Genomic DNA, 55,448 nt, shown 5'->3' on the forward strand with positions numbered 1-55,448 from the left:
TGATCTCAGCCTCGGGGATGCCACGGCGCTTGGCAGCCTCCTTGATGAGGGCAAGGTCTTCAGGATCGGCGTAGACGTTCGTCCTCTTCATTGACATGTACCAACACTAACACATGTACTGGTACGACCGGCTGGCGCGTCATCGAGCGACCGGGTATCCGCCGTGTCGTCGAGCGCCTGTTCGCGCGAGTCCTCCACCGGGCGGAGTAGTGGGTGTCTGCACCGATCAGTGGCGAAAAGGGCCGCATGCTAATGCGGTGCCGGGACCACAACGGTATGGGGGAACTATGAAGGGCGATTAGGGCGCGGCTCAGATTGTTTGATATCCGACCGATATCGGCCATGAGCTGCTGCTGCATCTGGCGTTTGATTTGACGGAATTGGCAACCCAAGGGCCGTAGACCGTGGTGTAGCCACCGCTACTGTCTTGACAGAAGAGCACGACCCGTGTCTGAGTCACTCCGGTGCCGCTGCACGTCGCCCAGCCGGTGCCGCCGCTGACGCCGATCTGCGCGCTGGTGCTGCAGGTCGGCGCCGCCAGGGCGGGAGCTGTGGGTGACATCAGCGTTGTCGCGGCGGCGATCGCGGTCACTGCCGCGGCCGAAACGCCGAACTTCCTGACACGGCCCATTACTCATCCCCCTCGGAGTCGATGTTTACTTCTTGATGGTAGTCACCACTTTGGGGGATATCCATAGGGAATTTCGTCTAATCCGAGCGAGCGATTTACGGACCGGCCGCAGGGGCCGCACATTGAAGTCCGGAAAAATTTCGCCGGTGCGTGTTAGCGAAGCCCTCCACCGCTTTTCGCGACCGGCGGCGGTTCGCTCAACGCCGCACTCACTCAGGCGGGCCCGACGGCGAGGCGGTCGAGCCATTCGCCGAGCACGTGGCGCTCTCCGTCCGTGAGGGCCGTGGCGTCCGGCAGGGTGGCGCGCAGCGCCATCGCCGCCGCCGCGGGCCCGGGGGTCTCGACGGCGGGGGCGTCGGTGGTGATGGCGGCTATCGCCGCGTCGCGGGCCACCTCGGACAGGCGCATGTCACGCCGTTCCTCCGGCATGGAGAGCAACGTGAAGACGACGCCGGTTCCGGCGGAGTGCACGAGGTCAGCCGCCAGGCGCTCGCCGACCTTCAGCCGGCCCGCGGCGGCGATCGCGCGGATGCGCTCTCCCAGCATGCGGAAGGCGATGACTGAGGCGGGCGACCGACGCCCCGGCTGGGGATCGCCGTACATGAGCGAGAACAGTGCGGGGTTGGCCAGCCCGAAGCCGACGTGCAGGTCCCACCCGGCCCGGAACTCCTCGACCGGATCACCGGCGGGCGGCCGGGCCTTCTTGTCCCGCAGATATGAGGTGAAGCCGAACTCGGCGACCGCGTCGAGCAGGCCCTCCTTGTCGCCGAACAGGCGGTAGATCGTCGGAGCCTGGGTGCCCGCCGCGGCGGCCACCGCCCTGGTCGAGAGTGCGTCGCGGCCACCACTCGCGAGCAGTCCCGCCGCGACCGACACGATGTGCGCCCGCGTCCTGTCGCGGCCGGCCGTCTCGCTTCCGGGATCACTCATGCTTCCAACGATAGCAAGGAGTTGCTATCGATGGTTTTTCAGTGTTAGCGTCCTGGCGATATCGCCGATAACACAGGAGTAAGTCGTGATCATCGTCACCGGAGCGACCGGTCAGCTTGGCCGCCTTGTCGTCGAGCACCTGCTCACCCGGGTCCCCGCCGAACGGATCGGCGTCAGCGTGCGCGAAACCGGGAAAGCCGAAGACCTCGCGGATCGAGGCGTACGCGTCCGGCAGGGCGACTTCGACGACCCCGGGAGCCTGGCGTACGCGTTCGAGGGCGTGGCGCGGGTGCTGATCGTCTCCGGCCCGGCGGACGCCGCCCCGCACCGTACGGCGATCGAGGCCGCCGCGGCCGCGGGCGCCAAGCGAATCGTCTACACCAGCCACATGGGGGCGAACCCGGCCTCTCCCTTCCTCCCGATGCCGGCCCACGCCGAGACGGAGCGGGACCTGAGCGCGTCCGGGGTTCCGTTCACCGCGTTGCGCAACGGCTTCTACGCGGCCACCATCGTCCAGGTCATCGGCCAGGGGCTCCGGGACGGTGAGATCGTCGCACCCGCCGACGGGCCGGTCTCCTGGACGGCCCACGCCGACCTCGCCGAGGCGGCCGCCGTCGCGCTGGCCGAGGAGGGCGGGCTCGACGGGATCACGCCGCCGCTGACCGGCCCCGAGGCGCTCGACCTCACGGACATCGCCGCCATCGCCTCCGAACTGACCGGACGCGAGATCACCCGCGTCACCGTCCCGGACGACGAGTGGATCACCGGCGTGGTGTCGCGCGGCGTCCCCGAGGGACAGGCACGGTTCCTGCTCGGCATGTACGAGGCCAGCCGTCAGGGCGAGTTCGCCGAGGTCTGCCCCGCCCTCGGGGAGGTGCTCGGCCGTAAGCCGACGGCGTTCCGCGACGTGCTCGCCGCCACGCTCACGCCCTGACCGGCTGTCGTATTCGGCCCGTTTCCGCCCGTTCGCTTCGCGTGATCATTAGATTACGTCGGACCGAGCGTTTCCAGGGAGTGCGGACATGGGCAGGCGCAAGTACCGGGACGAACGTCGCCACTACAAGTACATCGAGGCCGTGGTGCTCGACCGCGTTCTCGACGAGAACACGCAGTCGGTGCTGCGGATGCTGCCCGGGAAGCCGATGGTGACCGCGACCTCGTTCTCCGCGTCCGTGGATTGGGAGGACTACACGCGGGAGATGGAGCAGTTCGTCGAGCGGACCTTCGACGCCTGGCTCTTCTTCGAGAACGTCGGTCCCCGCTCGGTCACCTTCCGGATCCCCGGCACGGCGCTGTCCGCGGAGACGGTCGCGCCTTACGCGCACGGGAACATACTCGAAGGCCTGAGCGTGGAGACGAGCGACGACGACCTGCTCCTTCGGTTGCGCATGTACGCCGAGGACTCCGAGTTGTTCAACCTGCACGAGACCGGCGCGGGATGGCTCAAGGACATCCTCCCGGTCCGTGCGGAACTGATGTCGGGCACCCTCGACGCGCTGGAGCTGGGGCCGGTGGTCGGCACCCACTGGGACGAGATCGAGCGCGACGTGTCCGCCGAGTATGGGCTGTCGAAGGCGTCCCGCACCCTGGCCGCGTACCTCCAGGTCGCCCCGAAGGAGCTGAAGCGCCTGGCGGTCAAGCGGGCGGACGCCCGGCAGACGGAGTTGCCCTCGGGGTGGCTGTCCGCCTGTTCCAGCGCCGAACCGGTGGCCCGGTGGGAGTTCGCCGCCGCCGATCCCCGCAAGTCGTTCCAGATCACCCTGGGCCGGCTGCCGAGCGGCTGCGAGTACGGCGACTGGTACGTGACGGCGACCGAGCCGCGCGGCAGGGATCTGGCCTTTCGCGCCGAAGACGACGCGCGCAAGGGTTATCACGACGAGGCGCTGCGGCTGCAACGGCTCAACGACCCCGGTCGCTGGCGGCAGCTCGACCAGACCGGGTGAGCCGGGCCGGGCCCGGAATGCGCGGACCGCGCCGAGGAAACTTTCACCGGCCGGGACCGCCCACCAGCGCGTCGATCGCACCTGCGCCGCCGCAGCATGGTCAGCGGAAAACGGCGAATCTACGATGACCTCGCGCCCCAAGATCGTGCTCGAAAGCGGGGATCGGATTCCCGCCCTGTCGCTGTTCACCAGGCGCTCATAGGAGGCGCGGATGGCTCAGCACGATGAACCGTACGGACAATCCCGGCGTGGTTCGCTCGCCGGCCGACTGCTGATGTCGGTGGCGCTCGCCGCCACAGGGATCGGCCTCAGCCCGGCGGCGGCCCACGCCGACACCTGGCGGACGGCGACCGGCTCGGCATGGGGCCAGACGCAGTCCTCGGCTTCGGCGGCGGCCCAGGCGAGCGCCCGTAACGCCCTCGCCAGTCTGGCCACCCAACTGGGGGAGGTCTGCACGAACGTGACCTCGTCGGCCACCCTCGTGTACGTCGTACCGAGCGGAGGTGGTTACCAGTTCAACGGAACCGCGACCGGCCTGTGCGCTCCCGCGCCGCCACCGCCTTCGTACACCGTGCCGCGCACCGCGACGGCTCGCGGTGAAGGCAGCACGCCCGGGACGGCGCAGCAGAACGGCGCGGCAGGGGCGCGAGCCGCCATCCTCGCGGCCGGCGGGGACTGCACCGGCTACCAGACGACCGGGGTGACCAACGTGTACACGACTCCTACCGGAAGCTGGTACATCTACGACGTGACCGTGTCCGCTCTCTGCGTGCACTGAGCACCTCTCGGCGATCGCGGGGCGCGATCAGCCGGAGTTGCCGCTCGGCTGCATTAGGCGGCCATCGGGCGTCACCCGTTGTCACGTCAGGCCCTGGAGGGCCGCTGTCTCTGCGAGTCGCCGGCCGCGAGCGGGAGATCGCGCAGCGACAGAGCGCTCGGCGGAGGCAGGGCCCCGTGAGCCGACTCGGCGCGGAACGACTGGAGCAGATACGCCACCAGACGCCGGGACGCGGCATCGTCATGCGGCAGCGCGGTGACCAGACCGCAGTGGGACAACAGAGCGACGACGAGGTCGGAAGGATGAAAATCGGCCCGCAGCGCGCCCACTGCCTGGGCTCTGCGGACCAGGGTCATGAGATCCCGCTCGGTCCGTTCCCGGGCCTGCGCGTGTTCCGCCGCGCTGTCGGGGAAAGCGGCGACGAACGCGGCCGGGAAGCCCTGTTCCTCCCGCTGAAGCTCGCAGACCGTCTCGAACAGCCGCTGGAAGCCCCGCCAGGGGTCGGGGTCGGCCAGCGCCTCGGTGAGCGCTCGGGCGCAGGTCTCCATCTGTTGCGCGAAGGCGGCCCGCACCAGGGATTGCCGGGTCGGAAAACGCCGGTACAGCGTCGCTACGCCGACTCCGGCCCTCCGGGCCACGGTCGCCATGGGCGCGTCGATCCCGCGCTCGGCGAAGACCGCGCGGGCGGCGACGAGGATGCGCCCCCGGTTGCGCCGGGCGTCGGCCCGCAACCCCGGGCCGGCGATCCGAGAGGGTTCCTCCACCAGTGCCTCTCACTTCCGGTCCAAGTGGACGGTGCCGTCCGATTGTGAGCCTACGCTCGGGGCCAGATCCCCCGCACGGCACTGCCGACGAAGGTGAGAACGATGGACGACCGCACGATGAGAGCCGTGCTTTTCGACCGCTTCGGCGGCCCTGAGGTGCTGTACGTGGGCCGGGTGCCGCGCCCCGAACCGGTGCCCGGCGCGGTGCTCGTGCGGGTGCGCGCGTTCAGCGTCAACGGCGGCGAAGTGGCGGCCCGTTCCGGCAGCCTCCGTCTCTTGATCGGACGGAAGTTCCCGCAACGCGTCGGTTTGGATTTCACCGGCGAGGTCGCCGCGCTCGGCGCCGGCGTGACGGGCGTCGCGGTCGGCGACCGGGTGTGGGGCATCGTGGGCCGTACCGGATTCGGCAGCGCCGCCGAGTACGTGGCAGTCCGGGCCGAGCGGCTCGGCCGGGTCCCGGACGGACTGGATCTGGTGGAAGCCGCCGCGCTGCCGGTGGCGACCACGGCCATCACGGCGCTGCGCGACAAGGTCAGGCTGCGCCCCGGCGAACGACTGCTCGTACGCGGCGCCGCCGGCGGCGTCGGCAACGCCGCCGTGCAGCTCGGACGGGCCTATGGCGCCGAGGTGACGGCCCTGGCCCGCGCCACCAATCTCGATTTCGTCCGTACGCTCGGCGCCCACCACGCCATCGACCATCGGACCGTCTCGCCGAGTGAACTGGGGCTGTTCGACGTGGTCCTCGACACCGCCGGCACCGACCTGCGGGCCTTCCGGCGCCTTCTGGCGCCCGGCGGACGCATGGTCACCATTGCCTTCGACCTGACACGGCCCGCCGCCTCCCTCGGCTACATCGCCGCCAGCGCCGTACACGGACGCGGCCGGGTGCGCTTCTTCAGCGGCAACCCCAAACGCGCGCTCTTCGACGACCTCGCCCGCGAGGTGGCGGAGGGAAGACTGCGCCCCGCGGTGGACAGATGCTTCCCGCTGGCGGAGACCGCGGCGGCGCACCGGGCACTGGAGGCGGGCGGGGTGCGGGGCAAGTACGTCGTCAGGGTCGACTGAGGGTGGTTCCCGTGGCGTTCACGAGCCCGTCCAGACGCCCAGGGGACGAACGCCGACGCAGCGCCCCTTCTTCCTCTTCGCGCCTTCGCCGTAGTGGCACGTGCTCGGCGGTGGCCGGGCCCGGTGGTGGTCAATAAGATCCCGTACTGACCTGACCATTCGGGGCATGCCAGCGGGGGCGAACGATGGCGGAATCCGGCACGAACGGCGGCGGGGCGGGGGGCTTACCCGGGGCGTACGAGTCCGGCGCCGGGTGGCCGTCCGGCCCGCGGCACCCCGCCGACCTGCGTACGGGCGATCCCCGCGAGGTGGGGCCGTACCGGCTGGTGCGCAGGCTGGGCGAGGGCGGCATGGGCGTCGTCTACCTGGGCGAGGCGCCGGACGGCGCGCGGGTGGCGGTCAAACTGCTGCACCACACGATCGCCGCCGACCCCGGCTTCCGCCGCCGGTTCCGGCGCGAGGTGGAGGCGGCCAAGCGGGTCGCCCGCTTCTGCACCGCCGCCGTGCTGGACGCGGAGGTGGACGGCGAGACCGTTTATTTGGTCACCGAGTACGTCCCCGGGCCGACTCTCCGGGAGGCCGTCGAACGGGACGGGCCGCTGCGCGGCTCCAGCCTGGACGGGCTCGCGGTCAGCGTCGCGACGGCGCTGCGGGCCGTCCACGCGGCGGGCATCATCCACCGCGACCTGAAGCCGGGCAACGTCCTGCTCTCCCCCGTCGGGCCGAAGGTCATCGACTTCGGCGTGGCCCACGTGACCGACACCGGCACGCACAGCAGTGCGGTCGTCGGCACCCCCGCGTTCATGTCGCCCGAGCAGTTCGACGGCCGCGCGCTCACCCCCGCGTCGGACGTCTTCGCCTGGGCGGGCACGGTCACGTACGCGGGCACCGGCCGGGCGCCGTTCGGCAACGGGCCGCTCCCGGTCGTGCTCAACCAGGTCATCAACGGAGAGCCGAGACTGGACGGCCTGGACGGGCCGCTGCGCCCGCTGGTCGAGCGCGCCCTGGCCAAGGATCCTGCCGTACGGCCGACCGTGCAGGAGATCCTGGACGCCCTCACCGGTTCCCGGGCGGAGCCGGAGGCGTGGGTCACCACCCAGCCGGGCGGGCGGAGGAGCCGTCGCGGGCTGGTGGCCGGGGCCGTGGCCGGGATCGCCGGGCTGGCGGTGATCGCGACGGTGGCCGCCGTACGGCTCACCGGGGACGACCCGCCCTCCCCGGCAACCTCGGCGACGTCCACGCGCTCCGCCGCGGTGGCCGGAGACGACTCCGCACCTCGGACCGGCGCGTCCTCCACCCCGGCCGCGTCACAGGCGCCACAGGCGGACGGCGACGACGACCCCGGCAAGGGAAACCCGCTGCGCGAGCCCGGCGTACGGTTCGCGTACCAGGCGGACCCGGACGCGCGGCGCCAGGCGAACATCTGGAGCGCGCAGGGCAGGAAGGCCGACGCCGCGCTGATGCGCGCCCTGGCGGCGGTGCCGCACCCCGTGAACCTGAACATGCCCGCCGACGAGGCCGGCCGTACGGTCGCGTCCGCCATGCGGGCGGCCACCGCGCGTCACGCCGTCGCGGTGATCGTGACCGACCAGGTGCCGAGGAAGGACTGCTCCCAGTGGGGAGAGGCGGACGAGCGGGCGTACCGCGCCTGGATCGACGTGGTGGCGAAGGCGATCGGCTCGGGCCGGGCGGTGGTCGTGCTGGAGCCGAACAGCCTGACCAGGATTCCGGGATCCGACAGTTGCCCGGCCGGGGGCAGGGCGGCGGCGGCCGAGCGCTACCGCGAGCTCGGCTACGCGGTGAACCGCCTGCGGAGGCTTCCGCACACGGCCGTGTATCTCGACGGCGGCATCGAGGGCTGGCCGGGCATGGCCGACATCGCCGACCGGCTCCTGAAGGCCGGGGTGGGGCGAGCGGACGGCTTCTACCTGAACACCTCGGACTACCAGGAGACCGACCGGCTCCTACGGTACGGGGAGAGCCTGTCCCTGTGCCTGTATTCGAAGACGAAGGACGCCGCGAGCACCTGCTCCGGGGCGGAGCTCGGCGCGGTACCGGCCGGAGCGTCGCTGACCCACTTCGTCCTCGACACCAGCCGGAACGGCAGGGGCGGGTGGAAGCCGCCGAAGGGCAGGTACGCCGACCCGGAGAAGTGGTGCAATCCGCCGGGCCTGGGCGTGGGGCCCCGCCCGACCACCGAGACCGGCGGCGAACTGGCCGACGCGTTCCTGTGGCTCCGCGCCCCCGAGATGTCGAACGGCCAGTGCACCCGCGGCGGCCCGGGCCCCGAGGACCCGGAGTGGCACCAGGTGGACCCGGTCGGCGGCACCTGGTGGCCCGCCCTCGCCCTCGACCGCGCGAAGAACGCCGTGCCCCCGCTGCGCTGACTCACCTTTCGGTGGAGTTGGCCTTGCGGAGCCGGGCCCGGACCGTACGGCGGACCAGCGGACCCATGTCGTCCAGCGCCGCGACCAGGCCGGCGAGCTGCTCCAGGCTGTCGAACGCGCGCTTCGCGCCGTCCTCGTCGACCCCCTCGTAAAGTTCGAGGCCGACGAACGCGGCCGCGGTGGCGCGGGCGAGCCCGGCGACGTCAACGAACTCGGCGATCGGGGTGCCGGTCAGCACCCTTTGAAGCACCTCTTCGACCTCGGCGACCCACATGCCGAGGCCGGCCGCGGTGGCGGGGGCGAGCTTGCCGTCCATCTGGCTGCCCGCGAGCATCTGGGCGAGGACGGCGAGGTTCCCCGCCTCGCGCTCCTCGGCGTGCAGCGAGCGGCCGAGGTCGAGCAGTTCGCGGAGCGAGGTCACGGCCGCGAACCGCTCGCGGTAGACCGTCACCCGCTGCTCCGAGCCGTACCGCAGGGCCGCGGTGAGGAGGTCGTCGACGGTGCCGAAGTGGTAGAAGACCAGCGCCTGGTTGACCCCGGCGGCGGTGGCGACTGCCCGCGCGGAGGCGCCCGCGATGCCCTGCGTACGCAGGGTCTCCAGCGCTCCTTCGAGCAGCCTCGTGCGGGTGTCGCCCATCGTCTCTCCCTCAGCGGCGCACCTCTTCGCGCCGCGGCTTCACCGTAGCGGGTACGCCGTGTTCCCCGACGTCGACGTAGCGCGCCCGGAACGCCCCCCAATAGCCGAACAGCGGGCCGAGCTTCGCGTTGGAGACGGTGACGCCGACGCGGAACAGCCCGGCGTCGTCGTCGTACGACTCCCTGACGACGGCGGTCCCGGTCACGGAGCCGGGGAGGCGGCAGGAGACGAGCCCCTCGTGCAGGCGGAACTCGCCGGACCGGATGACGAGGCCCCCGTGCTCGTCCACCGACATGTCCAGGTCGACCGCCAGGTGCTGGTGCGAGCCGAGATAGTCGACGATGCCGCGCCGCTCGTGGTCGTACACCATCGTGGCGTCGAACCTCCGCCGCCGTCGGGGCAGGTCGAAGGTGCGGACGAAGGTGACGGTCTCGCGTCCGTGGGAGTCGACGTACGGGTAGTTCTCGATGGTGAACGGCACCCGCCGGCCCTTCTCGGGGACCAGGATGTTGCGCCTGGTGCCCAGGGCCAGGAACGGCCGGGTGAACGCGGCATGCCAGATGTGGTCCATCGTTCCGGTGCCGACGCAGGCCCGCCCGCCGGTCACGCTGACGCCGAAGCGGCGGCGTAACTGCGGGTGCAGGCGGGCGAAGTCGGCGCCGAGGGTACGTTCGAAGATCGAGGTCATCGCGTCTCCAGTTCGGGCAGCGGGGCTGTTGCCGCCATTGGTTCGAGCGGGCGGCTGGTTGAGCTGGTTGGGCGGCGCAGGCAGCGCCGGGCCGCGGGGGTTCCGGGCAGCGGCGGCAGGAGGACCGCCAGCGCCGCGACCAGTACGGCGGCCGCCGGTGGGGCCAGCGCTGTGGCCGTGGCGGTGACGAGCACGCGTACGCACACCTCGGCGAGGGCCTGCCACAGGGAGCGCTCGGGCGTCCTTCCTGTCTCCAGCCAGAGCCGGAGCCGGTCGAAGGACCACGCGGTCGCCCAGCCGATGAGCGGCCGGAAGACGAGGTCCACGGCCCGTCCCCAGCCGGGGCGGTAGCCGTACCGGGTGAGGAAGCGGACACCGTCGGGGGTCTGGACGTATCGCCAGTAGCCGGAGCCCGAGCGGATCGGCGACAGCGGGTGCGCCGAGGCGAACCGCAGCGCGGACGTCCTGTCGTCGGCGTCGAGGCGGTCTCCCGCCGTGACGCCGGCACCGGTGATGACAAGCCCCGGCAGCAACCTGATGGCGTACCGGAACCACTGCGGTTCGCCGTCGGCGCGCGGCAGGTAGTCGATCTCGGTGAACCGCAGATCCCAGCGTTGATGCTGGTCAGGGGTCTGCGTCAGCTCCCAGAGAGCATCCATGTCCGCTCGGATCAGGCACTCGACGTACACGAAGCGACCCACAAGCCACCTCCACAGTTTTGAGCAGTCGCTCAAACGTGAGAGTAGGCCGATTTGAGCAATCGCTCAAGTTCCCTGGTCAGGGTGCCTACTGTGAAGGTGGCGGGATCGTCAGCCGTGCCGCCGCACCCAGCTCCGGAGGCGCCTACCCGATCACGTTCGCCGGGGAGTCGAGCCAGACGTGTTGGCCCTCCGGCGTGACGGTCAGGCCGAACCGCTCACGGCCCGGGGAACCGGTGGAGACCCACCACAGGAACGCGGCCTCAAGTTCGTCCCAGAGATCACGCGGCCCCCGTTGGAGAACGGCCACGCGCTTGTACTCAGGCGAGTAGTGCACCTGAGCGTCGGAGTCCTCCGACCACAGCCACAGGTGGAACTCGCCGTTGTCCTCGTCGGCGTGTCGGCCGTTCAGGTCGGGAATCATGCCCGCGACCGCCACATCGGCACCGACCGAGGAGCGCACGATCCGGCGGGGGTCGAGGTAGGTTGACGACTCCCGATAGTCGCCCGCCGCCTCGGGTACGCCACGGCGTTGCAACCGCAGCATCATGAAGGAACAGCCCCGGTAGAACCTCCCCACAGCTGTGCCGTCCCCGGTCACGGTCAACCTGGTCAGGTGACCGGCCTCCCACCGAGGCATCCAGGGGAAAACGATCAGGCCCGCCGGACGCGTCTGCTCGACCCAGGCATGGGGCACCTCATCGACGCCGCAGGTGACGTGGACCCGGTCATAGGGCTTACCGTCCCGCCACCCGGCACTCCCATCTCCCAGGACGAGCCGAGGGAGATGCCCGGCGTTCTTGAGGTTCAAGGTCGCCGCGGCGAGGACGGCCTGATCTATCTCGACACTGGTGATGTTGCCATCACCGAGGCGATGAGCCAGCAGGCCCGCCGTCCAGCCGGTTCCGGTGCCGATCTCCAGGACCTCGTCACCGTCGTAGGGATCGAGCAGGTCCAGGCCCGCCGCGACGATGCTGGGCATGGAGCATGACGAGGTGTAGTCCCCGCTTCCCGCGCTCAGATCGGTCGTCCCGTCGTCAAGCTGGGTGACGATCGCCGTGTTCGAGTAGACGGCGTCCATCCACCCGTCCGGGTCGGCCGTCCGGTCGATCAGATAACCCGGCTCGTCGTCAGGCGAGCACCACGCCCGGTCAGGGATGAAGAGGTGACGCGGCACCGCCCGCATGGCGTCCGCCCATCGCGAGTCGAGGTCCTGGAGCTGTGAGATCAGGTGCGCGTTGTCCGCCACGTCACTTGCTCTGGGGCTTCTCGTGCTGACCGCCTCCGGTGTTTGGGCGGTCGCCGTCCGGCGTCGGCTTCTCGGGTGTGAAGGGCTTGCTCGACGGTTTCTGCCCCTCATGCTTAGGCATGCGGTGAACTCCTTCGTCCAGGGGAACCACGTCATCTGCCTGTTCGGAGCGCTCACTCAAAGCGGTCGCAGAACACCACCCAGCCGTCCCAGTGGCGCTCCTGGACCAGAAGCCGGAACAACGTCGGGCGGGGCATCGCGTCAGTCCTCCTGAGATGAGGGCCAGACAGGGATCACGAGAGCACCGAGCGACGCGCACAGTAACGAGTCGCACACAGCTGGTGCTCCCGGTCAGGATGCTCCCCTGACGACGCCGTCAACAACATGATTGAGAAAACTGCTCGACAAGCGGTTGCAGCAACGGTGGCAAGTCGTCATGCCCCCTGCCAGAAGCGAACAAGTCGATCCAGGATGCCGACGCAGGAGGGTGAGGGGGTCATCACATCGTGCACATCGCTTCCGGGTCAGGTGTGCGCTCCTCCGAGCGGCTCCGTCATAGTGGCCCTCAGATGGGTCAGCGTCTCGTTCGTCAGCACAGAACACAGTTCACGAACCTGCTGGTCGGAGAGGGCTCGCACGTCCAGAAATGCCAGGTATCGACGTAGCCTGAGCGTGACATCGCGAATCACCGGTCTGCGGGGAGCATTCGCAGCGAGTTCGGTTACGGCCCGAGCGGTCTCACGGACGAGACGGGGATCGCCTCCAATGCTGCGCCGCTCCAAGAGCTGGTTGAGATCGCTCTCGCTCAGCGAATCTAGAACGTGCTCATGCCCCGCGAACACCACCGCCTGCCACCACAGCCTTGCCCACGTGTGCCGAGTTAGGTCGGTTGCGATCCAGCGCTCCTTGTTGTCTAGGCCGAAGCGCCACATCGTCACATGTGGGAGTGCCACGAGGGCCAAGAACGACCAGAGGTCCCTGTTGCCAGCTTCCGCCCAAGAAAGATCCATTTTGTCGCGAATCACCCTGGCCGCCTCTCTGTCGAAGGCGACTCGCGCGTCGGGACCAGCCTGCTCCGGGAAGCCGTACTTGCCTGCCAGCGACGAGACAGTGTCGATCAGGTTCTGTACTCGCCTTTCCGGCACGCGCCCTCCTACGGGAGCCCATGTCTGGTCCGGGTGATTCGCCCGCTGGATAAGGGGGCATCCTGCCACAATCTCGGTGTAGACGGATGCACCCACGACGGTGGGGAGATGAGGCCACAGATCGCTCACTCGAAGATCCGTCCCCTGCCGAGATTCCTGACCGCACCAGTGACCTGGGTCCGAAAATCCGAAAGGTCTGCTGGCGATGGTGGGGCAACGAGCGGTAACGGAGACGCGGCGAGGGTTCTTTCCAGGACATCCCCCACGCTGTCTGGCGGCCATTCCTCACGCTCGGAGAGCTCGGCACGGAGGTGCAGGGCGAGCTCCAGTAGTAAGGCTGCGACGCCTGCTTGCAGCTCGTCGAGCAAAGCCTGCTGCCGCCTGTCCTTGGCCCCACGGGTGACTGCTGTGCTCAACTCACGGTCGCGCTTATTGATAAGCACTCGAAACGTTCCGTAGAAAGGCGCGGTTAGGTCCGTACTAGTCTCCAGATGCCAACTGGCGGCGGGCGATAGCCGTGTGTGTGAGAAATCGATCTCATGCACGGGGAACATGGAAGACACGTTCTCCAGCACAACCCGCTGGACATGTTCCACGAGAACGGACCCGGGGATTGTCGCCACGCCGGCCCTTCGCCCCTGTGAGGCGCGAACGAGGCCGACTGTGCTTCGGAGACTCAGAATTCCGGACAGACGTTCACCGACGAGAATCGTGTCGACGATGGCCGTGCCACTCTGGTCGAATTTCACTGGAAGTGCCGCCTCGGTCATGGAGGTGGTCGAGCTAGTCCAAGAGACGGTGACCGCTACGTCTGCGAGATCAAGCCCTGTCTCCTGACTGAAGCGTCCACTGTCGATATGCACTCGTCGCGCGGCCCGGAGGTTTGTACCCGGATCCCAGCCTTCGACCGCATCCGGCAACGGCCTCCACTCCTCCGCGTCCAACAGCATCCACGGTTCCCACAAGACAGTGCCCGGACGCGGCACCAGATAGGGTCGAACGTCAGCCGACATCAGACGTGTCCTGGGTCACGCGAAAGCGCACGACGGCGTCCGGCACGTGAGTGGCGAAGACGTACCACTCCGACTCCTCTCCGGCGGGCATCCGGATGGTCCTTCCTCGCACAACAACATCTCCGGCAGTCGACTGCCATTGCATGATCTGCGGCACGGCAGCACCGAGTGGAGGCTCACCTTCGCGGCCGCCTCCCTCTACAACCACGTCAACGTCCGCGGACAGGACTCTTGCGACATCTGCTGCAGGGACCTTGACTGTGGCCACCAGGTATGGCTGTCCCTGATGAACCTGCAACACCGGTAGTCCGGCGAACCGGGGCTTTCCTCCTCGTCGTGATGGCGCACCGCTGCCCAAGCCGTTGCCGCCGTTGATGCCGATCCCACCTCTACCCGCACCGCCACCAGCAGGATCAAGCGTGCTGTCCTTCTGCTCACTGCTGCTGAATCGCGCAGGGACGACACTGGCGAGCAGCGCCGACAACTGGCCCAGCCCTTGGCCACCCGAGCCACCCGATTGTGGCGCGAGGCCGAGCCTCTCATCCAACTGCTTCTGCACGAAACTGCGTGCTCCTACGACGACCCCTCGTGCAGCTCCGCTTAGTCCCTTGGAAACCCAGTCGTCGTGGGTCGGCGGCTCGGCCGACGCAAACAGTGCGTCGGCGTCCTCCGACGACTTGAACACGCCGCCGTAAGCTATGCGCGGGTCAGGGTGGGGTGGACCAGGCAGATAGTCCACAACGAGTTCGGCGACACGCATACGGGCGACGTGGTGGGACGGCCCGTCGAACGGCTTCGCCGCCTTGACCAGGAGGCGGGTGCTTTCACCGGCGGCTCCCAGGGCCATGCCGAAGGAGCCCGCGTGCTTGGGCGGGACAGTACGCGAGAAAGCAACGCCTCTGCCCGCTCGGACATCGCGCAGCGCCTCGACAAAGGGCGCAAGTTCCTCGAACCTTTCAGGTTCGGGTACGAGAATCTCCGACCCATCAACGTAGACCTGGAAGCGCATTTGATGCCCGTGCTCGTCAGGGACCATCTTGGGCCACAGGTTCCACAGGATTGAGGATGCGATGAAGGTCGCAGCCTCTTGGGGGGTGCGCTCATGCGCGTCTGATGTGGCCCCGCTGGATCCTAGGTCAGCGGCCAGGATCACCACGTCCGTACCGGTGCGGCCGTCTGCGAACCCCGGTAACTTCAAGCTTCTCGAAACCGTGTCCGCCTCGAAGGCTAGAATCGGGTCGGGCACATCATCTTCCGCCACAAGCCCCCACCAGTGGCGCCCGGTGAAGAGGCGGTCGCCGAGAGACCAACTGTGTCCGAGCGCGGCACCCATGAGTCGACGATTACTGGGACCCGCCTCGGACGTGTGGGTGTCCACGAGGATCGCTCCCACTCGACTAAGCCGGTAGAAGATCCCCTTCCCGAATCCGTACGTTCCTCCACCGAACTCGTGATCGCTTGGCTCTCCGACGTTACGGAGGAACTGCACGAAATCGGGTATTTCTCCACGGTGTGCTCGCTGGCCGGCGCGGAGCGGACCACCCAGGCCCCTGGAGTTTCTGTCGGAAACCACCACCACGACTGCTTCGGGACACAGCGCCTTCTCGAGGTCGACCTTAGAATCAGGCAGCGGACCGGGCAGCAGCACTTCACGCCACGCGTGGACATCGTCGCCGAGCATGCGAACTTCCACGTGGAAGTCGACCACCCCGTCAGGCAGGTGTGCGTCCCAACTGTTCTGAGCCGCCTCTCGAACCAGGATGGTAAGCGGGTCAAGCGCGGGCCGACCCAACTGCTTGACGATGCCTTCCGCCGCGGCTGAGCCTTCCGGCGCGAACGGCTGCGACCACCAGCGTCCGCTCAACGAACGGCCTCCTCAGCGATTTCGGCCAGCGAAGCCCCGACACTGAACGGGAGCAACGCAGCGAAGTCGACCTCATAACGAAGATTCTCGATGCCATCCGGTAGTGAGCCCGCGACGAGGGACGACGGGACGATGCGAGGCGTATCGGAGCTGACGACAAGTTTGCGCACCTCCTCCACTGCGAATGCGTCGAGGTCAGGTCGATCGGATTGGTGAGACCAGCCTGCCGCCGACAGGCGCGTACGAAGTTCGACCCGTGATGCCACTGCGCCGCCGAGCTGGTCGACGAGATCGCTCAAGGTGCGGCCCTCGCTGTCTTCCACCACTCGCAACAGGATTACATCCAATGGACGCCCGTCGTGGCTGTTCAGCTGCTCCAACCCATGCACAACGATGCTGTCGCTCACGGCACTCAGGCCTTTGACCTCAAGACATCGGGCGCTTGCCTCGAAGTCGTGCGGCTCGTTGAGCGGTCCCCGCCATGCTCCTACCGGAAACCCGGGACTCGCCTCTACGAGAGATGACAGCACCGTCAGCTCAGCGAAGAGGCCCAGCTTGGCCTGACGAGACAGTCCTCGAAGCAGATTGCTCCGGAAGAGTCGCCGCCAACGGGTGACGGCACGTATCGCCGCAGACGCCGGTCTTTGAGCACCCGACACAGCCTCCAACACATCGGACACGACCTCGTCGAACTCTGGAAAGAGTTCCGATTCAGCGCACGAAACATCTACATAAGTGACAGCAGGGCCCCCGAAGCTGAGCTTGCGTACCACCATCCCGAGAACGGCCGGCCTGGGGTCTACGGACACAGCCTCGTCGCCACCAGGAACAAGAAGGTGACGAGAACCCTTGGCATCGAGCGCCACGCGACACGGCTCCCCGCCGCACATGACTTCCAGAGGAAAGGAGGCGAGACCTCTGTCGCGTGGGGGCATCAGAACCGCCCACGCACGCTCGAGCACGGTCGAATCCGACCCAGTCACGCCAGCTCCTCGGTGTCGACGCCAAGAGCCTCGTCGACGTTCTCGCTCTCGACGTCGGTGAGGTCTACGGCGACATGAGAAGCTTGAATACTCTTAGTCTTAACGTCTCCTGGGAACGTGATGCCCAAGCCGACAACCGCCCGTACCGCGTCAAGAGCAGTACGTGGTGGAGGCACCGCATCGGTGCCCTGGCTTGAGTTGACGGGTTCGCTCGTCGGATCGATCAAATAAAGGACGATTAGTCCCCGGTCTCGACCAACAGGATCATCGTTGCGCAGTGCGACGAGTTCGCTCTCCTTCAGTGCTCTCGCTGCCGCGACCGTTAAACCGAGATCGAGAGCCCGGTCTTGCTTGCTCATCAACGTTTTGATATCGGCCCGCTCGGGTTTGCCGTCGTTCACATTTAACCGAGATCGGATTGCGTAATTGATATCTAGGCCGCCAAGCTTCGCTTCTTCGCCCTCTCCGATCACTACGGCAACGGACCAGGTTGTCAGACTCGGTGGGTCGCTCGTGAGCTGCTGATCGATGTACTTGATCATCAACGTTGGGTCGAGATCCGGCGAATCCTCATGCACCTGATAACGCGAGAGGAAGGTCTTCACAAGCGACACGGGGACATCCCGAATCAGGCGCGCACCGCCAACGTTCTCGACGTGACCATGACGGACCGCATCCTGGACCAGGTTTTCGGCGGCCTGGCGGTTCGTGTCCAGCCATTCAGTATCCCTGTGCCTGAAGTACCGAGTCTGCAATCGACGGCCGGCATAGGAGATGTAAGCTGGCTGAGCGGCGCCCATCTTGGCCGTGATCCGAAGCGCCGGGTGTGTTCGAATCCTCACCGCCACCTGGGTCGGAGTCAAGTTCTCCCGTTGGTAACGGTCGATGTCATCCCGCATCTCGTGTTCGACGGTCGCGAGATGCCGGAACGCTGCGGCGAGGCTCGGCGTCATCCAGATTCTGGGCAAATCTTCAAATCCAGTTCGATAGCCGAACCAGCGGCCCATCTGAAGCAGGGTGTCGTAGGCTGTCGCTCCCCTAACGAAGAAACTGACGACGAGCCCTTCTAATGTCAGCCCGCGGGAGAGGGTGTTCCCGCCCACGGCAATGGCGACCACGGACGGATCGGAATAGTCGAGCCGGTCTTGACTCCGGTAGTTGTCGAGGACGATCCGTGTGGCGGCGATGACATCGTCCAGATGAGGCAACACCTCGTCGAAGGTGTTCTGCTTCCGGTCAAAATCCCCGGCCGGAACCCGTGATGACTCCCTCTCCCACAGATTCCGCCACTTATCCAGAATCTCAGGGCGTCCGGAGGCAAGGCCATCCCTAGCATTTTGCCGTAGCGCCTCCAAAGGCGCCTCATAACTCTCATGAACCGCGATCTTGACAGACGTGTGAATCAACATAGTGCTGTGGCCACTGTCACCGCGGGCCCGGCGAGCGGCCGTGGCCAGCCAGAACCAGTGGACAGCAGCTACGAGTTCGTCGATCATGGCCGGGGAGAATCCGTCCGCCGGCTCCTTGCTGCCTGGTCGAAGCAAGGGAACGTCGGCCTCCGAAACGATACGGACCATGTCGTAACCGTCCGGCGGGCCCTGTTCGTCGGACGGCTCCCACTCGACTGCATCGCGACCGAAAATCTTCTCGGGGCCGAAGTACCCGTCGGGACGCGGCAGGTTGAGGATGAACGACTTCGGATAGAGATCTTCCTGCGTGGGATCCACGAAGACGTTGGCGAAGGGGGTTGCCGTATAGCCGACATAGGTGCACCGCGGCATCAAACTTAATAACTTCCGGATGAGCGGGTTGATGCGACCTGTAGCTACCGAAGCCTGATCCGCCTCGTCATCGACGATCAGTACCGGCGCCGACGCGAGCGCCTTCCGACCATTGGGCGTGTCCAGCCAGTTGATGAGCTTGCCCAGCACAGCGGCGTTCTTTTTGACGACTGCCAGAACCGTCTTCTCTGGGCTGAGAGCGGCCGACACGTCATGCGATGGCTTCACGAAGTCTCGGGACGCCTCCGTCAGCGTCACCCAACGATCAGGGTTGAGGTCCTTAAGATACTGGTCAAGGCGCACCTGCGTTTGTCGCCGGAGCCCGTTGTGGATGCCGGAGAGCACGATGACGAGGCGATACTGCACGTCCGCCAACTTCGCAATGACAGCGGTGAAGTTCGTGGTCTTTCCGCTTTGCACGTACCCGACCACAAGGCCCTTCGCGTCCCACTTGGAACGGTCCGGCCGGGGAGTGTGGGCGACGACGGTGCTTGATGAGCCGTCCACAGACGCGATCCGCTCGTCGGGCCATCCTTCAGCTTCGAAGCGCCCCCTCAACGCCAGCCAATAGCGGTCAGACTCCACCGGCCCGCTATACCAGTCGTCCGATCCCGCTGTGATGATTGGCGGGCCCCCCGCCTGCACCTTCGCCTTGTCAGTCTCGAACTGTCGACGAAACTTCTCGACGTCCTGGAACGACTCGAAGCTGGCCACAGCTGCCTCGATGCCATGCCGCCTGGCCCAGTCCGCGAAAACGGTATAAAGGGACAAAATTCGCCACCCGCTCCTTCTTACTCAAGGCAAAAGTTAGCCTATGTAAGCAGGACGGGCGAGGGCCTGATGCGGAGTACAAGGAATCTGGTCGATCATCCGGCCGTAGCGCCGACGCCGCAGTCGATGGCGGTATCGGCCGTCGAAATCGCAGGCCCTACCAGCGCAGCTCGCCTCGCGTGACAACACCAGGGACGCTAGGCAACGCCTATCCGTTCCGGTCGGCGCTCCTTACGACCGGGACTTGAGACCGGATAGCGCGGACCACCTTCGCAACCCGTTGCGCCGCCTCCGCTGGGTCTTCATGCTCCCAGACCCTGATGACGGCCCAGCCTGCCTCTCTTAGCATGCGATCGGTCTCGATGTCCCGCTCGCGGTTGCGGCGCACCTTCTCCGCCCAGTAATCGGCGTTGGTCTTGGCCACGCTGTGGTGTGCAGGGCACCCGTGCCAGAAGCACCCGTCGAGAAAGACCGCGACGCGTATACGAGGAAAGACCAGGTCAGCCGTTCGCCGGACCGTGGGCAAGGGACGCGCGGCGACGTTGTAACGCAGACCTAGAGCGTGAACTGCTCGGCGCAGCGCAAGCTCGGGCTTGGTGTCTCTAGGCTTGTTGGATCTCATGCTCGCCCGAGTGGCTCCACTCGAAGCCCAAGACTCTGCTCTCGACCCCATGGGGTACAAAGTACGCGGGAACCGGTTGATCTTGGCGCGTCTCGGACCACTTCCCACTTGCCTTCGCGGCCGCCTCGCCTAGGATCCGCCGCCCAAGACGGTCTACTTCCTGCAGTCTTCTCTAGTGCAGCCCAAGCCTGAGGAGCAGAAGGCTGAGCGGCTTCATGCCTGAGCGCTCCCACGGTCGAGGCAGCAGTCCTGGAAGGCGTCCCAGCTTCCACCGTGCGGACGTGCGCAAAGGAAGAGTATGCTTTCGGACACCATGAAGATCTCTAACGGCTTGTCGACGGCGAGTACTCGCCAGCTCTACTCTCTGTGACGTCGCCGGGCAGCCAGGAGATCATGTGTACGGGATCATCGATTTGTTTGCCGGCCCTGGCGGGCTTGACGTCGCTGCAACGTGGCTCGGAATACCTGTGATCGGCATCGAGTGGGACGCGAACGCTTGTGCCACTCGACGCGCAGCTGGCTTACTGACGGAGCAAGGCGATGTTCGCGCGTTCGAACCCAGGCGTTTCTCGAACGCGAATGTCCTGGCGGCTGGGCCACCGTGCCAGACATTCACTGTTGCAGGGTCCGGACACGGACGCAAGGCCCTCGACGAAGTTCTCCTTTTTGTGAGGCGGATGGGCGATGGCGATGATGTCACCGAAGATCTAAATCAGATACAGGACGAGCGAACGGCTCTGGTATTAGAACCTCTTCGCTGGGCCCTTAAGGCAATAGAAAATGGCAACCCCTATCGAGCGATTGTCCTGGAGCAGGTGCCAGCCGCCCTGCCCGTTTGGGAAGCGGTAGGCGCAGTCCTCATTAGTAGGGGCTACCATGTCGCGCACGGGATACTACACACAGAACAGTATGGGGTTCCCCAGACACGCCGTCGAGCGGTGTTGATTGCGCGTCTCGGCGCGGATGCAACGCTTCCTAAACCTACTCATCGCCCCTTCCGTAGAGGAATGTCGCGCACTGACGGCACCGAAAAGCTACTGCCTTGGATTGCGATGGGCGACGTCTTGAACCGGCCCATTCCTTTCGTCGTCGTTTCTAATTATGGCACGGGTGGCGATCCGAAAGCCCGCGGTCGGCGCATGTCGGCCGAGCCATCGTTCACCGTCACTGGAAAAATATTCCGCAATCGGGTGGTTACACCGAGCGGAAATGCGCTTCCCCGATTCTCCTACGCAGAGGCAGGGCGGCTTCAGACCTTTCCTAGCGATTATCCATGGGTGGGGAGCGATGTCGCCCAGCAGATCGGCAACGCCATTCCCCCCTTACTTGCCATGCACGTGCTAGTAGCGGCGCTTGATATCGATGCCCAAATACTCGAACAGCGGGCCGCGGAAAACCTGCCGCTATGGTCCGAAACCAAAGTCCCACACTTTTAGAGCGCATTATCCCGGAAACGGCATCAGACGGCTAGAGCGCCGTGACCTGGGGCGATCATGTCGATGTGGCGGGCGAGTTCGAAGTCCTTGGCGGTTAGGCGGTTGCCGGCGTCGTGGGTGGTGATCACGAAGCGGATGCGCTGCCACGTGATGTGGATGTCAGGATGGTGGCCGATTTCCCGAGCCTTGGCGGCGACGTACATAGCCAGGTGAACGCACTCGTGGTACGTGTGCGCGAACGTGCGGGCGATGCTCTCACCCTCGCGTTCCCAGCCGGGCAACTCGCTCAGGTGAGCGGCTATCTCCTCTTCTGACAGCGGCTCAGGGAGCATCCACGTCTCCAAGTCATGAGGTCAGGCGATCTGCGCGACGATATCGGCCAGTTCGCGGCCGGGACCAGTGCCGGCCCAGGCGGTCGCATACCGCGAGACGGCCTTGATCTCCTTGCGCAACCGGGCCGACCCGGTCCCACCGACGACGGACGCGGCGGCTGACGCGATCTGGACGACGCGTTCCGGCTCAGGGACGGCGGCCAGAGCGGCGGCCTGGCGGGCCCAGAACACGCCGTTGTCGCGGCGCGCCGATTCCGGGGCGGTGCCGAGAATCCGATCCCACAGGGCAACAGCCTCGCGATACGCGCCCAGTCGCAGATAGGCGGTCGCTCGCTGGACGTCGATGTATCCGAGAGTGCGACGGCAGGCGTTGCCCCAGGGGTATTCGTCGTCGACCCGGTCGACGAGCACCGCCGCCCGGTCCAACAACCGGTCGACGAGATCCTTGTCCTTGGCGGGCAGCATCGAATGTCCGTGCGCCTGGTGGACCAGCGCGAGGATCCGTACCTTCGGGCACAGCTTGGCCTCGTCGGCGAGGGCCGCCTCCGTGTAGTCCACGACCGTACGGCCGTCGTCGAGATCGACCGCGAGCATCGCCTTATTGGTGAGCGCGTAGCTGATGAGCTGCAGGTCCTGCGAACGATGCGCCATGTCGAGGGCGACGGTCCGCCATGCTCTGGCACGACCCAGGTCACCGGCGTCCTGGTACAACCAGCCGAGCAGTGCCGCATATGCGACGCCGGCTCCCAGAAGGCCGCGGCGTACGGGCGCGTCGGCGGCTTGCGCGAGCTCCCTGATGAGCTCCGCCTGCGTCGCGACGGTCGGGATGAGGTGGCGGGGGCCGAGCCACATGTCCGCCTTGTAGTGGCCGGGAAGCTGTTCGAGGAAGTACATGACGACCTCCGGGGCTACGGAACCGTGATGGGGTACGTCGGCGTCTGCCGGGTCCATGAGAATGTCGTATCGCGCCGCGATGCACTGACGCGACCCCGCGACGCCGCAACCTTCGCCTGCTACACGGGAACCACGGTTCTCGCCGAACAGGTCGGCCTCGGTGAGCGCGAAGGCTCGGGCGTACAGCACGCGGTAGGGGTCGCCGGGCCGGTTGTGCCCGGCCTCGTACGCCTTGATGCGGCGCACCATCGTCTCCCTGGACGGCAATCGCGGCCGGATGTCCTCGTCGGCTGCCTCCACCAGACGGCGGGCCATCTCGCGCTGGCTCCACAGCCGGTTACGCCGCTCGGCCCGCAGCCGTACGGCCCACGCGGGAAGGTCATCGCTCATCGAACGCACCTCTGCTCGGATCCGGGGGTGATCCTGGCGACCCTCAGTTTCCCTCATCCGCACCTGTGCCGGGGAGGTTACCCAGCGCTGTCATGGCAGGTGAAGCGTAAAAGATTTCGAGCCCGCCGGACGGCGGCACGCCGTACGAGGGCCCCCGACCAGGAACCGAGGTCAGAGCCGTGCCAGACAGGAAAACCACCGCGTCAGCCGGGGGCTGGCGACTCATGACGAGCGATCGCGGACGATTCTGGGCGACTCGTGAGCGGCCGTTCTCCCCGGCGGCCGAGGCGGCGGGCGCCGCCCGGACGGTCGACGGCGACGACCTGACCGAGCTCTGCCGGGTCATCGCCGAGCAGGAGAGCCTGGCCGACATTGCGTCGGCCGGGTGACGAACTCCTGGACGCCTGTCCGGGGTTGCACGTGGCTCCCGAGCAGCCCGGCCACGTTGTGATCCGGTGGATGTGCGAGACCCGGCGCAGTGTCTCTGTCCGGGTCGTCGCCCACACCTGCGATGAATGCTCGCCGCTGGCGTACGAACTGTGTGCCTCCGGCGGGCTGCTGTTCGTCCGCCGTACGGACCGGAGCGACGGTCGGCCGGAGATCCGCGAGACCGAACGCCTGCCGTACGCGCGGATGCGCCCACTGTGGATGGAACTGCTGCTCGGCCGCGCTCGATAGAACCCTCGCGGGGCGGTCAGTCCAGGACGAGGAACTGTTTGCCGTCGATCAGTTCGCGGACCGCGTCGAGGTGGCCGGCGTGCGTCGCCGTCTCGACGAGGACATGGAGGATCGCCTCACGCAGGTCGCTTGGCGGCTCGTCGTCGCGGTAGTCCGGCCACCAGCGCGGCGCCTGGTCCGGGGCACTGGAGGCGATCACCTCGTCGGCGCGCGCCGTCTCCTCGCGGTAGAGGTCGAACACCTCCGAGGCGGGCCGGTCGCCGGGCACCTGCCATGCGTCCGCCGGGGTGGCGAGCGAGGCCACGGCGTCGGGATCGCCGCCGAAGACGGCGCGGAACCAGAAGCGCTCGACGTCGATGGCGAGATGGCGGACGAGGCCGGCCGGGGTCCACGCGGACGGAAGCACCGGGCGCCGGAGGTCGGCCTCGTCCAGGCCGTCCACCATGTCGAGGACGTGCCGCCGCTTCCAGTCCAGATAACCGAGGAGGGACGAAATCTCACTCGACGCCGATGACACGCTCACGTTCGATCTCCCGGATGAAGGGCGTCCAGCAGCCGCTGAAGGGCCGCGTGGTCGCCGGTGATCTCCGCCCCGGCCTGGCCGGGCGGCGTCCCGTCGATGACCAGGGCCTTGAGGACGGCGGGCTCGGTCCGCAGGGCCGCGTCCCACCGGTCGGGCTCGCCCCGCCGGATCGCGAGTTCGCCGCCGGACACGCGGAGGGTGAAGACGTCTTCTCCGACGTCGACAAGGAACGTGGCGTCGAGGTCGCCCAGCCGGGCGGCATCGAGGTGACTCTTCATCGCGAGCATCAGGGAATCGGTTCCCAGGGGTGCCGTCGTCTCCTTCGGGGGAGAGTGACGGCCCCATCGGCCCAGGTGGACGAGGATCGGCTCCAGTTCGTGGCCCCACTCGGTGAGCTCGTAGACCCACGCGCGAGCCGGCGGGCCCAGCTTGCGCCGCCGGATCACCCCGCCCTCCTCCAGATCGCGCAGCCGCTGCGAGAGCACGGTGGGACTGGCGTTGGGCAGGCCGCTCTGCAGGTCGCTGTAGCGCTTGGGGCCGAAGAGCAGATCCCGGACGACCATCAAGGCCCAGCGCTCGCCGAGCAGGTCGAGAGCGCGCGCGGCGGCACAGGGATCGCCGTACGTGCGTGCCGTGGTCACGTCGCTCATCCTACTCATCCCGGAGCGGACGCTTGCTTTCCCGTAGTCCGGTGCCGATCGGGGCGCCGGTCCGCTACCGCCGGTGCCCGAGGAAGGCCGCCGCGTGGCGTCGGGCGAACTCGGCGAAGCTCGTGGGCCGCACCCCGAAGGCCCGATGGGTCTCCAGCCGAACATGGGACTCGGGGCGCCGCTTCCGTTCGGCCAGCAGCTCGCGCAGGATCCATACGGACGGCTCGGGCGTCCCCGCCTCTGTCCACTCGCGCAGCTTGTCGTCCAGGGGCAGCTCCACATGGCGGAAGGCGGTTCCCGTCGCCTCTGTGATGTGCTCGACGATCTCCTTCATCGTCAGCGCCTCCGGGCCGGTCATGTCGTACGCCCTGCCCTCGTGGCCGGCGGAGGTCATCAGCGCGACCGCGACCCTGGCGACGTCCTCGATGGCGACGGGCGACAGCCTGCTGTCGCCGATGGACATGCGCAGCTCCCGGCGGCGCGAATCCACTCCCGTGGAGGTGCCGGGCAGGTAAAACTCCATGAACTGGCTCGGGCGCAGGTGGGTCCAAGCCAGGCCGGACGCCTCCAGGTGGCGCTCGATCTCCAGGTGCTCACGCGTCCCGGTGAAGCTGCCGGGGTCGAACCCGACACCGGACTCCTTGCCGGAGTACTTCACGATGTGCGGCACGCCCGCGGCCCTGGCCGCGTCGATGAACGCGCACTGCGTCTCCACCATCCGCTCCCTCGGCGAGGAGATCAGGAGCACGCGCTCCACGCCGCGCAGAGCGGCCGTCAGGGTCTCGGGGCGCAGCATGTCCCCCTCGACCACATCCACCCCGGGCAGTCCGTGCAGCTTCCGGGCCTTGCCCGGGTCTCTGACCAGCGCTCGGACCGGAACGTCCTGCCGCGCGAACTCCCTGACGACGATCGACCCACTGAGCCCCGTCGCCCCGGTGACAAGCATCATGGATACGACCGTAGTACTTCTAACTACAGAAAAACAAGTAATTCATACCAGACACGTAGCGTCACGAGCCGGTAGTGCTCGTGATCCTCATGGGCTGGCTATGGCTATGTCAGGGAGACACCCCGACCAGCCACTGCCGTAGCTGCGCATCGCTGCTCAGGCAGATCATCTGCATCAGGCCCCAGTTGTCCCGGTGGTCGGGGGCATCGGACAGGTGATCCTGCCAGTCCTCGGCGTACTCCCGAAGTGCGTCGAGCAGTTCGCCGATCGCCTCGTCGAACGTCGATCCGTCCGCCGCGACCGGGAGGCCGGGGATGAAGGCCGACCATCCACTTTCCTCGGCCACTACCTGGACCTTGGACGGATAGATGCGAGCGAGGGCGTGTCGGTCCACCACGGCTACGGTCCGATCACCACAGCGCACGGTCGCGCTCCGGCCCCGCTCGGCCGCGTCAAGAAGCTCCCCGAGCCTGGCCAGGGCCTCCCTGTAGCCAGCGAGATGCGCTCCCATGCCAGTCCCCTCTTCAGCGTCAGCATCAAGCACTTGCCTATCCGACGAAAGCCCACGCCGGAGTGGGTTTCAGGCTCATGGGGGCTCTCCAAAATGGTTTGCCGGTGGGTGGGGCGCGTTGGGATGCTCGGCCGGGCAGGGACGGAGAGGAGACCGCGAAGTGGCCGTGACCGCGCCTGGCAGCCCGTACGCGTCCGAGCCGGAAGTCCGTACGGCGGCCGGTGTCCTGCGCGGCGGCCGGGAGGCGGGCCTGGCGGTCTTCCGCGGCATCCCGTACGCCGAGCCGCCGGTCGGGGCCCTGCGGTTCGCCGCGCCGCGGCCGGTGCGCGGCTGGGACGGCGTGCGCCCAGCGGTCGCGTACGGCTCGCCGCCCCCGCAGTCCAGCCTGCTAGGAGGGCCACAGGACACCGCCGGCGACGACTGGCTGACGGTCAACGTGTGGACGCCGGAGCCGGATCCGGTGGCGGGACTCCCGGTGATGGTGTGGATTCCCGGCGGTGGTTACGTCTCGGGCGACTCCGGCCTTCCGGAGTACGACGCCGGGCACCTGGCCGCCAGCGGAACCGTGGTCGTGACCCTCAACTACCGGCTCGGCATCGAGGGTTTCGCGTTGATCGACGGAGCCCCGGCCAACCGGGGGCTGCTCGACCAGGTCGCGGCCCTCCAATGGGTGCGGGACGACATCCGGGCGTTCGGCGGCGACCCGCGGCGGGTCACGGTCTTCGGGGAGTCGGCGGGCGGCGGATCGGTCGCCGCGCTGCTCGCCATGCCGCGCGCCGCCGGGCTCTTCCGCCGGGCGGTCGCGCAGAGTGTGCCGGGCACGTTCTTCTCCCCCGAGCTGGCCGCCGACGTCGCCGCCGCCTGCGCCGCCGAGCTGGGCGTACGGCCGACGGTGTCCGGCCTGTCGGCGGTGGACCCGGCCCGGCTGCCCGCCGCGGGCGACGCGATCTCGGCGAAGATAACTCGGTGGCGGGAGCGCTGGGGGCAGATCACCCATCGGCCGATCCCGTTCGCTCCGGTCGTCGACGGCGACGTCCTGCCGGCGACGCCGTGGCAGGCGCTGGCCGACGGCGCCGCCCGGGACGTCGAGCTTCTCGTCGGGCACACCCGTGACGAGCACCGGCTGTTCAGCCTGATCGACGGCGTCCTCGGCCAGGTCACATCCGAGCAGACCGAGACCGCCCTGCGCATGCTCGCTCCCGGCCCGGACGGCACGCGCCGCTACCGGGAGGCGTTCCCCGCCGCCGACGACGAGGAGCTGTACGAACTGGTCAACGCCGACTGGCTGTTCCGCATGCCGAGCCTCCACCTCGCCGACGCGCAGATCGCCGGGGGCGGACAGGCCCACCTCTACGAACTGACGTGGCCCGCCCCGGGGCTGGGTGGCGCCCTCGGCGCCTGCCACGGCCTGGACGTGCCGCTCGTGTTCGGCAACCTGAGCAGCGGACAGCCCGCCATGCTGATCGGCGACCCTCCCTCCCCGGCGGCGGAGGAGCTGTCCGCACGGTTCCGTACGGCGTGGACGGCCTTCGCCGCGCACGGCGACCCGGGCTGGCCTCCGTACGACGCCGAGCGCCGCCTGACCCAACTCTTCGACACTCCGTCGACGGTCACCGCCTACCCGGAGGAGGCCTCGCGGCTGCTGTGGCAGGACCACGCCTTCGCGGCGCTCCCGCTGCTCGCGCCGTAGGGGACGAGCGGCCGCACTCACGCTCCGCCGGTGACCTTGACGGCCTGTCCGGTGATGCCGGTGTTGGCGGCGGAGCCCAGGTAGACGACGGCGCTCGCGACCTCGGCGGCGTCGAGCAGGCGGCCGATCGGAGCCAGCGCGCTGTAGTGCCCGCCCGCCTGCTCGACGATCGTGCCGTTGGTCTCCGTCCTGGTGAGGCCGGGCATGACGACGTTGGACAGGATGTCACCGTCCTTGCCGAGCCCGAACGCGGCGGACCTGCTGAAACCGTGCAGTGCCGCCTTTGCCGCGCCGTAGTACTCACCACCGGCCATGCCGTCCACCGCGATGGCAGAGGAGATGTGCACCAGCCGGCCCCATCGGCGCTCCCGCATGGACGGGACGACCGCCCGGGTGAGCCGGAGCGCGCCCTCGACGTTGGCCCGGATCGTCTTCTGCCACCTCTCGTCGGACACGGCCTCGAACGAGAGGTCTCCATCCGGTTCGGTGGCGCCCCAGTGCACCGCGTTGTTGACCAGCACGTCGATCCGGCCGGACCACTCGATCACGGTCTCGGCAAGAGTGCGGGCCGCTTCGTCGTCGTCCAGCTCGTACGGCGCGACGAGCGAGCGTCCGCCGATCTCCTTGGCGAGCCGCTCCGCGCCCTCCTGGGAGTGGTGATAGGTGAGCACGACGTCGGCCCCTTCCGCGACGAACCCGCGAGCGATCTCGCGGCCGATGCCGCCGGAGGCTCCCGTCACGATGACCGTACGGCCGGTGAGTCCCAGATCCATTTCGACGCTCCTCATCACAGTGGAAACCCAAGGATCCGGCGGCGGCGACCATCGAAGGGAGGCCGGGCCGAGGCTGGCCCCGGCAGGGCCACGATCGGAGACGAGGTCGCTCGGTAGCCTGCGAATCGTGAGCGACAACACTCTGGGCGAGTTCCTTCGGGCCCACCGCGAGGCCGTCACCCCGGCCGAGGTCGGGCTACCCGGCGGCGGCCGGCGCCGTACCCCGGGCCTGCGCCGTTCCGAACTGGCCGCGCTCGCCGGGATCAGTGTCGAATACCTGACCCGGCTTGAGCAGGGGCGGGATCGTCACCCCTCGATGCCCGTGCTCGCCGCTCTCGCCGACGCGTTGCGCCTGTCCGCCGACGAGCGCCTCCGCCTGCTGAACCACTACAAGGCGGCCGACGGCGCGGGCCGACTGGTCGGCGTGTGCCAGAGGCCGCCCGCGCAGTCGGTGCGTCCCACCGTCCGGGCGCTGCTCGACCGGCTCGAACCCGCCCCCGCACTGGTCATCAACCGGCTTGGTGACGTGCTCGCCCACACGGACGGCTACGAGCGGCTCACCGGCCCCATCGGGCTGCTGGACCATCGGCCGGCCAACCTGCTGCGCTACCTGTTCGCCGACCCGAGGGCCAGGGCCGCCTATCCGGAGTGGGAACGGGTGGCTGACGAGCGGATCGCCAACCTCGGCCTGGGCCTTCGCCAGGAGGACCCACACGTCGGCCATCTCGTCGACGAGCTGACCCTGGCGGTGGGCGCCCCCTTCACCGATCGGTTGAAGGCCCCATTTAGCCCGAACCGCACCGGCGTCGAACGGCTGACGCATCCGCAGGAGGGCGAACTGCGGCTGTCCTACGAGACCCTCGGCCTGTCCGACGACGACAGCCAGCTCCTGATCGCCTATCTCCCCGCCGACGACGCCACCGCCGCGAGGCTCGACCGGCTCACCGGCCGGCACCCTGGAGCCCTCCGCGCCGTCGGCGGCTGAGACCGGCGTCACGCCGTACGGTGCTCGTCCACCCGGTCGAGCCATTCGGCGACGAGGGCGGTGAACAGGCCGAGCTGCTCGTGCGGCAGCGCGTGACCGGCCCGGTCCAGGACGGCGAAAGTGGCACGCGGATACCGCGCCACCAGCTCCCACGGACCGGCGTACCCCACCGTGGAGTCCTGGCGCCCCGCGAGGATCAGCGCCGGGCCGGGGTACGGTGCCGCGTCCGCGGCGGCGTCGCTCAGCCGCCATCGGTCGGAGATCCGCTCCAGGCCGTCGCCGTCGACGAGGGGCAGGGCCGGAGCCACGTACTCCCGGAACCGCTCCACCATGGCGGGCGTATGCACCACGAAGTAATCGCGGAACTGGGCCTGCTCGTCCGGGCTCAGCGCGTCGGCCACGCCGGTCGAGCCGTGCAGCACCGCGTGCGCGGGCACGTCGCGTATCTCCTCGCCAATGGGACAGACCAGCGCCAGTCCCGCGACCCGCTCAGGGCGCCGGTCGGCGACGGCCCTCGCGAGGTACGCGCCGAAGGAGTGGCCCACGACCGCGAAAGGCTCGTCGCCGACCAGAGCGTCGACCAGACCGAGCACGACATCGAAGGTGTCGTCGGAGCCACGGAACCAGTCCGGCAACGGGGTGCGCCCCATTCCCGGCAGGTCCGGATAAATGCGCCGATAACCGGGCCGGTCACGGAACGCAGGCTCCAGCGCGCCGGCCATCTCCCGATGGTCCACGCCCGCACCGTGCAACGCCAGAACCGGCATTCCGTCGCCGTGCTCCACGACGTGCACCGGAACACCGCTGATCTTCACGTCCATCACCACACCCTAAGGAGCCCGCCAGAACCCGACTGAGAGCAATGATCACGAAACGGGAATTCAGGTGATCACGTCCGTACGGCGGTGAATGATGATTCCTCACCCCTATGAGGAGTCTTCCGTGTACCCCACAGCACCGCCCGTGCCGCTGCGGCCGATACGAACCCTGGGGACGGCGGCCGTCGTGATGCTGGCCGCCGACTCCCTGGTGAGCGTGCTCTCCTCCGCCGTCGACGTGCAGCGGGCCCTGCTCATCGACAGGTTCCTGACCGAACCCGCCTCCGTCTCCCAGGCCGACGGCGACGCCAGCGACACGCTCTACGCCCTGTCGGGCCTGGTGGAGACCGTCGTCTACGTCGCCACCGCGGTCGTGTTCCTGATCTGGCTCTTCCGGGCCCGGACGAACGCCGAGACGCTGAGCCCGTGGCCGCACCGGCGCGCCAGGCCCTGGCTGATCTTCGGATGGGGCTTCCCGATCCTCTGCTGGTGGTATCCCAAGCAGATCGTCGACGACATCTGGACGGCGTCGAAGCCCGGCGCCGTCGAGGAGACCGGAAACCTCGCGACCGCCCGCCGTTCCGGACTGGTCTGGGCCTGGTGGCTGACGTGGCTGGTCAGCATGTGGGTCGCCAAGGGAGCGGGCCGCAGGTACCTGAACGCCGAGGAACTGCCGGAGATGCGAGAGGCCGCACTGTTCGACATCGCCGTCAACGCCGCGTACGTCGTCACCGCCGCCCTCGCCGTCGCGGTCGTCCTGTCGATCACACGCTTCCAGGAGGAACGCAGGACCGCCCCGGCGCCAATGCCGTCCACCGTCTAGAACCCTGGATCACTCGGTGTTCGCGTGGGCCTGTCTCGCCTGCTCGTCTGTCACGTCGTGCCGCCGGGCGAGCTCCAGGCAGACGCAGTCGAGCAGCAGGTGCGTGCACTGGTCGAACAGGCTCGACAGAGGCTGCACGGTGGCCGCCTCGCCCTCACGCCGGTGCTTGGTGGCGGCGGGTACGTGCAGGACGTGCCGCGCGCCGGAGGCGAGGGGCGACGACGGCGCGGTGGTGACCGCGAGGACTTCCCCGCCGCCGTCGGTCACCGCCCGCGCCGCGCGTACGGTGGCGGCCGTCGTGCCGGACCCGGAGACGGCGACGAGCAGGTCGCCCGGCCCGGTCGACGGCGTGCAGGTGTCGCCGACGAAGTACGCCGTACGGCCGAGGTGAACGAGGCGCATGGCGAACGCCCTGGCCATGTAGCCCGACCGGCCCTCCCCCGCCACGAAGATCCGCGGCGCGTGGTCCAGCAGGTCGGCGGCCGTCTCCAGCGTGGCCGGGCCGACCTCGGCCAGGACTCCGGCCACCTCCGACTGGACGACGTCGAGGAGACTGCGCGCGGTCATCGCGTTCCTTCCACCGGTAGGTCCGCCGCGAGGAGAGCGTCCAGTTCCGCACGGGTGGGCATGCCTTCGTTGTCGCCCTTGTTGCTGGTGGCGAGCGCCCCCACGGCGCACGCGCGCCGGAGCCGCCGCTCCTCGTCGAGACCGTCGAGCAGGCCGCTGACGAACCCGGCCGCGAACCCGTCGCCCGCCCCGATGGTGTCGACCGTGACGACCCGGAACGGCGGGCAGGTCCACGACCCCTCGGGCGTGAACAGCATGGCCCCCGCCGCGCCGAGCTTGACGGCAACCCCGCGCGCTCCCCGCGACAGGTAGTGGCCGGCGATGGCCTCCGGCTCGCGCCGCCCGGTCAGCGCCTCGCCCTCCGCGACGCCGGGCAGCACCCAGTCGGCCCGCGTGGCCAGGTCGTCCACGAGGCGCGTCATCTCGCCGTGGTCCGGCCAGAGGGTGGGACGCAGGTTCGGGTCGAAGGTGACGCCCGCCCCGGCGTCCCGCGCCGCCTCCATCGCCTCGTACGCGAACCGGCGGGCCGTCGCGGACAGCGCGGGCGGGATGCCGGTCGCGTGCAGGTGCCGGGCCGACGCCACGTAGGCCAGCGTCTCGGGGGACGGCGCGAGCAGCGACCCGGCCGACCCGCGGCGGTAGTACACGTAGCGGGGGTCCCCGACGAGCACGCGTTGCTTCAGCTGGATGCCGGTGACCGCGTGGTCCTCGGCGCGCACGTGCGTGTCGTCGATGCCCTCCTCGCGCAGGCGGGCGCGGGCGGCGTCCCCGAGCGGGTCGTCGCCCACGCGGCCGACGTATCCGGTCCGGTGGCCGAGCCGCGCCAGCGCGACCGCGACGTTCAGCTCCGAGCCCGCGAGCCGCCGTTCGAACAGCGTGGCCTTCTCCAGCGGGCCCACCTCGGTGGCCACGAAGTTGCCCATGATCTCGCCGTACGTGACGACGTCGGGGGCGCTCACGGCCGCGCCATCGGCGCGCGGGCGAGAAAGCGCCCGGCGCCCTTCTCCCCCGCGAACTCGCCGTCCTCGACCACCAGTCGGCCTCCGGCGACGACGTGCCGGGCGAGCCCGGTGCCGCTCGACCGCTCGTACAGGGAGAAGGTGGCGGGCGAGACGGGCCGCAGGTCGGCGCCGGTCCAGGCGCGGGCCGGGTCCCACAGGACGAGGTCGGCGTCGGCGCCGACCGCCACGCGGCCCTTGCGCGGGAACAGCCCGAGCGCCCGCGCGGCGCGCTCCGCCGAGACCTGGACGAACTGGCACGGATCCAGCCCGCGCACGTTCACGGCCTCGTTCCACAGCACCGGCGTACGGGCCTCGATGCCAGGGGCGCCCGCCGGAATGTGGCGGTGGTCGTGCTCCCAGCCCCGCTTCGCGGAGGTGTCGTACGCGCAGTGGTCGGAGCCGACGGAGACGACCGTGCCGTCCGCGATCCCCGACCACAGGTCGAGCCGGTCGGCCGCGCCGCGGATCGGCGGGGAGATGACGAAGCGCCACGCGTCCTCGCCGGTGAACACGCTCTCGTCGTGCGCGAGGTAGTGCGTGCAGGTCTCGGCGTGGACGACGGTCCCGGCGCGGCGCGCGAAGCGTACGGCGTCGAGCGCGTCGGAGCCGGAGACGTGGAAGATGTAGACCGGCGTGTTCAGCCGCCGGGCGTACATCGACACCATGTGGATGGTCTCGGCCTCGGCCAGCCCGGGCCGGCTGTGGGGATAGTCCGCCAGGCCCAGGTGGCCGGAGCGGACCTGGTCGTCCAGCGCGCTGGTGAGGATCTCGTGGTTCTCGGCGTGGAAGCCGGGCAGCCCGCCGTTCGCGGCGATTGCCCGCATCAGCGTCCAGGCGGCTCCGTCGTCGACGCGCCGGTCCTCGTACGTCGTGTACATCTTGAACGACGTGAAGCCCTCGGCGATGACCTTGCCGATGTCCTCGACGTCGCGGGTGTCGGACGCCGTGAGGATCGGGTGGAACCCAAAGTCGATCACCGCGTCGGCGGCGGCCTCCTCGACCCGGGCGCGGCAGCGCGCGGCCAGGCCGCCCTCGGCGGGCGGGACGAAGTCCATGATCGTGGTCGTCCCGCCGAGCACTGCGGCCCGGGTCGCCGAGTGCCAGTCGTCCACCGTGACGGTGTCGTCGTACGGCCAGGCGACGTGGGTGTGGGTGTCGACGCCGCCGGGCATGACGAGCAGCCCGGTCGCGTCGATCTCCCGCTCGGCGGCGGCCGATGAACCCGGCGCGAGGAGGGCGGCGATCCGCCCTCCGGCCACGCCGACGTCCAGCGCCGCCCTGGCGTCGCCGTTGACGACCTCACCCCCGCGGATGAGCAGGTCGAAACCGGGCTTCATGCCACTTCCTCGGGCTTGACGGCCAACGCCTCGATCTCGAACAGCAGGTCGCCCGCCAGCACGACGCCCACCGTGCTGCGCGCGGGCAGCGGGTCGGAGAAGTGCTTGCGGTAGATGGCGTCGAACTCCGGGAAGTCCTCGATCCGGGTGAGGAAGCAGGTCGTCTTCACCACGTGCGACAGGTCGAGCCCGGCCGCCGCGAGCACGGCCTTGAGGTTGGCGATGGCCGACTCCACCTGCCCGGCCAGCGTGGCCGGCAGTTCGCCGGTCACCGCGTCGCGGCCGACCTGTCCCGCCGTCACGACGAGACGGCCGGCCACGATGCCCTGGGAGTAGGACGCGCTCGGCGCCGCCGCGGCGTCGGTGATGATCGGGGTGATAGTGGTCACGGATTCCTCCAGGGTCATGTGCCGCCGCCGATGACGGGGCTGTGGTTCTTGAGCAGCAGTTCGATCGCCAGGCGCGTGGACGGGGCGACCACGGCGCTGGCGTCGGCGATGAGGCGGTTGATGTGGCGGACCATGGCCGCCTCCGCCGCGTCCGGGTCGCCGGCCCGGATGGCGCGCATGATCTCCTCGTGCTCGTGCACGGAGTTCATGGTCGTGCCGCGCCCGGCGGTGACCATGTCGAGGACGTGCTCCAGCATGTCGAAGCGGGGATCGAAGATGACCATGGCGACGGCGCGGAGCATCGTGTTCTCCACCGTCGACGCGAGCGCCTTGTGGAAGTTTGTGGAGACGTCGCGGCGCCGCTCCTCGGTGTGGACGGACCGCTCGTACTCCTCCATGACCGACTGCAGGCGTTCGACGTCCTCGCCCGAGACCGACGTCGCCGCCTCCCGGACGATCTCGCGTTCCACACCGCGCCGGGCGACCAGCAGGTCGCGCACGTCCTGCACCGTACGGATCTCCAGGGAGCCGATCTGCTGGTGCCAGGTGACCTCGGCCGCGGCCCGCTGCGCGAGCGCCCGCCCGGCCTCCGACACGACCCGTCCCCTGCCGTCCATGGAACGGGTGAGGCCCTGCTCGTCCAGCCGCCGCAGCAGCCGGTTCACCGTCGACTCGCTCAGCGGCCGGTTGCCGGCCTCGATGCGGCGGCCGAGCTCCCGCGCGCCGAGCGGTTCCGGCGAGTTCGCGATGGCCCGGAGCAGTTCCAGGGCCCTCGGCTCCAGCGAGGCGTGGACGGAGGCGTAGGCAGGGGCGGGGACGGAGGCCGCCGGGCCGGGCTCGCCGGCCTCGGGGTTACTGCGCTGTGTAGCCACCGTCGACCGTCCATGCCGTGCCGGTGACGAAGGCCGCCGCGTCGGACAGCAGGAAGCAGATCGTGGCGCTGATCTCCTCCGGCCGGGCGACGCGGCCCAGCGGCACCCGCGACGCCGCCAGGTCGTACCCCTCCCCGGTCTGCGCGAAGCCCTCGCGCAGCATCGGGGTGTCGACGGGCCCGGGGCAGACCGCCACGGCGCGGACGCCGCTGTCGCGGGCGTCCACGCTCATCGCGCGGACCAGGTTGATCACCCCGGCCTTCGCCGCGCAGTAGGCGACGTTCTCCGGGTAGCCCACGAGCCCCACCTGCGAGGCGACCGCGACCAGCGCGCCGCCGCCCGCCCGGCGCATCGCGGGGACGGCGGCCTTCGCGAGCAGGAAGACCGAGGTCAGGTTGACCCGCAGCACCTCGTTCCAGGTGTCCAGGCTGATGGAGTCGACCGTCCCGGCACGGGTGATCCCCGCGCAGGCGACCGCGCCGTTCACCAGGCCGAAGGTGTCCTCCCCCGCGCGTACGGCGTCCAGCACCTGGCGCTCGTCGGCGGCGTCGGCGACGACGGGCAGCACCCCGTCCCCCGCGAGCGCCTTGACGTCCTGCGCCCGGTCCACGGCGACCACCCGCCCGCCGCGTTCCAGGACGTCGCGGACGGTCGCGGCGCCCAGCCCGGAGGCCGCGCCCGTCACCACCACCACCTTCCCGGCAAGGTCGGCCGTCATCTCGATCCCCTCGTTGAATTCGCGTTGATGATGTTCGACAGCGACAGTGCCACGATCAAGAGCAGCTTGTGGGGTAGAGCAACTTCTTGATCTCCGGCGAGTCGACGTTGTCGGAGGTGACGATCGCGTTCGGCACCACGTTGTCGAAGGCGGCCCCCTGCGGCACCTCGCCGCGGATGTCCTGGACGAGCCGGGTCAGCGCGTCGTACCCCTGGGTGTAGGAGCCCTGCGCGACGAGCGCGTCGAGCGTCCCGGCGCGCAGCGCCGAGACCAGCGTCGGGCCCGCGTCGTACGCGATGACGGTCATCTTGCCGTTGTCGACCTTGGCGGCCTGGAGCCCGGAGACGGCGCCCATCGCGCCCGACTCGGAGGTCGCGAAGATGCCGACGATGTCCGGGTTGGCGCCCAGCGAGCTCTGCACGATGGTCGCGGCCTTGGTCGGGTCGTCCTCGTAGTACTGCGTGCCGAGGATCTGCAGGTTCGAGCCGGAGTCCTTGAGCGCCTTGACGAACCCCTCGGCGCGCTCGTTGGTCACCGGCAGGCCGGGCCGGGTGTCCAGCACGAGCACCTTCCCGCTCTGCCCCTTGGCCCGCTTGAGCAGTTCCTCCGCCGCCAGCGCGCCGCCCGCGTTGTTGTCCCCGCGGAACTGCGCCTTGGCCACCTTCTCGTTCAGCGTCGCGTCGGTGGTGACGACCGGGATCCCGGCGTTCACCGCGAGCCTGATCGGCGCGACCATCGCGGCCGGGTCGGCCGGTACGAAGATCATGCCGTCGGGGCGCCGGCTGACCACCCCTTCGAGGACCGGGGTCTGGTCGGCGGCGTTCATGCCCCGCGACGGCCCGTCGGCCTTCACCGTGATGTCGCCGCCCAGCTTCTTGGCCGCGTCCTGCGCGCCGCACTGCATCGCCGTGTAGAAGGGCAGGCCGTTGTACGTCGTGAGAAGGGAGATCTGCAGGGGGCCGGACTTCTGCTCGGCGGTGGCGCCGCTCGTGCCGCCCGCCGCGCCGGTGTCACCGGACGAGCCGCAGGCGGCGGAGGTCAGGGCTGTCGCCGTCAGCGCGGCGGCCAGCACACTGGTGCGTACGTTCATGGTGGTTCTCCGTGTTTCGGCGCGTATCTCGGCAGGGGGAATCTCGGCGGGAGGGGGCTACTTGCCGCGCAGCTGGTCGAGCCAGACAGCGATGATCAGAACGGCGCCGATGGCGATGTTCTGGTAGAAGGACGAGACGCCGACCATGACGAACCCGGCGAGCAGCATGGTCGGGATGAAGGTGGCGAGGACCGAGCCCAGCACCGAGGCGCGTCCGCCGAACAGGCTCGTCCCGCCGATGATCACGGCGGACAGCGCCTGCAGCATGGTCGTCTCGTGCCCGGAGATGGCCGTGGTGCCGAACCGGGTGATGTCGAGGAAGCCGGCGATCCCGGCCATCAGCCCGGAGATGACGAAGACCGCGATCGTGCTGCGCTGCACGTTGACGCCCGCCCGCATGGCCCCGTCGGAGGAGGAGCCGATGGCGAGGGCGTGCCGGCCCGCGCTGGTCTGCGACAGGACGACGCCGGCCACCAGGGCGACCACCACCGCCAGCACCAGCGGCAGCGGGATCCCGGCGATCGAGTTGAGCCCGAAGGACGTCTGGACGTCCGGCGGGATCCCGGCGACGTTCGACCCGTTCGTGAGGACCTGCGCGGCACCGGTGGCCACGCCCATCGTGCCCAGCGTGACGACGAAGGAGTTGACCTTCAGTTTGGTCACCAGCAGCCCGTTGACCAGCCCCGCTATCCCTCCGACGACGACCGCGGCGAGCGCCGCGACGGCGATGGCGGGACCGGCGCTCGGAAAGGCCCCCGACGCCGACGGAGGTCCGGCGATGTCCACGGCCACGGTGCCCGCGACCACCGACGACAGCACGAGCGTGGCGCCGACGCTGAGGTCGATGTGCCCGGCGCCGAGGACGAAGGTCAGGCCGACGGCCAGCAGGACGAGCCCGGCGCTGTTGCGCCCGACCGCCTGCAGGTTGGTGGCGTCCAGGAAGCGCCCTTCGGGCGAGATGATCGTGAAGACCACGACGAGCGCGACCAGCGCGACCACGATGTAGGCGGGGGTGGACCGCATCAGCGCGCCGGCGCGGGCGCGGTTCGACGGGGCCCGGAGTGTCGGTTGCGTCGCGGTCATGCCGGCAGGCTCTCCTCACGTGGGTCGTTCTGCTCGCCGAGCATCAGCGCGACGATCTGGCCGATCTTCAGCTCCCGCGCGGGAAGGTCGGCCACCACCCGGCCCAGCCGCATGACCACGATCCGGTCCGCGACCTCCAGCACCCTCGGCAGGTCGTGCGAGATGAGGACCACGCCGAGGCCGCGGTCGCGGGTCGCCCTGATGGTCTCGATCACCATCTGCGACTGCCGGGCGCCGAGCGCCGCCGTCGGCTCGTCCATGATCACCAGACGTCCCGCGCGGGAGACGGCGCGGGCGACCGCGACAACCTGGCGCTGTCCTCCGGACAGGTCGCCGACGGGCAGGGTCACGTCTTGGAGGGTGGTGATGCCGAGACTGTCCATGAGCTCCCAGGCGCGCTCGCGCATCGCCTTCTTGTCCAGGAGGCCGAGCCGTCCCAGCAGGCCGGGACGGCGCAGCTCACAGGAGAGGAACAGGTTCTCGGCCACCGACAGGTCGGGTGCCATCGCCAGGCCCTGGTAGACCGTGGCGATGCCGTGCTCCATCGCGGCCTTGATCGACCCGAGCGGCATCGGGCGGTCGTCCACCCTCACCTCGCCGGCGTCCGGCAGGTGGGCGCCGGAGATGCAGGAGATCAGCGTGCTCTTGCCGGCGCCGTTGTCGCCGACGAGCGCGACCACCTCCCCGGCGTGGACGGTGAGCTCACCGTGCCGCAGCGCCTGCACGTGGCCGAAGGACTTGGCGAGCCCGGTGGCCCGCAGCACCGGAGGTTGCCGGTCGGTCATCGGTCATTCCCCCGCGGCGCGGGGATGGGTCTGGGGCAGCGACCGCAGGTGGTCCAGCACCTCGGCCTCGGGCAGCACGTCGCCGTAGCGGGCGTCGATGTCGAAGAGGTTGGCGGCGTGCGCGGAGGGGCTCCGGTCGCCGACCGCCTCACGCGGGACGATGACGTGGAATCCCCGGTTGAACGCGCTCTCCGCGGTCGCCCGGATGCAGCCGCTGGTGCTGCACCCCACCACGATCACCGTGTCGGCCTTGGCGGAGATCAGCATCGCGTCCACGTACGTGCCGAAGAACGCCGAGGCGCGCGGCTTGACGACGAGCGGCTCCTCGGGACGGCGGCCCATCTCCGGCCGGAGCGTGACCCGCTCCGTGCCGTGCAGCATCAGTTCGCTGTGCGGCGTCTTGCGGCGGACCACCTCGCCGATCTCGGCCAGGCTCGGGTCCCACGCCATGGTGGTGAAGATGATCGGCAGGCCCGCGCGGCGGCCCTCCTCCAGGATGCGGACGATGCTGTCGGACACCGCCGACAGGTCCGAGCCGATCCGCTCCTCCGGATCGGCCCAGGCCCCGGCCATGTCGATCACGAGGATCGCCGGCCGCTCGCCCCATCCGACGCGCCCGGCGAAGCCGGCGGCCTCGTAGAAAGCGCGCAGGTCCGCGTTCTCCAGGCTGTGCGCGTACGTCTCGTTGACAGTGGTCACTCGAACCTCCTCGCGGGCGGCTCTCGCCCGTGGGCCCCGACCCTGCCACCCACGGGAAGCGTGTGTCAATAGCGACACATCAAATGACCTGTTCTGCGGTTTGATGGTCAGGAAGGTGGATTTGTGTGTCACAGTTGACACACTTGCGGTGCGAGGGAAAGGATCGGCGATGGACGTCCTGCTGACCGGTGGAGGGGATTCGCGATGGCCGTCCTGGCGGCCCGGCTGCGGGCGGACCTCGGCGTCCGCCTGACGCTGCTGGACCGGTCGCCCCTGACCGCAGACTCCGGAGTGCGGGTGGTCCAGGCCGACGTACGGGACCGGGAAACTCTGCGGGAGGCCCTCTCCGAGGGGTTCGACGTGGTCGTGCACGGCGCCGCGCTGACCCACGTGCCGAGCTGGGAGCGGACCCGCCCGGCCGACTATGTGGACGTCAACGTCATGGGGACCAGCGCCGTGCTCGACGCCGTCCTGGCCTCCGCACAGCCGCCGCGTCCCGTTCGGCGAGCTGCTGCGGATCGCCGAGGACCACGCGGGGCACGGGCTCGTGCGGGTCGTCCCCCCGGACGCCGCCGACCTGGAGCTCGATCTCGATCCGGACGCGCGCCTCGGCAGGGACGCGGCGAGCGACGTCTCCCTGGCCCGGCGGACGCTGTCCTGGCGGCCCCGGCCCTTCCGGGAGCAGGCGTCGTCCTACTTCGCCTGGGCGTCGCGCAACCCCGCGATGTTCCGGCCCGCGAGCACGCCTCTCCCGCGGTGACCGCGGGCCGCCCGAAGCCGGATCAGAGCAGAATCAGAGCCAGCCGTGCTCGTCGGCGATGAGCGCGGCCTCGGCGCGGGTGCTCGCTCCCGTCTTGCCGATGGCCGCGGACAGGTGGTTGCGTACGGTCCCGGCGGACAGGTGCAGGCTCCGGGCGATCTCCGCCACGGTGCCGCCCTGCCGGGCCGCGCGCAGGACGTCGCGCTCCCGCGCGGTCAGCGGGCTCGACCCGCTGGCGAGCGACTCGGCGGCCAGGGCCGGATCGACCACCCGCAGTCCCGCGTGGACCCGCCGCACCGTGTCGACCAGGTGCTCGGGCGGCGCGTCCTTCACGACGAAGCCCGAGGCGCCGTTCTCCATCGCACGGGCGAAGTAGCCCGGCCGCCCGAAGGTCGTGCAGATCACCACCCGGCAGGACGGGAGCGCGGCGCGCAGGTCGGCGGTGACCGCCAGCCCGTCCCTGCCGGGCATCTGCACGTCCAGCAACGCCACATCAGGCCGGCTGCGGCGGGCCGCGTCGACGACCTCCTCACCCGAGCCGACCTGCGCCACCACCTCGATGTCGGGCTCCAGCGCCAGCATCGCCGCCAGCGCGCCGCGTACGAGCGCCTGGTCGTCGGCGAGCAACACCCTGATCACGCGCTCCCCCTGATCATGCGCTCACCCGGATCACGTGCGGCTCGCCCGCAGCCGGAAGCCGCCCGCGGGCAGCGGGCCCGCCTCGATCCGCCCGCCGACGGCGCGCAGCCGTTCGGCCAGGCCGGAGAGCCCGTTGCCCGGCTCCGCCGCGTTCCGCCCGGGGCCGTCGTCGCGCACCTCCAGCCAGTCGTCTCCGAGCAGCACCTCGCACCGGGTCGCGCCGCTGTGCCGGATCACGTTGGTGACCCCCTCCCTCAGGACGTACGCGAAGGGCCCGGCCAGTTCGGCCCTGACGTGGTCGGCGGACGGCGGGAGGACGGCGCCGATCCCGGCGGCCCGCAGCGCGGCGCGAGCCCCCGCCAGCTCGGCCGCGAGGGACGGCCGGCGGCGGCCCGACACGGTCAGGCGCACCTCGCCGTGCGCCTGCCGGGACAGTCGCTCGACGTCGCGCAACTCGGCCAGCGCGCGTTCCGGGTCGCCGCCGCTCTCCAGCACCCGGCGGGCCAGGCCGCTCTTCACGGTTATCGTGGTGAGGCTGTGGCCGAGCACGTCGTGGAGGTCCCTGGCCAGCCGGTCGCGCTCCGCGGCGGCGGCCAGCGCCGCGATCTCCTCGTGGGCCTGGCCGAGCTGGACGACGAGCCGGATCAGCAGCGTCACGGCCACCGGGATCACGATCCCGGGGACGAGCCCGCCCACGTGCCCCCAGTCGACGGGACCGAGGAACACCTGGAGAGCCAGGGTCACCAGCCCGAGCAGCACGCTCCAGCGCGCCGGGAGCAGCCAGACCGCCACGACGAGCGCGAAGCCGAACACGCCCGTGTGGCCGAGGCGGAGCGGGCCGTCGCGCAGCAGGGCCGCCACGACCGCCAGCGCGAACAGCGTTCCGACGAGCAGGATCCGCCGCCGGGGCGGCAGGCGGACCCCGCCGACCATGGCGCCGAGCCAGCCCGCCGCGTACAGGAGCGTGACGGCTCCGAGCGCGACGCGCACCGCCGGGGCCTCCGGCCAGACCCGGCCCGGCCCCAGCGACTCCCCCAGCAGCCAGAGCAGGACGAGCGACAGCACGGCGACGCCACGGATGCGGGCCGCACGGGAGACCGGCCGGGCCGGGGTCCACATCGGCCAAGCCGAACGCCCCCATACGCCCTGATCGTCCTGATCGCCCACGTCGGTCAACCCTAGGCCTGAGCGGCGCCGTGGCGATACCGGACGGCCACGGCGGCGCCGAGCACGAGCGCGTACGACGTCAGCACCAGCGCGGCCCGCCAGGTGTCACCGCCCAGGGTGGTGGCGTGCCCGACCTGCGCGAGCCAGTAACTCGGCAGGACTCTGGCCACCGTCGCGAGCGCCCGCGGGAACGTGCTCACCGGGATGAACAGCCCGCCGACGAAGCTGAGCAGCAGCACCACCGCCCCCTGGTACGCCTGCAGGTTCCGGGCGGTCGCGAGCTGGCCGATCAGCAGGCCGAGCAGGGCGAACGGCACCGTGCCCGCCCACACGCCGAGCACGGCCGACACCCACCCGCCGGGAGACAGGTGCACCCCGCCGGCGAGCGCGGCGACGAGCGACACGCCCGCCACGGGCGGCAGCGCCACGACCATCGCGACCGACCCCTTGGCCAGCAGATAGCCGCCGCCGCTGAGCGGGGTGAGCCGCAACTGGCGCTGCCAGCCGATGTCGCGCTCCACCGCCGTGCGAGCACCCGTGTCGAGCGCCGCCTTCATCGCCCCGAACGCCGCGACACCGCCCATGACGTACGACGCGGGAGCCCCGCGGTCGGCGAAACGGTCGGCCATCAGCAGGTACAGCCCCACCGGCAGGGCGACCGCGAACAACAGGAACTTCGCGTCCCGCAGCGTCCGCCTGATCTCGAACGCGAGATACCCGGTCATCGCGCGGCCTCCGTCTCCTCGGCCGGTGCCTCGATCGGCGCTCCGGTCAGCGTTCCGGCCGGCGCTCCGGCCGGCGTTCCGGTGAGGCGCAGGAACGCGTCCTCCAGGCCCAGCGCGCCGACCTCGACGTCCCGTGCGTCCGGATGGCGGGCCAGCAGTTCCCGTACGACCAGGTCGGAGTCGACGCAGCGCAGTTCGGCCCTGCCCTCGCGGACGTGCACCGCCGTCACGCCGGGGAGCGTGCCCAGGTCCTCGGCGCGGGCGCCGGGCACGACGGCGGTCACCGTACGGCCGGACACCTCGGCCATGACCGCCGGCACCGGGCCGTCCGCCACGATCCGGCCCGCGTTCATCAGCACGACCCGGTCCGCGTACGCCTCGGCCTCCTCCAGGTAGTGCGTGGAGAACAGCACGGTGCGGCCGGTTCCGGTGAACGCGTGCATCGACCGCCAGAACTCCCGCCGGGCCGTGACGTCCATCGCCGCCGTCGGCTCGTCGAGCACCAGCAGGTCCGGGCCGGACACCAGCGCCATGGCGAACCGGACCCGCTGTCTCTGGCCGCCGGACAGCCGCGCGGCCCGCCGGTCGGCGAGGTCCGCCACCCCGGCACGGCGCAGCGCCTCCTCGACGGGTGGCGGTGTCCGGTGGAGGGACGCGATCAGCGTCACGGTCTCCCCCACGGTCACGTCGTCGAGCAGCGCGCCCTCCTGCGGCATCACGCCGATCACGCCGCTTCGCACCGCCTCGCGGGGAGACGCGCCGAACACGGCGATCTGCCCGGCGTCCGGACGGACCAGCCCGACGATCATGTCGATCGTGGTGGACTTGCCCGCGCCGTTGGGGCCGAGCAGGGCCACCACCTCTCCTGGGCCCACGACCAGGTCGATCCCGTCGACCGCGCGGGTCCCGCCGTACGCCTTGCGCAGCCCCGCGACCGACAGTGCGGGGGCGCCGTGATGAAGGTTCATGCGGCGAGCCTCCACCGCCGCCCCTGCGCGTACCTCCGCCGTCTGTCACGACCCGGCCACGACAGATGTCACGGCCGGCCGCGCCTGCCCCGGACCTCGCACCGTCCGATCGCTAGATCGGATCTAGCGATCGGGTGGCCGGGATCTGGCGCCTCCTCCGTGAAGGGCTGAACGGAACGGAGACGACAGATCATGCGGGACCGCACGACGGACCTGGCGATAGAGACATCGGGCCTGGTCAAGATATTCGGCAAGAACCGAGCCGTGGACGGGCTCGACCTGAGGGTGCCCGCGGGCACCGTGTACGGCGTGCTCGGCCCCAACGGGGCGGGGAAGACGACCGCGGTCAAGATGCTGGCGACCCTGCTGCGCCCGGACGGCGGCGAGGCGAGGGTCTTCGGCCACGACGTGCTGCGCGAACCCGACGCCATACGCGCCCGGGTGAGCCTGACCGGCCAGTACGCCTCGGTGGACGAGGAGATGACCGGCACGGAGAACCTCGTCCTGCTCGGCCGGCTGCTCGGTCACCGGAAGGCCGCGGCCAGGGACCGGGCCGCGCTGCTGCTGGAGGCCTTCGGGCTGACCGACGCGGCGGCCCGGCAGGTCAAGACCTACTCGGGCGGCATGCGCAGGAGGCTGGACATCGCGGCCAGCATCCTCAACACGCCCGACCTGCTGTTCCTGGACGAGCCCACGACCGGCCTGGACCCACGCAGCCGCAACCAGGTCTGGGACATCGTCCGGATCGTGGTCGCCCACGGCACGACCGTGCTGCTCACCACGCAGTATCTCGACGAGGCCGACCGGCTGGCCGCGCGCATCGCGGTCGTCGACCACGGCCGGGTCATCGCAGAGGGCACCCCCGGCGAGCTGAAGTCGTCCGTCGGCGCGGGCATGGTCCACGTACGGCTGCGCGACCCCGCGCAGCGGCCGGCGGCCGAGCGCGTGCTGGCCGGGGAACTGGGCACCGCCGTCCATCTTGAGGCCGATCCCGTGGCGCTGACCGCCCGCGTCGCGGCGGGGGACGCGGACGCGGGCGCCGAGCGGGCCTCCCGCGCCCTCGGGTCGCTGGCGGCGGCCGGGATCGTCGTCGACGACTTCTCCCTCGGCCAGCCCAGCCTCGACGAGGCGTTCCTCGCGCTGACCGGCGCCGGGGAACGCGCCGAGGAGCACGGCGGTGGACGCGCCGGGGGGCGCGGTGGTGAACACGGCTCCGCTCCGGCGGACCGGCCCGCCGCCGGACCCGGCAGGCCCGCCGGGCACAGGTCGCACGAGACCCACGAGACGCACCACGACACGCACGAGACGTATGAGACGCGGGAGACGACGGTATGAGCGCCACGACGACCGAGACCGGCACGTCCTTCGTTCCTGCGGCCGAGACGCTGGGCGCGGTCCTGGCCCCGGGGGCACGCCCACCGCGCCCCGGCGCCCTGTCGGCCTCGATGACCTTCGGCTGGCGGGCGATGCTGAAGATCAAGCACGTGCCCGAGCAGCTCTTCGACGTCACCGCGTTTCCGATCATGATGACGCTGATGTTCACCTACCTGTTCGGCGGCGCGCTCGCGGGCTCGCCGACCGAGTACCTGCAGTTCCTGCTGCCGGGCATCATGGTGACGAGCGTCGTGATGATCACGATGTACACCGGGGTCGAGGTCAACAAGGACATCGAGAAGGGCGTCTTCGACCGCTTCCGCACGCTGCCGATCTGGCGGCCGTCCACGATGGTCGGCTACCTGCTGGGCGACATGTTCCGCTACACGATGGCGGCGACGGTCATCCTCGTGGTCGGCCTGGTGCTGGGCTTCCGCCCGCAGGGCGGCGTCGTCGGGGTCGTGGCCGCGATCGCCCTGCTGGTGGCCTTCTCGTTCGCGTTCTCGTGGGTCTGGACGATGTTCGGCCTGCTGCTGCGCAGCGAGAAGTCGGTGATGGGCATCAGCATGCTGGTGCTCTTCCCGCTCACCTTCCTCAGCAACGTCTACGTAGACCCGGCGACGATGCCGGGCTGGCTGCAGGCGTTCGTGGGCGTCAATCCCATCTCGCACCTGGTCACCGCGGCCCGCTCGCTGATGGCGGGCGCCGCCGACACCGGGGAGATCACCTGGGTGCTGGTCAGCGGCGCGGTGTGCGTCGCGGTCTTCGGCGCACTGACCATGCGCCTGTACAACCGCAGGTGAGACAGAGGATCACAGCCGCCAGGCGATCTCGTGATCGGGCTGGTACCGGCAGGTCGCTCCGGTGGAGACGGCGCCGCGCAGATGGGCGGCCAGCGCGGGGTGGAGCCCGTCGAGCTTGCGCAGGACGTCGCGAATCCGGGCGGTGACGGCCTTGCGGGCGCGTTCGGCCTCGTCGCCGAGGCGGCGGTCGCGCCCGCCGAGGCCCGAGGCGGCGCGCAGTTCCGCCAGCAGCGCCGCCCGCTCCCGGTCGAACTCCGCCGCCCTGCCGTCGTCACCCCGGTCGACAGCGCGGTCGATCTCCTCGTCGAGCAGGGTGAGCCGGTGCCGGTAACGGGCCTTGGCCTCCTCGTCGAGGACGGCGTCGCCGCCCAGCCGCCGGGCGGCGACGACGATCCGGCCGCCCTCCGGGGCGAGCAGCAGTACGGCGGGCAGGTCGGCCCCCGGGTGGCTCAGCAGCCTGTGGAGGTCGCGCAGGCCCTTGGCGTCGGGCAGGCGCACGGTGCGGTCCGCGAACGTCAGCGTCCAGACCGCGCCGTCCCGCCGGAACTCGTCGCCCACGCCGGGCACGGGGCCGGGCGCGCCGTCCCGCGCACTGTCCCGCGCACCGCCCGACGTACGGCCGGGTGAGCGGGCGGACGGGGACGCGCGCCGCCTCGCCCGGCGGGCGCGCTCCACGACGTGCCGCATGCCGAGCCGGTCCGCTTCGTTCTCCACGTCGGCCAGCAGCTTGCCGGCCGACTCCGCGTCGTCCGGACGGCCCCGGGCCAGCAGCGCCTCCGCGAGATGCGCCCGCGCCTCGACCGACCAGGGGCGGGCGAGGAGGAGGTCGGCGGACCGCCGGGCGGCGGTGAACCCCTCGATCGCCTCGTCCCACCGCTCCTGCGCCGCGTCGACGAGGGCGCGCCAGAAGACCATCGGGCCGCCGATGTCCCAGCCGTACATCGAGACCGCCCAGATGCCGGCGTACGGGTCGAGATCGGCCCGGGCCTTGTCGCACAGCCGCGGATCGCGCGACCACGCCGCGATCATGGCCTGGAACCGCAGCCACAGGGGCCGGGCCGAGCGCGGGCACGGCTCTCCCCCGGCCGTCGCGTCGCGATAGTGACGCAGCGCTGCGCCGCCGTCGCCGCGCAGCAGCGCGGTCATCCCCTCCAGCAGCCCCGGACAGGGATGCCGGCTCCGGCGCAGCACGCGGTGCACCTCGTCGAGGTCGTCGAACCTGCCCTGGAGCAGCCGTACGGCCCAGCGGTGGTGATGCAGCATGTAACCGAACTGGTCGTGCCCGTGCTGCCAGGTGAACCCGGTGAGCTCGTCGAGGACGCTCTCCGCCTCGCCGAAGTCGCCGGTGAGCGCGGCGATGATGCTCCGGTCGGCGAGCGTGGCCATGTCCATGCGGGGCAGGTCGCTTCGGCGGCCGAGCACGACGAACTCCCGGAACTGGGCGAGATATCCCGGGTCGCCCTGTTCGAGGAGCGCCACCCAGCGCAGGGCGGCGGCGACGCTCTCCATCTCCACGTCGGCCGTGCGCCGGGCCAGCGCCTGCACCTCTCCGGTGAGCTCCGCCCGCTGCGCCGCCGTGCCCGGACCCCAGATCGCGGCGTGATAGGCCCACAGGCCGAAGGTCAGCGCCTCGTCGTCCTGGCCGCGCTTGGCCAGCACCACGACCCGCACGGCCAGTTCCCGCGCGAGACGCTCGGGGGAGAGCTCCTCGCCGGGCGCACGGCCTTCCCCGAGCAGCGCGCCGTACGCCTCCCGCAGCAGGCCGGCGGCGAACCGGTGGCCGTCGCCGCCGGACAGGTCGCCGGCCTCGCCGCAGGCGCCGTGGACAGCCAGCGCCACTCGGGCCAGCAACTCGGGGTCGCCGGCCTCCCGGGCGACGGCGGCCGCCTCCTCGAAGGCCCGCCGCCCGCCGTCGTGGTCGTCGACCTGGACGAGCTCGCGGCCCAGGTCGATCGCGATCACGACCCGCCTGCGCGGCTCGCCGGCCGCCGCGAGCTCCAGCGCCCTGCGGTAGTGCCCGATCGCCTCCTCGACCGCCAGACGGCCCGCGGCGCCCCGGGCGGCGGCGAGCAGCCGGTCCACCGCGACGGACGCCTCGATCCGCTCTCCCGCGAGGTAGGCGTGCCGGGCCAGGTCCGCGGGCAGGACGTGCTCGGCCAGGCCGGGCGACCCGTCGACGGCCCGGACGACCGCGGCGTGCAGGCGGGGCGCCTCTCCCCCGTCCGGCGACCCGCCCGGCGATCCGTCCGGCGGCTCGTACAGCGACTCGTACAGCGTCTGCCGGACCAGGTCGTGGGCGAACGCGAACGTGTCTCCCCCGCGTTCCACGACGAGGCGGGCGGCCACGGCCTGGTCGAGCAGCCGTTCCAGGTGGGGAACGGGGGTCTCGGCGACGGCGGCCAGCACCTGGCGGTGGAACTCCCGGCCGAGCACCGCGGCGGTGGTGAGCAGGCCGATGACCGGCCGGGGCAGCAGGGACAGCCGGCGCAGCAGGGTGTCGCGGACGCCGGGGGCGATGGCGGTCACGGAGCCGCCGCCACTCCACAGCCGCGCCGTCTGCTCGACGAAGAACGGGTTGCCGCCGGTGCGCCGGTGCACCTCGGCGACCAGATCGGCGGACGGCTCCCGGCCGGCGGCGCGGGTCATCAGCGCGCCGACCTCCTCCCGTCCCAGCCCGGTGAGCGTGATCGTCGCCGCCCGCGCCGTCAGCGGCAGCACGAGAGGGCGTAGCGGATGATCCGGCGACTCCACCTCGACGTCACGGTAGGTGCCGACCAGCAGCACCCGCTCGAACCAGGTGTGCTGCGCCGCGAACTCCAGCAGCCGGAGCGTCGCGGGATCGGCCCAGTGCAGGTCTTCGAGGACGACCACGAGGGGACGGCTCTGCGAGACCGACACAAGGGCGCTGGTCACCGCGTCGTACAGCCGGAAGCCGTCGGCCGCGTCGGCCCCCGGCGACTCTCCCAGCAGGGCGGACAGGCCGGCGCCCCCGGCCTCCTCGGCCGCCGCCCACTCCCCCGGCGCGGCGCAGCGCCGCAGCCCGCGAAGGACCTGCACCCAGGGCCAGTAGCCCGGCGCGCTGTCGGAGTCCCAGCACGACCCGCCGAGCACGAGGGCGCCCAGGCGCCTGGCCTCCTCCGCCACGCTGGCGACGAGCGTGGTCTTGCCGATGCCGGCCTCACCGGCGACCAGCACCAGGCCGCCGTGGCTGGCGACCGCACGTCCGATCTCGGCACGCAGCAGCGCGGCAGGATGCTCCCTGCCGAGCAGTCCGGTGATCGCGCCATCGATTCGCATGCCGCTCCGAAGGTATCCGCCCGCTCCGACAATTCACGGCCGCCGGGGATCTCTCGCCGTACGGTACCGCGTCTCCTCGGCCGTAGGGCGCCGCGGACGACTCAGGCGAAGAACTCCGTCAGGATGCGCGCCAGTGCGGCGGGTCGCTGCAGCACCGCGTGGTCCTCACCGGGCATCACCCGCAGTTCGGCGCCCGGAAGGGCCGCCGCGACCGCCTCCGTCGCCTTCGCGAGGCCGGGCGAGGTCTGGTCGCCGTAGACCGCCAGCACCGGCGCACCGATCCCGGCGACCCGCTCCTGCGGCCTCCCCTGCCAGGGCGCGGTGACCAGCACGTCGTACGGCAGGCTGGGGGCCTTGTCCGCCATGAACGCCCATCCCTCGCCGGCCTTCATCCCGGCGACCGCCTCGGCCGGGACGCCGACCGCCTCACGGAGGAACAGTTCGGTCGCGCCGTCGCGGTCCCCGGCCGCGACCAGCGCCCTGAGCCGGTCGTATATGTCGGCCGCCGGCCTCGGCTGGTCCTCGTCGGCGTGGTAAGGCGGTTCGTAGACGGCGACCCGGTCGATCGGCAGCCCGCGCCCGGCCGCCTCCAGCACCAGGATGGCGCCGGAGGAGTGGCCGAACACCGAGGCCCGGCCGCCCGCGTGCTCGATGACGGCCGCCAGGTCGGCGACCTCGTTCGCCACCTGGTAGTCCTCGCTCCTGTCGTCGCTGGCCCCCCGGCCGCGCCGGTCGTAGGTCAGCACGGTGAACGCCGGTGCGAGCTCGGCGGCGAGCGCGGCCACGGTCGAGCGATCGTTGAACGCGCCGCCGACCAGGATGACCGGCGCGCCCCGGCCGATCGTGTCGACGGCGAGGGTCGTGCCGTCCTCCGAAGTGATGGTCTGGGTCATGTCTGCCGGCCTTTCGGGTTGGCTTACGGGTGTGGCTTACGGTCGGGTGAAGGTGACGTGGGTGACGCCGCTGGGAGTGGACACCGACTCGACGCGGAAGCGCTTCTCGAGTTCCTCCAGCCCGTCCCACAGTCGTTCGCCGCGGCCCAGGACGATCGGGACGACGGCGACGTGCATGTGGTCGACCAGGTCCGCGGCCAGGAACTGGCGGACGGTGCTCGGCCCGCCGCCGATGCGCACGTCGAGGCCGCCCGCCGCCTCGCGGGCCTGACGCAGCGCCTCCTCGGGGGTGGCGTCGACGAAGTGGAAGGTGGTTCCCCCTTCCATCTTCACGGAGGGCCGGGGGTGGTGGGTCAGGACGAAGACCGGCGTGTGGAACGGCGGGTTCGGCCCCCACCAGCCGTTCCAGTCGTGGTTCTCCCACGGTCCCCGCTGCGGCCCGAACTTGTTGCGGCCCATGATCTCCGCCCCGATGCCCGTGTCCCACGTGCGGACTATGGCGTCCTCGACCCCGGTGCTCCCGCCGGTCTTCCCCTGCATGGCCTGGAAGGTACGCGTCTCGAAGAACCACTCGTGCAGGCGTTCGCCCGCGTGGCCGAACGGCTCGTCGAGGCTCTGCCCCTCGCCGGTGGCGAAGCCGTCCAGGGAGACGGCGAAGTTGTGCACCCTGACACGTGACATGGTTGATCTCCCGATCTCCACAGGTGATTGCGGATTGCAATCACTAAGAAGGAGCGTAGACTGGGTAATTGTAAAACGCAACCAGTTGGAGGTCGGCGATGCGAGACGAGCCCCGGTCGGGCTGCCCGATCAACGGGTCGGTGGAGGCGCTCGGAGACAGGTGGAGCCTCATCGTGCTGCGCGACGTGATCTTCGGTGGGCGCCGGCACTTCCGTGACCTGCTCGCCAACTCCATGGAGGGGATCGCGTCGAACATCCTCAGCAGCCGCCTCAAGGCCCTCGTCGCCAAGGGGCTCCTGACCCACGAGGAGGCGGGGCGCGGACGACGGGGGACCTACAGTCTCACCGAGGCGGGCATCCAGACGGTCCCGATCATGGTCGCGCTCGGCTCCTGGGGCCTGCGGCATCTCCCGACGACACCGGCGCTGGCCATCCGGGCGCGGTTGCTGGAGGAAGGCGGCCCGCCCCTTTGGGAGGACCTGATGGACGAGCTGCGCGAGGCGCACCTCGGCGTCCCCCGCCCGGACCCCGGCCGCCCCCGCGCGTCCCAGCTCCTCCAGGAGGCGTACGAACGCGTCGTGGCGGAGGGGCATCCGGACGGGCCCGTGAGGTCCGTGGACTCCGGGCTCAGGCGGTGATGACGCTCACGCGCCGCCGTACAGCAGGGGCAGGTCGACCAGGAGGACGCGGGGGTCGCGGGCGGCGGCCTCGGTGAGCGCGGGATCGAAACCGGCGCCGCTGTAGAGGGCGAGCACCGTGTCGCGCGTGTCGAGCCCTCGCATGTGCAGCTGGTCCCTGGCCTGCGCCAGGCGCTTCAGGTGGCCGACGTTCATGGTCTGCGACCGCTTCGCCTCGCCGACCGACAGGAGCCGGCGCGGGTGGTCGTCCTGCGGCGCGAGGGCGATCACGTCGACCTCGATGTTCTGTCCCCTGCCACCGCCGGGGGCGATCCCCGCGGCGACCTCGGTGGCGTACTCGCCGTCCCAGTCGTGGGCGAGCGCGAACTCCCGGCAGACGTGCTCGAAGTGCGGGCCCACCACCTGCGCCGCGAACCTGGCTCCGGCGCCCCGCCACACCCGGTCGGCCCATCCCCGCTCCAGCAGGCTCCAGGCCGGACGCATGATCGCCTCGTAGAACGTGACGAGCGGCTCGGCGACCCGGTAGAGCGAGCGCTTGCGGATCGGGTCGATCTCCTTGCGGATGAGCCGGCAGTCCTCCAGCACGGCGAGCGGATGGGCGATGTCGGTCGCCTTCCGCTCCATGTGCCCCGCGATGCCGCCCCGCGTGTTGTTCCCGGCCGCGATCGCGCCGAGGACGGCGTGGTAGAGCGCCTCGTCGCGGATCTCCATCTGGTTCGTCAGCAGGTATCGGGCCTCGCGGAAGAGCGGCACCGCGGGGTCGAGCACCCGCCTGACCACCCAGTCGTCGAGATCCTCGCCCGGCGCCTCGTGGTCGACGAAGCCGGTCCGGTACGCCGGCGTCCCGCCCACGATGGCGTTCACCTGAAGCGCGAGCCGGGGGTCCTCGATTCCCCAGAACCGCCGGAAGCCGATGGTCGAAGGGCTTCTTATAAGTGGACTTCTTAGAAGTGTACTTATACAGATGGCGATCTCAGTGGTCCGGCGCGAAGTGGGAGAGGACCTCGGGGTTGGCCATGGCGTCGCGGTTGGCCGCCCGGTCGACGGGCGTGCCGAGCAGGATCTTCCGTACGGGGACCTCCAGCTTCTTGCCCGACAGCGTGCGGGGGATGCCGGGGACCTCGTGGATCTCGTCGGGTACGTGCCGGGGCGACAGTTCGGTGCGCAGGGCCGTACGCAGCCGGGAGATAAGGTCGTCGGACAGCGCCGTGCCGTCGGCGAGCGTGACGAAGAGCAGCAGCCTGCCCTCCTGGCCGAGTTGCCCGGTGTCGATGACCAGGCTGTCGGCGATCTCCTCGAACCGCTCCACGACCCGGTAGAACTCGCTGGTGCCCATGCGCACCCCGCCGCGGTTCAGGGTGGAGTCGGACCGGCCGTAGATGACGCAGCCGCCGTCAGGGAGGATCTTGATCCAGTCGCCGTGCCGCCAGACGCCCGGATAGTCGGCGAAGTACGACTCCCGGTACCGGTCGCCGGAGGGGTCGTTCCAGAACATGACCGGCATGGACGGCATGGGCCGGGTGATGACAAGTTCGCCCACCTCACCGATGATCGAGGCCCCGGAGGGGTCGAACGACTCGACGGACGCACCGAGGCAGCGGCACGGGATGACGCCGGCCCGGATCGGCAGCAGCGGGACCGGGCCGACGAACCCGGTGCACACGTCGGTGCCGCCGGAGAACGAGCCGAGCTGCACGCCGGGCCCGACCTCGGAGTAGACCCAGGCGAACCCCTCCGGCGGCAGCGGCGAGCCGGTCGAGCCGATGCCGCGCAGCCGGTCGAGGCCCTCCGGCTTCACCCCGGCCTTCATGGACGCCACGATGTACGGCGCGCCCGTGCCGAAGTAGGTCACACCCTCCTCGGCGGCGAGCCGCCACAGGGCCTCGGTGCCGGGATGGGCCGCGCTGCCGTCGTACAGCAGGACGGTGGCGCCGGCCAGCAGGCCGCCGATGAGGTAGTTCCACATCATCCAGCCGGTGGTGGTGTACCAGAAGAACACGTCCCCCTCGCCGAGGTCCTGGTGGAAGGACAGCGACTTGAGGTGCTCCAGGACGATTCCGCCGTGGCCGTGGACGATCGGCTTGGGCAGGCCGGTGGTGCCCGAGGAGTACAGCACCCACAGCGGATGACCGAACGGCACCCGCTCGAACTCCAGCGGCGCGAACTCGGCGCGCAGGTCGTCCCAGCTCGGCGCGCCGTCGGGCGCCTCAGCGCCGAGCCGGGGGATCCAGACGGTAGCCCGCAGCGTCGGCAGCTTCCCGGCGATCTCGCGCACCACCTCCGACCGGTCGTACGCCTTGCCGCCGTAGCGGTAGCCGTCCACCGCGATCAGCACCTTCGGCTCGATCTGCGCGAAGCGGTCGGTCACGCTGGGCGCGCCGAAGTCCGGCGAGCAGGAGGACCAGATCGCCCCGAGCGAGGCGGTGGCGAGGAAGGCGATGAGCGCCTCGGGGATGTTCGGGACGTAGGCCGCGACCCGGTCGCCGAGCCCGACGCCGAGCCGCACCAGCCCCGCCCGGACCCGGGCGACCTCCTCGCGGATCTCGCCCAGCGAGTACTGCCAGCGACTGCCCGACTCGTCGCGGAAGACCACCGCCGTACGGCCGGGGTGGCCGCGCAGCGCGTTCTCGGCGTAGTTGAGGGCCGAGCCGGCGAACCATTCGGCGTCCGGCATCGTTCCACGGATGACGGGCCCGTCGCCACGCGTGCCGATCACGCCGAAGTAGTCCCAGATGGACGTCCAGAAGTCGGCCGGAGACTCGACCGACCACTTCCACACGTCCTCGTACGTACCGGTGTGGCCCAGCCGTTCCATGTACCGGGTGATCCGGGCGGCACGCACGACGTCGGGCGTGGGTTCCCAGAGCAGAGCGCCTTCCTCGACCATGCCCCCCATCTTCGCCATGCCCGGGCCAGGTGTCACCCTCGCGGCCCACACAGAACACCCCTGTCATATGTGGGTTCTGAGCTGGTCGATCGCGATGCGGGCGGCGGCCCCGATCGCGGCGTCGGCGCGCGGCTGGTTCTGCGCCGTGCTGAGCGACCGGGTGAAGACCGCCACGGCGTAGCGCCCGCCGTCGGGATACTCGACCACCCCGACCTCGTTGCGGAGCGTGGGCAGCGTGCCCGTCTTGCCGCTCACCGCGACGTCGTCGAACGGGAAGCCCGAGGCCAGCCGGTGCGGCCACACCTGCAGCGCCATGAGGCGGCGGACCGCCGCGCACGAGGCGGCGCCCGCCGCCTCGTCCCGCCAGATCATGGCCAGCAGCCGGGTCATCTCGCGTGGCGTGCTCCGGTTGCTCCGCTCCGGATGGAGCGCGCGCAGCCGTGCCACCACCTCGGGGTCCGCGCACGCCTGCATCAGGGCGGCCTGGTCCGCCACACCCGCGTCCTCCCACAGGCTGGTCAGCATGTCGCGGCAGTCGTGCACCACCCGCGTCTCCGTGAGCCCGAGACCGTCGAGCAGCGTGTTGACCGCCTCCCGGCCCACCCGCGCCAGCAGCACGTCGGCCGCGGCGTTGTCGCTCACCGTCATCATCAGGTACGCCAGATCGCGCAGCG

56 protein-coding genes and 1 pseudogene (2 of these 57 cut by a window edge) are annotated in these 55,448 nt (G+C 70.2%); 16 read left to right on the forward strand and 41 right to left on the reverse strand.

Annotated features, from left to right (window positions below; all coding sequences use genetic code 11):
• Both FED44_RS08430 and FED44_RS08435 read right to left on the reverse strand, forming a co-directional pair.
• Nucleotides 1-91: the beginning of a ribbon-helix-helix domain-containing protein gene (locus FED44_RS08430; protein WP_244301794.1), read on the reverse strand. Its footprint begins 143 nt before the window's first position; only the first 91 of its 234 coding nucleotides appear in the window; the start codon lies at nucleotides 89-91; its stop codon lies off the left edge, out of view.
• Between the two features lie 753 nt (nucleotides 92-844).
• On the reverse strand, nucleotides 845-1,561 hold the full coding sequence (locus FED44_RS08435) for a TetR/AcrR family transcriptional regulator (RefSeq protein WP_138460304.1): 717 nt from the start codon (nucleotides 1,559-1,561) through the stop codon (nucleotides 845-847).
• 85 nt (nucleotides 1,562-1,646) lie between these two features.
• Here FED44_RS08435 and FED44_RS08440 point away from each other — a divergent pair, with 85 nt between their 5' ends.
• From FED44_RS08440 to FED44_RS08450, 3 genes are all read left to right on the forward strand, one after another.
• Nucleotides 1,647-2,495, forward strand: coding sequence for an NmrA family NAD(P)-binding protein (locus FED44_RS08440; RefSeq protein ID WP_138460305.1), 849 nt, complete (start codon nucleotides 1,647-1,649; stop codon nucleotides 2,493-2,495).
• A gap of 88 nt (nucleotides 2,496-2,583) precedes the next feature.
• Nucleotides 2,584-3,504 carry a hypothetical protein gene (locus tag FED44_RS08445; protein WP_138460306.1) on the forward strand — a complete coding sequence of 307 codons (921 nt, stop codon included), beginning with the start codon at nucleotides 2,584-2,586 and terminating at the stop codon, nucleotides 3,502-3,504.
• A gap of 211 nt (nucleotides 3,505-3,715) precedes the next feature.
• Complete coding sequence (locus tag FED44_RS08450) at nucleotides 3,716-4,282, forward strand: hypothetical protein (RefSeq protein ID WP_138460307.1); 567 nt, start codon at nucleotides 3,716-3,718, stop codon at nucleotides 4,280-4,282.
• A gap of 86 nt (nucleotides 4,283-4,368) precedes the next feature.
• Here the strand turns inward: FED44_RS08450 and FED44_RS08455 are convergent, their stop codons facing one another.
• Nucleotides 4,369-5,046, reverse strand: a complete 678-nt coding sequence (locus FED44_RS08455) for a TetR/AcrR family transcriptional regulator (RefSeq protein ID WP_138460308.1) — start codon at nucleotides 5,044-5,046, stop codon at nucleotides 4,369-4,371.
• 102 nt (nucleotides 5,047-5,148) lie between these two features.
• Here FED44_RS08455 and FED44_RS08460 point away from each other — a divergent pair, with 102 nt between their 5' ends.
• Together FED44_RS08460 and FED44_RS08465 are read left to right on the forward strand one after the other, a co-directional pair.
• Complete coding sequence (locus FED44_RS08460) at nucleotides 5,149-6,111, forward strand: NAD(P)-dependent alcohol dehydrogenase (protein WP_138460309.1); 963 nt, start codon at nucleotides 5,149-5,151, stop codon at nucleotides 6,109-6,111.
• Between the two features lie 185 nt (nucleotides 6,112-6,296).
• Nucleotides 6,297-8,498 carry a glycoside hydrolase family 6 protein gene (locus FED44_RS08465; RefSeq protein ID WP_138460310.1) on the forward strand — a complete coding sequence of 734 codons (2,202 nt, stop codon included), beginning with the start codon at nucleotides 6,297-6,299 and terminating at the stop codon, nucleotides 8,496-8,498.
• A gap of 1 nt (nucleotide 8,499) precedes the next feature.
• On the opposite strand, the gene FED44_RS08470 is transcribed toward FED44_RS08465, so the two are convergent.
• The 10 genes from FED44_RS08470 to FED44_RS08515 form a co-directional block, all read right to left on the reverse strand.
• Nucleotides 8,500-9,135 carry a TetR family transcriptional regulator gene (locus FED44_RS08470; RefSeq protein WP_138460311.1) on the reverse strand — a complete coding sequence of 212 codons (636 nt, stop codon included), beginning with the start codon at nucleotides 9,133-9,135 and terminating at the stop codon, nucleotides 8,500-8,502.
• 10 nt (nucleotides 9,136-9,145) lie between these two features.
• Entirely contained in the window at nucleotides 9,146-9,823 is a 678-nt protein-coding gene (locus FED44_RS08475; protein WP_138460312.1) for a DUF4166 domain-containing protein, read from the reverse strand.
• On the reverse strand, nucleotides 9,820-10,524 hold the full coding sequence (locus FED44_RS08480) for a hypothetical protein (protein WP_208758893.1): 705 nt from the start codon (nucleotides 10,522-10,524) through the stop codon (nucleotides 9,820-9,822). Before FED44_RS08480 ends, FED44_RS08475 begins: the two co-directional genes overlap by 4 nt.
• A 142-nt stretch (nucleotides 10,525-10,666) precedes the next feature.
• On the reverse strand, nucleotides 10,667-11,770 hold the full coding sequence (locus tag FED44_RS08485) for a methyltransferase domain-containing protein (protein ID WP_244301795.1): 1,104 nt from the start codon (nucleotides 11,768-11,770) through the stop codon (nucleotides 10,667-10,669).
• A 524-nt stretch (nucleotides 11,771-12,294) separates the two neighbouring features.
• Complete coding sequence (locus FED44_RS08490; RefSeq protein ID WP_138460313.1) at nucleotides 12,295-13,044, reverse strand: DUF6339 family protein; 750 nt, start codon at nucleotides 13,042-13,044, stop codon at nucleotides 12,295-12,297.
• On the reverse strand, nucleotides 13,041-13,865 hold the full coding sequence (locus FED44_RS08495; RefSeq protein ID WP_138460314.1) for a hypothetical protein: 825 nt from the start codon (nucleotides 13,863-13,865) through the stop codon (nucleotides 13,041-13,043). Before FED44_RS08495 ends, FED44_RS08490 begins: the two co-directional genes overlap by 4 nt.
• Before the next feature lie 52 nt (nucleotides 13,866-13,917).
• A complete protein-coding gene (locus FED44_RS08500) occupies nucleotides 13,918-15,609 on the reverse strand; it encodes a hypothetical protein (protein WP_138460315.1) in 1,692 nt (563 codons plus the stop codon).
• Between the two features lie 179 nt (nucleotides 15,610-15,788).
• Nucleotides 15,789-16,727 carry a PD-(D/E)XK motif protein gene (locus FED44_RS08505; protein ID WP_316246875.1) on the reverse strand — a complete coding sequence of 313 codons (939 nt, stop codon included), beginning with the start codon at nucleotides 16,725-16,727 and terminating at the stop codon, nucleotides 15,789-15,791.
• Between the two features lie 44 nt (nucleotides 16,728-16,771).
• Nucleotides 16,772-19,270 carry a Z1 domain-containing protein gene (locus tag FED44_RS08510; RefSeq protein WP_138460317.1) on the reverse strand — a complete coding sequence of 833 codons (2,499 nt, stop codon included), beginning with the start codon at nucleotides 19,268-19,270 and terminating at the stop codon, nucleotides 16,772-16,774.
• A 265-nt stretch (nucleotides 19,271-19,535) separates the two neighbouring features.
• Nucleotides 19,536-20,000 (reverse strand): very short patch repair endonuclease, encoded by a 465-nt coding sequence (locus tag FED44_RS08515; protein WP_416360968.1) that lies wholly within the window; start codon nucleotides 19,998-20,000, stop codon nucleotides 19,536-19,538.
• 344 nt (nucleotides 20,001-20,344) lie between these two features.
• On the opposite strand from FED44_RS08515, the gene FED44_RS08520 reads away from it, so the two are divergent.
• Nucleotides 20,345-21,385: a DNA cytosine methyltransferase gene (locus FED44_RS08520; RefSeq protein ID WP_208758894.1), complete on the forward strand. Its 1,041-nt coding sequence runs from the start codon at nucleotides 20,345-20,347 to the stop codon at nucleotides 21,383-21,385.
• Nucleotides 21,386-21,408: 23 nt separating this feature from the next.
• Here the strand turns inward: FED44_RS08520 and FED44_RS08525 are convergent, their stop codons facing one another.
• Nucleotides 21,409-21,717 carry a 4a-hydroxytetrahydrobiopterin dehydratase gene (locus FED44_RS08525; protein ID WP_138460319.1) on the reverse strand — a complete coding sequence of 103 codons (309 nt, stop codon included), beginning with the start codon at nucleotides 21,715-21,717 and terminating at the stop codon, nucleotides 21,409-21,411.
• A gap of 21 nt (nucleotides 21,718-21,738) precedes the next feature.
• Nucleotides 21,739-23,001, reverse strand: a complete 1,263-nt coding sequence (locus FED44_RS08530; RefSeq protein WP_138460320.1) for a helix-turn-helix domain-containing protein — start codon at nucleotides 22,999-23,001, stop codon at nucleotides 21,739-21,741.
• Nucleotides 23,002-23,225: 224 nt separating this feature from the next.
• Here FED44_RS08530 and FED44_RS35700 point away from each other — a divergent pair, with 224 nt between their 5' ends.
• Together FED44_RS35700 and FED44_RS08535 are read left to right on the forward strand one after the other, a co-directional pair.
• Nucleotides 23,226-23,390, forward strand: a complete 165-nt coding sequence (locus tag FED44_RS35700) for a hypothetical protein (RefSeq protein ID WP_167521428.1) — start codon at nucleotides 23,226-23,228, stop codon at nucleotides 23,388-23,390.
• Between the two features lie 70 nt (nucleotides 23,391-23,460).
• The gene (locus tag FED44_RS08535) at nucleotides 23,461-23,679 is read left to right on the forward strand and encodes a hypothetical protein (RefSeq protein WP_244301796.1); all 219 of its coding nucleotides are present in this window, start codon (nucleotides 23,461-23,463) and stop codon (nucleotides 23,677-23,679) included.
• Between the two features lie 16 nt (nucleotides 23,680-23,695).
• Here FED44_RS08535 and FED44_RS37170 read toward each other — a convergent pair whose 3' ends face one another.
• The 4 genes from FED44_RS37170 to FED44_RS08555 form a co-directional block, all read right to left on the reverse strand.
• A complete protein-coding gene (locus tag FED44_RS37170; RefSeq protein ID WP_244301797.1) occupies nucleotides 23,696-24,202 on the reverse strand; it encodes a DinB family protein in 507 nt (168 codons plus the stop codon).
• Nucleotides 24,199-24,843: a winged helix-turn-helix transcriptional regulator gene (locus tag FED44_RS37175; RefSeq protein WP_138460322.1), complete on the reverse strand. Its 645-nt coding sequence runs from the start codon at nucleotides 24,841-24,843 to the stop codon at nucleotides 24,199-24,201. The genes FED44_RS37170 and FED44_RS37175 overlap by 4 nt, the downstream gene beginning before the upstream one ends.
• 73 nt (nucleotides 24,844-24,916) lie before the next feature.
• Complete coding sequence (locus FED44_RS08550; protein WP_138460323.1) at nucleotides 24,917-25,801, reverse strand: SDR family oxidoreductase; 885 nt, start codon at nucleotides 25,799-25,801, stop codon at nucleotides 24,917-24,919.
• 109 nt (nucleotides 25,802-25,910) lie between these two features.
• Nucleotides 25,911-26,312, reverse strand: a complete 402-nt coding sequence (locus FED44_RS08555; RefSeq protein WP_138460324.1) for a type II toxin-antitoxin system HicB family antitoxin — start codon at nucleotides 26,310-26,312, stop codon at nucleotides 25,911-25,913.
• Between the two features lie 160 nt (nucleotides 26,313-26,472).
• Between FED44_RS08555 and FED44_RS08560 the strand changes: the two genes are divergently transcribed.
• Nucleotides 26,473-28,002, forward strand: coding sequence for a carboxylesterase/lipase family protein (locus tag FED44_RS08560; protein ID WP_222867917.1), 1,530 nt, complete (start codon nucleotides 26,473-26,475; stop codon nucleotides 28,000-28,002).
• Nucleotides 28,003-28,019: 17 nt separating this feature from the next.
• Here the strand turns inward: FED44_RS08560 and FED44_RS08565 are convergent, their stop codons facing one another.
• The gene (locus FED44_RS08565; RefSeq protein ID WP_167521430.1) at nucleotides 28,020-28,775 is read right to left on the reverse strand and encodes an SDR family NAD(P)-dependent oxidoreductase; all 756 of its coding nucleotides are present in this window, start codon (nucleotides 28,773-28,775) and stop codon (nucleotides 28,020-28,022) included.
• A gap of 127 nt (nucleotides 28,776-28,902) precedes the next feature.
• Between FED44_RS08565 and FED44_RS08570 the strand changes: the two genes are divergently transcribed.
• On the forward strand, nucleotides 28,903-29,760 hold the full coding sequence (locus FED44_RS08570; protein WP_138460327.1) for a helix-turn-helix domain-containing protein: 858 nt from the start codon (nucleotides 28,903-28,905) through the stop codon (nucleotides 29,758-29,760).
• Between the two features lie 8 nt (nucleotides 29,761-29,768).
• On the opposite strand, the gene FED44_RS08575 is transcribed toward FED44_RS08570, so the two are convergent.
• The gene (locus FED44_RS08575) at nucleotides 29,769-30,581 is read right to left on the reverse strand and encodes an alpha/beta fold hydrolase (protein WP_138460328.1); all 813 of its coding nucleotides are present in this window, start codon (nucleotides 30,579-30,581) and stop codon (nucleotides 29,769-29,771) included.
• A gap of 121 nt (nucleotides 30,582-30,702) precedes the next feature.
• On the opposite strand from FED44_RS08575, the gene FED44_RS08580 reads away from it, so the two are divergent.
• Nucleotides 30,703-31,401, forward strand: a complete 699-nt coding sequence (locus tag FED44_RS08580; RefSeq protein ID WP_167521431.1) for a DUF4328 domain-containing protein — start codon at nucleotides 30,703-30,705, stop codon at nucleotides 31,399-31,401.
• Nucleotides 31,402-31,410: 9 nt separating this feature from the next.
• On the opposite strand, the gene hxlB is transcribed toward FED44_RS08580, so the two are convergent.
• Genes hxlB through FED44_RS08630 form a run of 10 tightly spaced genes read right to left on the reverse strand, consistent with a single transcriptional unit; the run spans nucleotide 31,411 to nucleotide 39,942 of the window.
• Complete coding sequence (hxlB, locus tag FED44_RS08585) at nucleotides 31,411-31,968, reverse strand: 6-phospho-3-hexuloisomerase (RefSeq protein WP_138460330.1); 558 nt, start codon at nucleotides 31,966-31,968, stop codon at nucleotides 31,411-31,413.
• On the reverse strand, nucleotides 31,965-32,927 hold the full coding sequence (locus FED44_RS08590) for a sugar kinase (RefSeq protein WP_138460331.1): 963 nt from the start codon (nucleotides 32,925-32,927) through the stop codon (nucleotides 31,965-31,967). Before FED44_RS08590 ends, hxlB begins: the two co-directional genes overlap by 4 nt.
• Nucleotides 32,924-34,306 carry an amidohydrolase family protein gene (locus tag FED44_RS08595; protein ID WP_138460332.1) on the reverse strand — a complete coding sequence of 461 codons (1,383 nt, stop codon included), beginning with the start codon at nucleotides 34,304-34,306 and terminating at the stop codon, nucleotides 32,924-32,926. The genes FED44_RS08590 and FED44_RS08595 overlap by 4 nt, the downstream gene beginning before the upstream one ends.
• Nucleotides 34,303-34,695 carry a RidA family protein gene (locus FED44_RS08600; RefSeq protein ID WP_208758896.1) on the reverse strand — a complete coding sequence of 131 codons (393 nt, stop codon included), beginning with the start codon at nucleotides 34,693-34,695 and terminating at the stop codon, nucleotides 34,303-34,305. The genes FED44_RS08595 and FED44_RS08600 overlap by 4 nt, the downstream gene beginning before the upstream one ends.
• Before the next feature lie 14 nt (nucleotides 34,696-34,709).
• Nucleotides 34,710-35,567: an FCD domain-containing protein gene (locus FED44_RS08605; RefSeq protein ID WP_138460333.1), complete on the reverse strand. Its 858-nt coding sequence runs from the start codon at nucleotides 35,565-35,567 to the stop codon at nucleotides 34,710-34,712.
• Complete coding sequence (locus FED44_RS08610; RefSeq protein ID WP_138460334.1) at nucleotides 35,548-36,285, reverse strand: SDR family NAD(P)-dependent oxidoreductase; 738 nt, start codon at nucleotides 36,283-36,285, stop codon at nucleotides 35,548-35,550. The genes FED44_RS08605 and FED44_RS08610 overlap by 20 nt, the downstream gene beginning before the upstream one ends.
• A 55-nt stretch (nucleotides 36,286-36,340) precedes the next feature.
• Entirely contained in the window at nucleotides 36,341-37,375 is a 1,035-nt protein-coding gene (locus tag FED44_RS08615) for an ABC transporter substrate-binding protein (RefSeq protein ID WP_138460335.1), read from the reverse strand.
• A gap of 57 nt (nucleotides 37,376-37,432) precedes the next feature.
• A complete protein-coding gene (locus FED44_RS08620; protein ID WP_111699387.1) occupies nucleotides 37,433-38,458 on the reverse strand; it encodes an ABC transporter permease in 1,026 nt (341 codons plus the stop codon).
• Nucleotides 38,455-39,243, reverse strand: coding sequence for an ATP-binding cassette domain-containing protein (locus tag FED44_RS08625; protein WP_138460336.1), 789 nt, complete (start codon nucleotides 39,241-39,243; stop codon nucleotides 38,455-38,457). Before FED44_RS08625 ends, FED44_RS08620 begins: the two co-directional genes overlap by 4 nt.
• A gap of 3 nt (nucleotides 39,244-39,246) precedes the next feature.
• Nucleotides 39,247-39,942, reverse strand: a complete 696-nt coding sequence (locus FED44_RS08630; RefSeq protein ID WP_138460337.1) for an isochorismatase family protein — start codon at nucleotides 39,940-39,942, stop codon at nucleotides 39,247-39,249.
• Between the two features lie 204 nt (nucleotides 39,943-40,146).
• Between FED44_RS08630 and FED44_RS38395 the strand changes: the two are divergent.
• Nucleotides 40,147-40,362: pseudogene (locus tag FED44_RS38395) on the forward strand (polysaccharide biosynthesis protein); the annotation flags it as partial.
• Nucleotides 40,363-40,366: 4 nt separating this feature from the next.
• Nucleotides 40,367-40,702, forward strand: a complete 336-nt coding sequence (locus tag FED44_RS37180; RefSeq protein ID WP_244301798.1) for a hypothetical protein — start codon at nucleotides 40,367-40,369, stop codon at nucleotides 40,700-40,702.
• A gap of 33 nt (nucleotides 40,703-40,735) precedes the next feature.
• Here FED44_RS37180 and FED44_RS08640 read toward each other — a convergent pair whose 3' ends face one another.
• Genes FED44_RS08640 through FED44_RS08655 form a run of 4 tightly spaced genes read right to left on the reverse strand, consistent with a single transcriptional unit; the run spans nucleotide 40,736 to nucleotide 44,201 of the window.
• The gene (locus tag FED44_RS08640; RefSeq protein WP_138460338.1) at nucleotides 40,736-41,341 is read right to left on the reverse strand and encodes a response regulator transcription factor; all 606 of its coding nucleotides are present in this window, start codon (nucleotides 41,339-41,341) and stop codon (nucleotides 40,736-40,738) included.
• A 30-nt stretch (nucleotides 41,342-41,371) separates the two neighbouring features.
• Complete coding sequence (locus FED44_RS08645; protein WP_208758897.1) at nucleotides 41,372-42,460, reverse strand: sensor histidine kinase; 1,089 nt, start codon at nucleotides 42,458-42,460, stop codon at nucleotides 41,372-41,374.
• 59 nt (nucleotides 42,461-42,519) lie between these two features.
• Complete coding sequence (locus FED44_RS08650; protein WP_138460339.1) at nucleotides 42,520-43,233, reverse strand: ABC transporter permease; 714 nt, start codon at nucleotides 43,231-43,233, stop codon at nucleotides 42,520-42,522.
• Nucleotides 43,230-44,201 carry an ABC transporter ATP-binding protein gene (locus tag FED44_RS08655; RefSeq protein WP_138460340.1) on the reverse strand — a complete coding sequence of 324 codons (972 nt, stop codon included), beginning with the start codon at nucleotides 44,199-44,201 and terminating at the stop codon, nucleotides 43,230-43,232. Before FED44_RS08655 ends, FED44_RS08650 begins: the two co-directional genes overlap by 4 nt.
• 192 nt (nucleotides 44,202-44,393) lie before the next feature.
• Here FED44_RS08655 and FED44_RS08660 point away from each other — a divergent pair, with 192 nt between their 5' ends.
• On the forward strand, nucleotides 44,394-45,536 hold the full coding sequence (locus tag FED44_RS08660; RefSeq protein ID WP_138460341.1) for an ATP-binding cassette domain-containing protein: 1,143 nt from the start codon (nucleotides 44,394-44,396) through the stop codon (nucleotides 45,534-45,536).
• The gene (locus FED44_RS08665; RefSeq protein ID WP_138460342.1) at nucleotides 45,533-46,378 is read left to right on the forward strand and encodes an ABC transporter permease; all 846 of its coding nucleotides are present in this window, start codon (nucleotides 45,533-45,535) and stop codon (nucleotides 46,376-46,378) included. Before FED44_RS08660 ends, FED44_RS08665 begins: the two co-directional genes overlap by 4 nt.
• Nucleotides 46,379-46,387: 9 nt before the next feature.
• Here FED44_RS08665 and FED44_RS08670 read toward each other — a convergent pair whose 3' ends face one another.
• The 3 genes from FED44_RS08670 to FED44_RS08680 form a co-directional block, all read right to left on the reverse strand.
• Entirely contained in the window at nucleotides 46,388-49,675 is a 3,288-nt protein-coding gene (locus FED44_RS08670; protein ID WP_138460343.1) for an ATP-binding protein, read from the reverse strand.
• A gap of 101 nt (nucleotides 49,676-49,776) precedes the next feature.
• Nucleotides 49,777-50,568 carry an alpha/beta fold hydrolase gene (locus FED44_RS08675; protein ID WP_138460344.1) on the reverse strand — a complete coding sequence of 264 codons (792 nt, stop codon included), beginning with the start codon at nucleotides 50,566-50,568 and terminating at the stop codon, nucleotides 49,777-49,779.
• 36 nt (nucleotides 50,569-50,604) lie between these two features.
• Entirely contained in the window at nucleotides 50,605-51,249 is a 645-nt protein-coding gene (locus FED44_RS08680; RefSeq protein WP_138460345.1) for a dihydrofolate reductase family protein, read from the reverse strand.
• Nucleotides 51,250-51,347: 98 nt separating this feature from the next.
• Between FED44_RS08680 and FED44_RS08685 the strand changes: the two genes are divergently transcribed.
• Complete coding sequence (locus FED44_RS08685) at nucleotides 51,348-51,887, forward strand: winged helix-turn-helix transcriptional regulator (RefSeq protein ID WP_138460346.1); 540 nt, start codon at nucleotides 51,348-51,350, stop codon at nucleotides 51,885-51,887.
• Nucleotides 51,888-51,893: 6 nt separating this feature from the next.
• Here FED44_RS08685 and FED44_RS08690 read toward each other — a convergent pair whose 3' ends face one another.
• From FED44_RS08690 to FED44_RS08700, 3 genes are all read right to left on the reverse strand, one after another.
• The gene (locus FED44_RS08690) at nucleotides 51,894-52,751 is read right to left on the reverse strand and encodes an AAA family ATPase (protein ID WP_111699375.1); all 858 of its coding nucleotides are present in this window, start codon (nucleotides 52,749-52,751) and stop codon (nucleotides 51,894-51,896) included.
• Nucleotides 52,752-52,860: 109 nt separating this feature from the next.
• A complete protein-coding gene (locus FED44_RS08695; RefSeq protein ID WP_138460347.1) occupies nucleotides 52,861-54,774 on the reverse strand; it encodes an acetoacetate--CoA ligase in 1,914 nt (637 codons plus the stop codon).
• 63 nt (nucleotides 54,775-54,837) lie between these two features.
• Nucleotides 54,838-55,448 carry the 3' portion of a serine hydrolase gene (locus FED44_RS08700; RefSeq protein ID WP_244301799.1) on the reverse strand. 277 nt of this gene lie beyond the right edge of the window, so the window shows 611 of its 888 coding nt (coding positions 278-888); its start codon lies off the right edge, out of view; its stop codon occupies nucleotides 54,838-54,840.

This window comes from Microbispora triticiradicis (assembly GCF_005864065.1).
In the GTDB taxonomy this organism is placed as follows: Bacteria; Actinomycetota; Actinomycetes; order Streptosporangiales; family Streptosporangiaceae; genus Microbispora; species Microbispora triticiradicis.

What these genes read in the sequence shown, in the direction of transcription:
- FED44_RS08435 (WP_138460304.1), bottom strand. Translation starts at nt 1,561, where the DNA reads ATGAGTGATCCCGGAAGCGAGACGGCCGGCCGCGACAGGACGCGGGCG.
- FED44_RS08445 (WP_138460306.1), top strand. Translation starts at nt 2,584, where the DNA reads ATGGGCAGGCGCAAGTACCGGGACGAACGTCGCCACTACAAGTACATC.
- FED44_RS08450 (WP_138460307.1), top strand. Translation starts at nt 3,716, where the DNA reads ATGGCTCAGCACGATGAACCGTACGGACAATCCCGGCGTGGTTCGCTC.
- FED44_RS08460 (WP_138460309.1), top strand. Translation starts at nt 5,149, where the DNA reads ATGGACGACCGCACGATGAGAGCCGTGCTTTTCGACCGCTTCGGCGGC.
- FED44_RS08465 (WP_138460310.1), top strand. Translation starts at nt 6,297, where the DNA reads ATGGCGGAATCCGGCACGAACGGCGGCGGGGCGGGGGGCTTACCCGGG.
- FED44_RS08470 (WP_138460311.1), bottom strand. Translation starts at nt 9,135, where the DNA reads ATGGGCGACACCCGCACGAGGCTGCTCGAAGGAGCGCTGGAGACCCTG.
- FED44_RS08475 (WP_138460312.1), bottom strand. Translation starts at nt 9,823, where the DNA reads ATGACCTCGATCTTCGAACGTACCCTCGGCGCCGACTTCGCCCGCCTG.
- FED44_RS08495 (WP_138460314.1), bottom strand. Translation starts at nt 13,865, where the DNA reads ATGCTGTTGGACGCGGAGGAGTGGAGGCCGTTGCCGGATGCGGTCGAA.
- FED44_RS08500 (WP_138460315.1), bottom strand. Translation starts at nt 15,609, where the DNA reads ATGCTCGGCGACGATGTCCACGCGTGGCGTGAAGTGCTGCTGCCCGGT.
- FED44_RS08505 (WP_316246875.1), bottom strand. Translation starts at nt 16,727, where the DNA reads ATGCCCCCACGCGACAGAGGTCTCGCCTCCTTTCCTCTGGAAGTCATG.
- FED44_RS08515 (WP_416360968.1), bottom strand. Translation starts at nt 20,000, where the DNA reads ATGGGGTCGAGAGCAGAGTCTTGGGCTTCGAGTGGAGCCACTCGGGCG.
- FED44_RS08525 (WP_138460319.1), bottom strand. Translation starts at nt 21,717, where the DNA reads ATGCTCCCTGAGCCGCTGTCAGAAGAGGAGATAGCCGCTCACCTGAGC.
- FED44_RS08530 (WP_138460320.1), bottom strand. Translation starts at nt 23,001, where the DNA reads ATGAGCGATGACCTTCCCGCGTGGGCCGTACGGCTGCGGGCCGAGCGG.
- FED44_RS35700 (WP_167521428.1), top strand. Translation starts at nt 23,226, where the DNA reads ATGACGAGCGATCGCGGACGATTCTGGGCGACTCGTGAGCGGCCGTTC.
- FED44_RS08535 (WP_244301796.1), top strand. Translation starts at nt 23,461, where the DNA reads ATGTGCGAGACCCGGCGCAGTGTCTCTGTCCGGGTCGTCGCCCACACC.
- FED44_RS08550 (WP_138460323.1), bottom strand. Translation starts at nt 25,801, where the DNA reads ATGATGCTTGTCACCGGGGCGACGGGGCTCAGTGGGTCGATCGTCGTC.
- FED44_RS08555 (WP_138460324.1), bottom strand. Translation starts at nt 26,312, where the DNA reads ATGGGAGCGCATCTCGCTGGCTACAGGGAGGCCCTGGCCAGGCTCGGG.
- FED44_RS08565 (WP_167521430.1), bottom strand. Translation starts at nt 28,775, where the DNA reads ATGGATCTGGGACTCACCGGCCGTACGGTCATCGTGACGGGAGCCTCC.
- FED44_RS08575 (WP_138460328.1), bottom strand. Translation starts at nt 30,581, where the DNA reads ATGGACGTGAAGATCAGCGGTGTTCCGGTGCACGTCGTGGAGCACGGC.
- hxlB (WP_138460330.1), bottom strand. Translation starts at nt 31,968, where the DNA reads ATGACCGCGCGCAGTCTCCTCGACGTCGTCCAGTCGGAGGTGGCCGGA.
- FED44_RS08595 (WP_138460332.1), bottom strand. Translation starts at nt 34,306, where the DNA reads ATGAAGCCCGGTTTCGACCTGCTCATCCGCGGGGGTGAGGTCGTCAAC.
- FED44_RS08610 (WP_138460334.1), bottom strand. Translation starts at nt 36,285, where the DNA reads ATGACGGCCGACCTTGCCGGGAAGGTGGTGGTGGTGACGGGCGCGGCC.
- FED44_RS08615 (WP_138460335.1), bottom strand. Translation starts at nt 37,375, where the DNA reads ATGAACGTACGCACCAGTGTGCTGGCCGCCGCGCTGACGGCGACAGCC.
- FED44_RS08620 (WP_111699387.1), bottom strand. Translation starts at nt 38,458, where the DNA reads ATGACCGCGACGCAACCGACACTCCGGGCCCCGTCGAACCGCGCCCGC.
- FED44_RS08625 (WP_138460336.1), bottom strand. Translation starts at nt 39,243, where the DNA reads ATGACCGACCGGCAACCTCCGGTGCTGCGGGCCACCGGGCTCGCCAAG.
- FED44_RS37180 (WP_244301798.1), top strand. Translation starts at nt 40,367, where the DNA reads ATGTGGACGTCAACGTCATGGGGACCAGCGCCGTGCTCGACGCCGTCC.
- FED44_RS08645 (WP_208758897.1), bottom strand. Translation starts at nt 42,460, where the DNA reads ATGTGGACCCCGGCCCGGCCGGTCTCCCGTGCGGCCCGCATCCGTGGC.
- FED44_RS08650 (WP_138460339.1), bottom strand. Translation starts at nt 43,233, where the DNA reads ATGACCGGGTATCTCGCGTTCGAGATCAGGCGGACGCTGCGGGACGCG.
- FED44_RS08655 (WP_138460340.1), bottom strand. Translation starts at nt 44,201, where the DNA reads ATGAACCTTCATCACGGCGCCCCCGCACTGTCGGTCGCGGGGCTGCGC.
- FED44_RS08660 (WP_138460341.1), top strand. Translation starts at nt 44,394, where the DNA reads ATGCGGGACCGCACGACGGACCTGGCGATAGAGACATCGGGCCTGGTC.
- FED44_RS08665 (WP_138460342.1), top strand. Translation starts at nt 45,533, where the DNA reads ATGAGCGCCACGACGACCGAGACCGGCACGTCCTTCGTTCCTGCGGCC.
- FED44_RS08670 (WP_138460343.1), bottom strand. Translation starts at nt 49,675, where the DNA reads ATGCGAATCGATGGCGCGATCACCGGACTGCTCGGCAGGGAGCATCCT.
- FED44_RS08675 (WP_138460344.1), bottom strand. Translation starts at nt 50,568, where the DNA reads ATGACCCAGACCATCACTTCGGAGGACGGCACGACCCTCGCCGTCGAC.
- FED44_RS08680 (WP_138460345.1), bottom strand. Translation starts at nt 51,249, where the DNA reads ATGTCACGTGTCAGGGTGCACAACTTCGCCGTCTCCCTGGACGGCTTC.
- FED44_RS08685 (WP_138460346.1), top strand. Translation starts at nt 51,348, where the DNA reads ATGCGAGACGAGCCCCGGTCGGGCTGCCCGATCAACGGGTCGGTGGAG.
- FED44_RS08695 (WP_138460347.1), bottom strand. Translation starts at nt 54,774, where the DNA reads ATGGTCGAGGAAGGCGCTCTGCTCTGGGAACCCACGCCCGACGTCGTG.